Origin of the sequence: Ensifer sp. LC163 (assembly GCF_001695855.1) — a bacterium.
Taxonomy (GTDB): Bacteria; Pseudomonadota; Alphaproteobacteria; order Rhizobiales; family Rhizobiaceae; genus Ensifer.
The window spans coordinates 401,878-459,548 of sequence record NZ_MBSS01000023.1 but is presented as its reverse complement, the minus strand read 5'-3'; the positions used below and the strand labels follow the sequence as shown (position 1 = coordinate 459,548).

The 57,671-nt window shown below is 61.3% G+C and carries 53 protein-coding genes (1 of these 53 running past the window's edge); 33 read left to right on the top strand and 20 right to left on the bottom strand.

Going from position 1 to position 57,671, the window contains the following annotated elements; all coding sequences use genetic code 11:
• Positions 1-43: 43 nt before the first annotated feature.
• Positions 44-838 carry an ABC transporter permease gene (locus BC360_RS20275; RefSeq protein ID WP_244512809.1) on the top strand — a complete coding sequence of 265 codons (795 nt, stop codon included), beginning with the start codon at positions 44-46 and terminating at the stop codon, positions 836-838.
• A 91-nt stretch (positions 839-929) separates the two neighbouring features.
• The gene (locus BC360_RS20270; RefSeq protein ID WP_065796671.1) at positions 930-1,862 is read left to right on the top strand and encodes a sugar phosphate isomerase/epimerase family protein; all 933 of its coding nucleotides are present in this window, start codon (positions 930-932) and stop codon (positions 1,860-1,862) included.
• Between the two features lie 389 nt (positions 1,863-2,251).
• Here the strand turns inward: BC360_RS20270 and BC360_RS20265 are convergent, their stop codons facing one another.
• The 9 genes from BC360_RS20265 to BC360_RS20225 form a co-directional block, all read right to left on the bottom strand.
• Positions 2,252-2,470, bottom strand: coding sequence for a hypothetical protein (locus BC360_RS20265; RefSeq protein WP_065785194.1), 219 nt, complete (start codon positions 2,468-2,470; stop codon positions 2,252-2,254).
• A 26-nt stretch (positions 2,471-2,496) separates the two neighbouring features.
• Complete coding sequence (locus BC360_RS20260) at positions 2,497-4,437, bottom strand: hypothetical protein (RefSeq protein WP_065796670.1); 1,941 nt, start codon at positions 4,435-4,437, stop codon at positions 2,497-2,499.
• Positions 4,438-4,805: 368 nt separating this feature from the next.
• Positions 4,806-5,888, bottom strand: a complete 1,083-nt coding sequence (locus BC360_RS20255; protein ID WP_065796669.1) for a glycoside hydrolase — start codon at positions 5,886-5,888, stop codon at positions 4,806-4,808.
• A 31-nt stretch (positions 5,889-5,919) separates the two neighbouring features.
• Complete coding sequence (locus BC360_RS20250) at positions 5,920-7,092, bottom strand: polysaccharide pyruvyl transferase family protein (protein ID WP_065796668.1); 1,173 nt, start codon at positions 7,090-7,092, stop codon at positions 5,920-5,922.
• 145 nt (positions 7,093-7,237) lie between these two features.
• Entirely contained in the window at positions 7,238-8,416 is a 1,179-nt protein-coding gene (locus BC360_RS20245) for a polysaccharide pyruvyl transferase family protein (RefSeq protein WP_065785191.1), read from the bottom strand.
• A 36-nt stretch (positions 8,417-8,452) separates the two neighbouring features.
• Complete coding sequence (locus BC360_RS20240) at positions 8,453-11,128, bottom strand: glycosyltransferase (RefSeq protein WP_065796667.1); 2,676 nt, start codon at positions 11,126-11,128, stop codon at positions 8,453-8,455.
• The gene (locus BC360_RS20235) at positions 11,118-12,599 is read right to left on the bottom strand and encodes a DUF6212 domain-containing protein (RefSeq protein WP_065796755.1); all 1,482 of its coding nucleotides are present in this window, start codon (positions 12,597-12,599) and stop codon (positions 11,118-11,120) included. The genes BC360_RS20240 and BC360_RS20235 overlap by 11 nt, the downstream gene beginning before the upstream one ends.
• A gap of 195 nt (positions 12,600-12,794) precedes the next feature.
• The gene (locus BC360_RS20230; protein WP_065785189.1) at positions 12,795-14,024 is read right to left on the bottom strand and encodes a glycosyltransferase family 4 protein; all 1,230 of its coding nucleotides are present in this window, start codon (positions 14,022-14,024) and stop codon (positions 12,795-12,797) included.
• Positions 14,025-14,072: 48 nt separating this feature from the next.
• Entirely contained in the window at positions 14,073-14,645 is a 573-nt protein-coding gene (locus BC360_RS20225; protein ID WP_082366750.1) for a MarR family transcriptional regulator, read from the bottom strand.
• A gap of 192 nt (positions 14,646-14,837) precedes the next feature.
• On the opposite strand from BC360_RS20225, the gene BC360_RS20220 reads away from it, so the two are divergent.
• From BC360_RS20220 to BC360_RS20160, 13 genes are all read left to right on the top strand, one after another.
• Positions 14,838-16,610, top strand: coding sequence for a type I secretion system permease/ATPase (locus BC360_RS20220; RefSeq protein WP_065796666.1), 1,773 nt, complete (start codon positions 14,838-14,840; stop codon positions 16,608-16,610).
• Entirely contained in the window at positions 16,607-18,007 is a 1,401-nt protein-coding gene (locus BC360_RS20215; protein ID WP_065785187.1) for an HlyD family type I secretion periplasmic adaptor subunit, read from the top strand. Before BC360_RS20220 ends, BC360_RS20215 begins: the two co-directional genes overlap by 4 nt.
• Positions 18,008-18,272: 265 nt before the next feature.
• Entirely contained in the window at positions 18,273-18,932 is a 660-nt protein-coding gene (locus tag BC360_RS20210) for a calcium-binding protein (RefSeq protein ID WP_065785186.1), read from the top strand.
• 61 nt (positions 18,933-18,993) lie between these two features.
• A complete protein-coding gene (locus BC360_RS20205; RefSeq protein WP_065785185.1) occupies positions 18,994-21,249 on the top strand; it encodes a glycosyltransferase family 2 protein in 2,256 nt (751 codons plus the stop codon).
• A complete protein-coding gene (locus tag BC360_RS20200) occupies positions 21,246-22,085 on the top strand; it encodes a class I SAM-dependent methyltransferase (RefSeq protein WP_139110120.1) in 840 nt (279 codons plus the stop codon). The genes BC360_RS20205 and BC360_RS20200 overlap by 4 nt, the downstream gene beginning before the upstream one ends.
• Positions 22,082-23,335, top strand: coding sequence for a glycosyltransferase family 4 protein (locus BC360_RS20195; RefSeq protein ID WP_065796664.1), 1,254 nt, complete (start codon positions 22,082-22,084; stop codon positions 23,333-23,335). The genes BC360_RS20200 and BC360_RS20195 overlap by 4 nt, the downstream gene beginning before the upstream one ends.
• A gap of 9 nt (positions 23,336-23,344) precedes the next feature.
• On the top strand, positions 23,345-24,073 hold the full coding sequence (locus tag BC360_RS20190) for a hypothetical protein (protein WP_065785182.1): 729 nt from the start codon (positions 23,345-23,347) through the stop codon (positions 24,071-24,073).
• A 2-nt stretch (positions 24,074-24,075) separates the two neighbouring features.
• Positions 24,076-26,316 carry a hypothetical protein gene (locus tag BC360_RS20185; RefSeq protein ID WP_065796754.1) on the top strand — a complete coding sequence of 747 codons (2,241 nt, stop codon included), beginning with the start codon at positions 24,076-24,078 and terminating at the stop codon, positions 26,314-26,316.
• Positions 26,313-27,647 (top strand): glycosyltransferase family 4 protein, encoded by a 1,335-nt coding sequence (locus BC360_RS20180; RefSeq protein ID WP_065796663.1) that lies wholly within the window; start codon positions 26,313-26,315, stop codon positions 27,645-27,647. The genes BC360_RS20185 and BC360_RS20180 overlap by 4 nt, the downstream gene beginning before the upstream one ends.
• A 12-nt stretch (positions 27,648-27,659) precedes the next feature.
• Positions 27,660-28,847, top strand: a complete 1,188-nt coding sequence (locus BC360_RS20175) for a polysaccharide pyruvyl transferase family protein (protein WP_065796662.1) — start codon at positions 27,660-27,662, stop codon at positions 28,845-28,847.
• A gap of 17 nt (positions 28,848-28,864) precedes the next feature.
• Positions 28,865-29,767: a UTP--glucose-1-phosphate uridylyltransferase gene (locus BC360_RS20170; RefSeq protein WP_244512793.1), complete on the top strand. Its 903-nt coding sequence runs from the start codon at positions 28,865-28,867 to the stop codon at positions 29,765-29,767.
• 581 nt (positions 29,768-30,348) lie between these two features.
• Positions 30,349-31,512: an MFS transporter gene (locus tag BC360_RS20165; protein ID WP_065796752.1), complete on the top strand. Its 1,164-nt coding sequence runs from the start codon at positions 30,349-30,351 to the stop codon at positions 31,510-31,512.
• A 324-nt stretch (positions 31,513-31,836) separates the two neighbouring features.
• The gene (locus tag BC360_RS20160; RefSeq protein WP_065796661.1) at positions 31,837-32,562 is read left to right on the top strand and encodes a glutathione S-transferase; all 726 of its coding nucleotides are present in this window, start codon (positions 31,837-31,839) and stop codon (positions 32,560-32,562) included.
• 460 nt (positions 32,563-33,022) lie between these two features.
• Here the strand turns inward: BC360_RS20160 and BC360_RS20155 are convergent, their stop codons facing one another.
• A complete protein-coding gene (locus BC360_RS20155; RefSeq protein WP_065796660.1) occupies positions 33,023-33,778 on the bottom strand; it encodes an SDR family NAD(P)-dependent oxidoreductase in 756 nt (251 codons plus the stop codon).
• A gap of 234 nt (positions 33,779-34,012) precedes the next feature.
• Here BC360_RS20155 and BC360_RS20150 point away from each other — a divergent pair, with 234 nt between their 5' ends.
• From BC360_RS20150 to BC360_RS32195, 14 genes are all read left to right on the top strand, one after another.
• Positions 34,013-34,603, top strand: a complete 591-nt coding sequence (locus BC360_RS20150) for a L,D-transpeptidase (RefSeq protein ID WP_065796659.1) — start codon at positions 34,013-34,015, stop codon at positions 34,601-34,603.
• 124 nt (positions 34,604-34,727) lie between these two features.
• The gene (locus tag BC360_RS20145; protein ID WP_065785176.1) at positions 34,728-34,865 is read left to right on the top strand and encodes an ABC transporter; all 138 of its coding nucleotides are present in this window, start codon (positions 34,728-34,730) and stop codon (positions 34,863-34,865) included.
• Positions 34,866-34,990: 125 nt separating this feature from the next.
• Complete coding sequence (locus tag BC360_RS20140; protein WP_065796658.1) at positions 34,991-35,575, top strand: hypothetical protein; 585 nt, start codon at positions 34,991-34,993, stop codon at positions 35,573-35,575.
• 66 nt (positions 35,576-35,641) lie between these two features.
• A complete protein-coding gene (locus BC360_RS20135) occupies positions 35,642-36,235 on the top strand; it encodes a protein-S-isoprenylcysteine O-methyltransferase (RefSeq protein WP_065796657.1) in 594 nt (197 codons plus the stop codon).
• 10 nt (positions 36,236-36,245) lie between these two features.
• Positions 36,246-37,031 carry a hypothetical protein gene (locus tag BC360_RS20130; protein ID WP_065796656.1) on the top strand — a complete coding sequence of 262 codons (786 nt, stop codon included), beginning with the start codon at positions 36,246-36,248 and terminating at the stop codon, positions 37,029-37,031.
• Positions 37,028-37,894: an SDR family NAD(P)-dependent oxidoreductase gene (locus BC360_RS20125; protein ID WP_065796655.1), complete on the top strand. Its 867-nt coding sequence runs from the start codon at positions 37,028-37,030 to the stop codon at positions 37,892-37,894. Before BC360_RS20130 ends, BC360_RS20125 begins: the two co-directional genes overlap by 4 nt.
• A gap of 364 nt (positions 37,895-38,258) precedes the next feature.
• Positions 38,259-38,474 (top strand): hypothetical protein, encoded by a 216-nt coding sequence (locus BC360_RS20120; protein WP_065796654.1) that lies wholly within the window; start codon positions 38,259-38,261, stop codon positions 38,472-38,474.
• Between the two features lie 409 nt (positions 38,475-38,883).
• The gene (locus BC360_RS20115; RefSeq protein WP_065785170.1) at positions 38,884-39,144 is read left to right on the top strand and encodes a hypothetical protein; all 261 of its coding nucleotides are present in this window, start codon (positions 38,884-38,886) and stop codon (positions 39,142-39,144) included.
• A gap of 373 nt (positions 39,145-39,517) precedes the next feature.
• On the top strand, positions 39,518-39,922 hold the full coding sequence (locus tag BC360_RS20110; RefSeq protein WP_065785169.1) for a VOC family protein: 405 nt from the start codon (positions 39,518-39,520) through the stop codon (positions 39,920-39,922).
• A 261-nt stretch (positions 39,923-40,183) separates the two neighbouring features.
• Positions 40,184-40,510, top strand: coding sequence for an ArsR/SmtB family transcription factor (locus BC360_RS20105; RefSeq protein WP_065785168.1), 327 nt, complete (start codon positions 40,184-40,186; stop codon positions 40,508-40,510).
• Positions 40,507-40,917 carry an SRPBCC family protein gene (locus tag BC360_RS20100; protein ID WP_065796653.1) on the top strand — a complete coding sequence of 137 codons (411 nt, stop codon included), beginning with the start codon at positions 40,507-40,509 and terminating at the stop codon, positions 40,915-40,917. Before BC360_RS20105 ends, BC360_RS20100 begins: the two co-directional genes overlap by 4 nt.
• Before the next feature lie 76 nt (positions 40,918-40,993).
• The gene (locus BC360_RS20095) at positions 40,994-41,206 is read left to right on the top strand and encodes a hypothetical protein (protein WP_065785166.1); all 213 of its coding nucleotides are present in this window, start codon (positions 40,994-40,996) and stop codon (positions 41,204-41,206) included.
• Between the two features lie 144 nt (positions 41,207-41,350).
• Complete coding sequence (locus BC360_RS20090) at positions 41,351-41,557, top strand: hypothetical protein (protein ID WP_139110117.1); 207 nt, start codon at positions 41,351-41,353, stop codon at positions 41,555-41,557.
• A gap of 91 nt (positions 41,558-41,648) precedes the next feature.
• The gene (locus tag BC360_RS32195; RefSeq protein WP_065796652.1) at positions 41,649-41,837 is read left to right on the top strand and encodes a hypothetical protein; all 189 of its coding nucleotides are present in this window, start codon (positions 41,649-41,651) and stop codon (positions 41,835-41,837) included.
• Positions 41,838-41,975: 138 nt separating this feature from the next.
• On the opposite strand, the gene BC360_RS20080 is transcribed toward BC360_RS32195, so the two are convergent.
• From BC360_RS20080 to BC360_RS20035, 10 genes are all read right to left on the bottom strand, one after another.
• Positions 41,976-43,658, bottom strand: a complete 1,683-nt coding sequence (locus tag BC360_RS20080; protein ID WP_065796651.1) for an ABC transporter ATP-binding protein — start codon at positions 43,656-43,658, stop codon at positions 41,976-41,978.
• Positions 43,655-44,599 (bottom strand): acetamidase/formamidase family protein, encoded by a 945-nt coding sequence (locus BC360_RS20075; RefSeq protein WP_065796650.1) that lies wholly within the window; start codon positions 44,597-44,599, stop codon positions 43,655-43,657. The genes BC360_RS20080 and BC360_RS20075 overlap by 4 nt, the downstream gene beginning before the upstream one ends.
• 59 nt (positions 44,600-44,658) lie before the next feature.
• Entirely contained in the window at positions 44,659-46,278 is a 1,620-nt protein-coding gene (locus BC360_RS20070) for an ABC transporter substrate-binding protein (RefSeq protein WP_065796649.1), read from the bottom strand.
• A 30-nt stretch (positions 46,279-46,308) separates the two neighbouring features.
• Positions 46,309-47,229 (bottom strand): ABC transporter permease, encoded by a 921-nt coding sequence (locus tag BC360_RS20065; RefSeq protein WP_065785160.1) that lies wholly within the window; start codon positions 47,227-47,229, stop codon positions 46,309-46,311.
• Between the two features lies 1 nt (position 47,230).
• A complete protein-coding gene (locus BC360_RS20060; protein WP_065796648.1) occupies positions 47,231-48,079 on the bottom strand; it encodes an ABC transporter permease in 849 nt (282 codons plus the stop codon).
• The gene (locus tag BC360_RS20055; RefSeq protein ID WP_065785158.1) at positions 48,079-48,660 is read right to left on the bottom strand and encodes an ANTAR domain-containing response regulator; all 582 of its coding nucleotides are present in this window, start codon (positions 48,658-48,660) and stop codon (positions 48,079-48,081) included. Before BC360_RS20055 ends, BC360_RS20060 begins: the two co-directional genes overlap by 1 nt.
• Positions 48,657-49,793, bottom strand: a complete 1,137-nt coding sequence (locus tag BC360_RS20050; RefSeq protein ID WP_065796751.1) for a transporter substrate-binding protein — start codon at positions 49,791-49,793, stop codon at positions 48,657-48,659. Before BC360_RS20050 ends, BC360_RS20055 begins: the two co-directional genes overlap by 4 nt.
• A 322-nt stretch (positions 49,794-50,115) precedes the next feature.
• Positions 50,116-52,608 (bottom strand): TonB-dependent receptor, encoded by a 2,493-nt coding sequence (locus BC360_RS20045; protein WP_065796647.1) that lies wholly within the window; start codon positions 52,606-52,608, stop codon positions 50,116-50,118.
• 95 nt (positions 52,609-52,703) lie between these two features.
• Complete coding sequence (locus BC360_RS20040; protein WP_083222640.1) at positions 52,704-53,699, bottom strand: FecR family protein; 996 nt, start codon at positions 53,697-53,699, stop codon at positions 52,704-52,706.
• Positions 53,696-54,220, bottom strand: coding sequence for an RNA polymerase sigma factor (locus BC360_RS20035; protein ID WP_083222639.1), 525 nt, complete (start codon positions 54,218-54,220; stop codon positions 53,696-53,698). Before BC360_RS20035 ends, BC360_RS20040 begins: the two co-directional genes overlap by 4 nt.
• Positions 54,221-54,685: 465 nt before the next feature.
• Between BC360_RS20035 and BC360_RS20030 the strand changes: the two genes are divergently transcribed.
• The 4 genes from BC360_RS20030 to BC360_RS20015 all read left to right on the top strand — a co-directional run.
• The gene (locus BC360_RS20030) at positions 54,686-54,988 is read left to right on the top strand and encodes a hypothetical protein (RefSeq protein WP_065785287.1); all 303 of its coding nucleotides are present in this window, start codon (positions 54,686-54,688) and stop codon (positions 54,986-54,988) included.
• Positions 54,989-55,092: 104 nt separating this feature from the next.
• A complete protein-coding gene (locus tag BC360_RS20025) occupies positions 55,093-55,476 on the top strand; it encodes a hypothetical protein (protein ID WP_065796645.1) in 384 nt (127 codons plus the stop codon).
• A gap of 87 nt (positions 55,477-55,563) precedes the next feature.
• A complete protein-coding gene (locus tag BC360_RS20020) occupies positions 55,564-56,238 on the top strand; it encodes a response regulator transcription factor (protein ID WP_065785154.1) in 675 nt (224 codons plus the stop codon).
• Positions 56,235-57,671, top strand: partial view of a sensor histidine kinase gene (locus BC360_RS20015; RefSeq protein ID WP_065796644.1) — the 5' portion only. 33 nt of this gene lie beyond the right edge of the window; 1,437 of the gene's 1,470 nt are visible here — the first part of the coding sequence; the start codon lies at positions 56,235-56,237; its stop codon lies off the right edge, out of view. Before BC360_RS20020 ends, BC360_RS20015 begins: the two co-directional genes overlap by 4 nt.

Below are 57,671 nucleotides of genomic sequence, written 5' to 3'. Positions count from 1 at the left end.
ATCTCCGCTTCGTCATCGGTTCTTAGCGTCTCGTTTGCCGGACGTGCTGCCGCGTCTCGCCTTTCGCCTCTACTTCGTGTTCTTCCTCACCTATCTTCTCCTTCCACTCCTGATCCTGGCAGCAGCAACGTTCAACAGGAGCAGCTTCCCCACGATCGTTCCCTGGCTCGGGACGACGGACATGTGGATCGCTGCGCTGTTTCGCGACGGCGAAATACTGAAGGCACTCGGCAGTTCCGCGGTGATCGCCGCCGGCGTCATCGCCATTTCGCTGCCTGTCGGAACGGCCGCCGCCCTGGTGCTGACGAGCCTGCATGGCCGCGCCCGCAGCGTCCTCTATGCCATGATGGTATCGCCCTTGCTCACGCCTGGCGTCGTCATCGGCATCGCCACGCTGTTGTTCTGGCGCAAGGTGGGCGTTGGCGGCGGCGTCGCCCTCAGCATTCTCGCCCAGTCTAGCTTCATCATCTCGTTCGTCATGCTGATGGTGGCCGCGCGGCTGCAGCGCTTCGACAGAACGATGGAAGACGCGGCACTCGGGCTCGGCGCGTCCCGCGTCTATGTGTTTCGCCGGATCTTGCTGCCCTTCCTGCGGCCGGCGCTCGTCGGCGCCTGCTTCATCGCATTGCTGCAATCGTTCGAGAACTACAACACCACACTGTTCGTTCGTGGAACCGAGACACCGCTTACGATCTTCATCGCGTCGAAGGTTCGCGCAGGCCTGACCCCGGTCATCAATGCGCTCGGTCTCATGATGATGGTGGCCACCGTTATCGGTGCGGTGCTCTGGGAAGTCGTACGGCACCGCAAACGCAGCACCCCGGGGGCGGGACGTTAGTCGGCACCGCATTCGCTCATGAAACCGCGTCAAAGCCCTGGCGGCCGCGACGCGCAAATCGCTGTCACTTAGACATAATGGAGAATGATCGTTGAAACACGGTGCTTTCGCTGTCGGCATATCGGCAAGAAACCGGGCCGGAGACCTGTCGGACCTTGGCGACGAGCTCGACAAGATCGAAGCATTGGGCGTCGATCTCATCGAACTGCCGACCTTCGACTACGACCTCGTGATCGGCGGACGTATCAGGGCGCCCCAACTCGCAACCTTGCAAAACGCCTGTGCCGGGCGGTCGGTAGCCTATTCCGTGCACGGTCCGTTGGCGATCAACCTCATGGATGAGCCCGCGCGCGCGCCTCGCCATCTTGAGGTGCTTGAAGCATCGCTCGACGTCGCGCAGGCCGTTGGCGCCCTTCACTATGTCCTTCATTCCGGCCTGACACATGAAACCGAGCCGGCGAAGCTCGGCGACGCCTACGCCCGCCAACGGGAACTGCTGACCCGAGCGGCTGAGCTTGCCCGCGAGCGCAACCTGATCATCTGCGTCGAAACCCTGTTCGAATACGACGGCTGGAAGCACGCCTCCAGCCCGAAACGGCTGGCGGAGGAGATCGCGATCGTCGATCATCCTCACATCATGGCGACGATCGATTTCAGCCACAGCTATATCAAGCTGGATGCCGATGGGCGCAGGGAAAGCTTCGTGGAGGAGATTGCGGCACTGGCGCCGGTGGCCCGTCACCTGCACGTTCACGACAGCTTCGGCCGGCAAGACGATCTCTGGGTCTACACCCAAGGCGAGCGACTGGCCTACGGAAACGGCGACCTGCATCTGCCGGTCGGATGGGGCGACATTCCCTGGACGCAGCTCCTTGAGGAGTGCGTGTTTCCTGAAGGTGTTGTCTTCAATATCGAGCTCGACCCGCGTTACTGGCATGCGGCACGGGAATGTGTCGACTTCACCCGGGGACTTGCCAGCCGGGCCCAGACAAAAGGATACGGTGGCCGGAGCAAGGTCGCCTAGATGTGAGCTTTCAGTAGGTTGTCCATTCGGACCGAACCGAGGAGAGAACCGCCATCTCATCCCTCACGAAACCATTCACGGACCAAATGCTCAAAGCGTTCTGTGAGGAATGGGCGGAGGCTATCGGCCAGGAATAAACGACGGGGCTGAAGTCGATGGCTTGGCTTCAGCCTTGTTCTCCGATGCGTGGGCGCAGGACGTCTGGGCAAGAGCCGATGGCGTCGAACGCCGGCCTTAGCGCGATATAGCACGCCACCAGAGGGATCGTGCACCACCTCCCGATAGAATAGGCTTTCCGCCATGAACGCAGCGGGCAATACTCGCGCCATTGCCCACTGCGGCCTTCCGCACCGTCATGAGATGCGGTGAACGCATCCGCCTGAACCGGTTTACCCGTCGAACCGGCCGTTCGAGATATCCTCGGCCGACTTCACGGAAATCGCGACGCTGACGCCTTTGATAACCGAGCCTCCGGCTTTCTGAAGGTCAACGACGGCCTGCAAGGCGCCTTTGACCGGCACCGTCATCGGTGCAACCGTCCCCGCCTCCAGGTCAACAATGTAAAGCCCCTCCTCGCCGACGAGGCCTAAGATAGCGACTTTTGCCATGCATACTTCCCCTCTGGTTTCCATTCTCAGAAGCCTGCCTTCTTGAGACCTTCACGATAGATGTCTTTGTGCCAATTTTCCTTAATCGGCACGATGGACAACCAGTTGTCCACGTCAAATTCAGGATGGGTCTGGCGCGTCCTCGCAACGAACGTTTGTGCCTTGTCGCGATGGCCGAGCATGGCCCAGCTCGCGGCCGCCAGCCGGTCGGCGAGGCTGCCATCTGCCATTCGATCAATGTAGCCCAGGGTTGCCTCGAAACGCCCGAGGCCGTAACAGGCGCCCGCCGCCGTCCACAGGTACGAATCCGGGCTTATGGGGTTGAGTTCAATGGCGCGCTCGATCGTCTGACACGCCGTATCCAGACGCGAACAATGGGCCAGGGCGTCGGCATGGTCCGCGATGATATCCGCATAATGCGGACTAAGCGTCTCCGCCAACTGCAGGGTTTCGACACTCTCGTCGAGAGCGCCCTGCAGCAGCTTTGCTACGCCAAGCTCGCGGTAACCATCCGCCATGTCGCTCCTCGTCTCAATGGCCTGCAAGGCATAGGTTTCCGCCGACTTCAGCAAATCTGCCTCGCCTCGCGCTGTGAGGATCCATTCTTCCGAATAGGTTCGTGCAAGTGAACTCAGAGCCGGCGCGAAATTGGCGCTTTCCTGCAAAACCGCCTTCATCTCCTTTCGGGCGCGATGCAAATTGGGCAGCGTCAAGCGGTCGAAGAACTGCCGTCCCAGAAGATAGCGGTGATAGGCGGCCGGATTCCGATCGAAATTGGATCGCGTGATCCTGTGTCGCTCGATTTCGCTTGCCACCGAGAGGGCCAGGCGCCCGGATATGTCGCGTCTGTTCTGCGCAAAACGCGCGCCATCGAGGCTGAGCCGCTCGGCCCAAACGATCTCGCTGGTCGGGAGAAACACAAGCTGCAAGAACAAGGAAAGTTCCTCATCCACGCCGCTCAACCGCGTCTCGAGCACATAGGTCAGGCCATGATGTTCAAGCATCGCCAGCTGGCCTTCGGTCTTGCGGCTTATCTGCAAAGCCGAATAAGGTGCTAGCACCTGAACGCTGTTCAGCACACAGAAGCCGATGGTGATGTCCTCCAGAAGCGAGGTCACGATCATCGCGGCGGCGGGTTCGCGGCTGTAGTTACTGGGTGGCAGCAATGCCAGGCGCGGCAGGCAAGGTGTTGGAGGTTCATCCAGTCCGGCCGGATTGATCGCCTCCACGGTTGCTGGGCGGGCGGCGATCTTGACCGATTGACGCTTCTCCTTCATCCAGGATGAGAGCATCTCGTTGCGCCGTTCAAACGTGCGTCGAAGATGATCGACCTCTCCCTGCACATCGTAGGCCTGCAGCAGGAATTTTCGCGCGATCTGGTCGTTTGAGTCCGTCAGGAAAACGTGAAGCGCAGCCTGCTGGACGACGGCGCGTTGCTCGGCTGTCTTGGCCAGAGACGCCATTGTGCGCAGGGCGTGCTCAAGCGCGGCCGACTGCCGCTCTCGTTGCTGCGCTACCCAGTGACCAAACAGGGGATTGCGAAGGTCGGTTTCGCCCAGAAACACCGATCGGAGCCGGTCGACAAGCGTTTTGAGTTCATCGAACGAGCCCTGAGGTTCGGCCGTCGCAAACAGCGAAACATCGCATTTGAGCAAGGATGGCTTGAGCTCGACCTCGCGGCTGGAAAATGCAAGAAAATGCGCATCGAGTTCCGATTGACGGCTCCTGATCCGCAAGACCAACCGGCGAAGATTGGTAAATGCCGTAGAAGGCGCTCCTCTACCCCAAAGCAGTTCGGCGACTTCCGTTCTGGTCGCGGTCCGCCGCCCGGTCGAAATGAGGTAGGCAAGGATCACCAGTGCCTTTTCGGAAAAGGGGATGGCCTGCCCTCGCTCATCGAGCAGCTCCAGACCGCCGAATGTCCGCAGGGAGAATGCAGTGGACTGTGGTTCGCCGCCTGAATCCACTCGCCCGCCCCCTATCAGATTCCCACACGATCCTAAGTTGAAGTATTCAGAAGCCCGTGACGAAGTCAACTTACAGTATCAAGAACCGCGTTGGAAGTGTTGCGAAACGCGCGACCTGTCGACGACACCCGCCCGGAAGATTTTCGAGTTGCTGCCGCCGGCCTACTGCATAATTCCTTAAATCGGAATCGATTTAAGGAGAAAATTATGCAGCAAGTTTAGGGTGTTACAGCGTCCTTAGCGCGTCATATTTGACGCGCGGCGCTGTAGAGTGTTTCCGGTTGAGACGGAGTCGCAGAAGCGCTTTAGCTCTTTGTTTTCACGCATTTCCTGACGGAAAACCGTTTCGCACTTTTCCTGGAAATACTCTAGTTCGGGGCGATCGCCTTGAGCCCGGCAGAACTGAGATGGCCGCACCGCCAGACGCCATAGCCAGCGTGCGTGTCCCAGTCATAGTAGAAAGCGGCCGTCAATCGCCCCGACGACATGAGGGCTCGAAAGGCGGACCGGATCGCCGCGACCGCATCGGTGCGCTTTCGATCGTCAAGCGGACAGGAGCGGGCGGAGTTTGCCACCCCCCACTCTGTGATCCAGCAGGGCTTGCCCCTCTCCCCCGCCCCGCAGAAACGAAGGAGTTCGCTGATATAGCCGGAAAGCTTCGGCCCTGCCTTGCGTCCCGGATAGACATGAATGCCATAGGCATCGACATGCTCGTCGAGCCCGAGCCGTCTAAGGAGCGAAATCACTTCTTCCGGGTCCAGGCGTTCCATGCCCCTTTGATCTGCCTCCCCGGCGCTCATGTCGGACAAACCGGCAGAAATGACCGCCGCATCGCTGCTATGGATCGTCGCCTTCAGTTCCTGCCGGGTAATTCTGGCAATCTCGACATAGGTTGCCAAACCACGCTCGAAGGCTGCGCTGTTGCGAACATCGGAGGCGCGACGCGGCGTCGAAGCACCAGGCTTTCGAAAGACGATCAGGTCGCCATTATAGGCACTGTAGTTGATCTCGTTGCCAGGCTCGACCGCCATGAGCTTGACACCGGCCTCGTCCATCCGGCGAAGCGCCGCCTTGAGGTTTTCGCGGTACCTCGCCGGGTCGAGGTCGGAAAGCCGGCGAATGTCCCATATGCGCCCGAAGCCGGCGCGGGCGCGCACGTCATCCGCATAATAATCCGGGTTGCTCAGCTGGATCTCCAGCAGGATCTTCAGCCCGAGGCCATGGGCGATTTCGACCGCGTCGATGCTCCGGTCGACCGGGGCCGACAGGGAGAGCCGCATGTGGGTTACGCCGCTTGCGGCGATGTCGCCCAGGATTTTTCCCTGCTCGTGCGGTGTCAGCCAAGCCAGGTTGACCCGATTGATTCCAACAATACCGGCCGGGTTTCGGTCCCGTCCGATCGCCGAGCCCGGTTCCAAGGCAAGAAGCAAAAGCAGCGCGCAAAGAAGCACCCTGCGCGCCGCAACACTCGACCGTCCGCGCTCAAATGCCGATCTGACCGAGCACATTTCTGAAGTTGGCCTCGCAGGCCTGATAGCGGTCGATGGCTGCCTCTGCGTCGATCTTGGACAGGAAGTTCGAGAGATAGGTTCGCTTGTCTGCCTCGCGGTTCCAGGTTGCCGCCTCGATAGAGGGAAAGCCGATGAACTCCAGCATTTCACGCATACGGTCGTCCACCGCAATCATCAATGCGGGCACACCCGCCTGCATGCCGATGATGCAGCCATGGAACCGGCGGCCGAAGCACATGTCTCTGGTCGTCGTCCAGCCTCGCCATTGGTTGGTGTCGAAGAAGGCGACAAGTTCGTGTTCGCGCTGCCACTTCTCCTTGTGCTTGTACTGCGTCGCCCCGGTAATCCGTCCGCTTGCACGATCGTAGACCGGGGACATGTCGTCTCCCGGCAGATCGAGATTGTAGGCGATGACCTCGTCCTGGACGACATAGCTGGCAACAGACTTCGGCCCCAGCAATGCGTGCGCGTCGACGATCGTGTCGGCCACGCTGCCGAGGTAGCCACCGAAGGCGATCCTTTGCGCGTCGGCCAAAGCCGGATTGGCGAGCGCCGTGAGCGACCGGACCATCTCGTTCGGCGCGAAATAAAGCGAGGGGCAGCCCGTCGGCTTGACGAATTTCATCCCCTGCTCTCTCAGGAATTCCGCGGTAAAATAGCCCCGCGTCAGAAAGAAGCTTTCCCTGTTCCTGAGCACGTCCAGGAACTTGAGCGTGCCCTCCGGCAGCAACTCCTTGAGCCCCTCCTTGCGCTGGATGCCGATGCCCATCACCACCACGGGCATTTTCAGCTTGGCGAAAACCTCGGCTTCGAGATCGGCAGAGTATCCGGGCCGCAGCAGGTTGGCGGAAGCAAAGACGCAGATATCGAATTCGCGGTTTGCCTGCTCGTAAAGATCGTCCGAGTTGCGGTTGTTGACGAGGTGCCAGAAGGGCACATAGGTGACGTCATGCGCCCGAAGGCTCTGCGCGGCGCCTTCGCCGATCAGATAGTTGCCAGTATTGGCAATTCTCCTGACCTGGGAGAGGAAGTCCTTCTTCGCTGTTACCTCGTCGAAGAAGGGTCGGTGGCGCACCGTCAGGCCGGAAACCGAGCCGATCGTGCGCTGCAGATAGGAGGGGATCCCTGTAAGTAAGATACGCATAACTGTCCTTTGAACGAGCCTTGGGGAGGATGCCGGGTTCAGCCAGAGCGTTTCCAGTCTAAAACGGCGTGGCAGAAACGCTCTATCTCTCTGTTTTTACGCATTTCCTGACGGAAAACCGCTTCGCACTTTTCCTGGAAATGCTTTACTGACCGATCCCGATTTCCCGCAAGGTCGAACGGAACGCGCGCTCGCGATCGGAATATCTGTCGACGAGTTCCGATGCATTGAGCTTTGCCAGGTGCCCGGCAACGAATTCGCTGCGGTTCTCGGCACTGTCGATCTCGTTGATGTCGACCGCCGGCAATCCGGTGTAACCGAGCATTTCGCGCATGCGGTCGTCCACCGCGACCATCAGGCTCGGCACGGCTGCCTGCATGGCAATGATCGAGCCGTGAAAACGGCGACCCAGATTGAAATCCATCGACGAAGCCCAGGCTCGCCACTGGTTGGTGTCGAAGAAGGTGCGCACCTGGAAAGCCTTGCCGAGCCTGTCGGCCCCGGGATAAGCGAGGTCGCCCACCATCGTGCCCGACGCCGTGTCGTAGACGCGCCCCTCCGCATTCGGCTCGACGCTCATGTCGAAGTGGAGAAATTCGTCCTGCACGACGTACTGCGGCACGCTGTTGCCCCCGGGCAGAGCCTTCGCATCCAGGACCGTATCCTGGTTACCGCCGAGGTAACCGGAGAAGATGGTCCGCGCCTTGCCGACGTCGACCTCAGGCAGCTTTCGCAGCGATTTCCGCATATTGTCGGGCATGAAGTAGACGGACGGGCAGCCCGTCGGCCGCACGAACTTGAAGCCTTGGTCCTTGAGAAAACCTTCGGTTTCGAAGCCGCGCGTCAGGAAGAAGTGCTCACGCTCCTTGAGAATGGCCAGCAGCCGTTTCGTGCCCTCCGGTAGATTGTTCTCCAGGTCCTTGCGGTTCTGCTGCCCGATGCCGAGCATGACGATCGGCATCTTGAGTTGCTCGAGCACATCCGCCTCCGCGTCAGCCGAAAGCCCCTTGCGCAGCAGATTGGCGCAGGTGAAGACGCAGATATCGAAGTTCGCGTTGAATTCTTCGAGGCCGACACCATTCTTGGCGCAATTGTAGAGATGCCAGAACGGCACGTGCTTGGCGTGGGGTGAAAGCGCCCGCAGCGCCCCTTCGCCGATGAGGTAGTTGCCGGTGTTGCTGATATTGCGCAGCTCCTGCAGAAACTCCTCTTTCGTCTCCGGCTGTTTCTGGCGCTCCGCATAGGAGACGGACAAACCGTGGGCGCCGTTGACCAGGCGCGTGTAGTGACCGGGAATACCGGTCACAAGAATCCTTGCAGGCATGCAATCGACCTTTCTGCTTGAAAAACCGGCGTGGGCTCAACCGGCCGCCCGGATGCCAGCGTCGACCGCTGGATCCGACGGAAAGACGGCGGTTCTTGCCTGGGACGAATTGTCGACCCAGGTATCGCACCACGCGAGAAACTGCGAAAACGAGGATGTCCACGAACGACGGGATGCAGTCTTGATGCAGCCCTCGATCAGCGGAGCAAGTTGGTCCGGGTCGCGGGCGACCGCCTCGATAACCTCAGCCATCGACCTGACGACTTCGGGATCGGCCGATGCATGGATCAGGACACCGTCTTCGCCATCGATGATGAGTTCGTCCACCGCCCCAACCGCCGTGGCGATGGGAACGCATCCGAGCTGCTGCGCCTCGGCGATGGCGAGCGGCGCGCCTTCCCAACGCGACGGCATGACGAGCACATCCGCCCAGGAGAGCGCCTTGATAAGCTCCTTGCTGGCGAAGGCCGGTGGACGGACGTCCACAGAGAGATCCTTCAGCCGCTCGGTCCATGAGACGCTCGAGTCGGCAAGGATTTCGCCGCCAACGGCGCGCGCCTCGAATGGCACATTCCTCGCCCTGAGCTCAGCCAGCGTCGCGGCCAGCCTGTCGATCCCCTTCTGGCGGTCAAGCCGCCCCATGTAGAGCACATGCAAGCGCGCATCGCTGCGCGGCTGCCGTCGGGTGGCGAGAACATCGGCCTGAACTTTTGGTGGGACCGAAAAGCCCGCGCTGTTGGAGACCGCAAAGACCTTTGCGTGCGGCACTCCGAAACTGTGCAGGTAGGTCTTCAACTGTTCGGAGCAGGTCAGGAACGCGTCATAGCAATGTTCGTGGGCGATAGCGGCAAACGGTTGGCCGGCCGGGCGCTTGAACGCGGTGTTGTCGACGACGTGAAGATAGCATGCCGTGCGCGTGCCCTCGGAGCGCAGCCGGGCAATGAGAGGATGAACCGCCATGACATGGTTGTTGATCACCAGATCGAAACCCGAGAGCTGGCCCTTCAACGCCTGCCAATCGACCCCATGCTCTTCGGCAATGAAGTCCTGCCCGAGGAACGAGCCCGAACCACCCCACGCGGGAACGCCGGCGTCCCAGAAGTGGATGTGATCAAAGCTGGAATCGAATTCGTCGATGACATCCATCTTCGCACTACCGAGGACGAACAGATGCGTCTCGAAACCGGTTCGCTTCAGTTCTCGCGCGACCGCATAAATCACCTTCTCGGCTCCACCGAAAGAGGCGTTCGGCACCAAGAGGGCGACGGTCCGCTTGCCGGAGCTATGGCCGAGCGGCAGGATCGGTGAACCGCCGACCTCCCTTCGCAACTCCCTGTATAGCTCCCCATAGGGCACCAGCCGCGACGGACGCCATGTCCACCGCTTGCCCGCCGTATGGCGCAAGGGGCTCGAAGCAATGGCATTGATGCAATTGATCATCATCTGCTGCGGCGTGATCAGCGATCGGCGTGGCAGGCTTTTGGGGAAGGGAAAGCGCACTTTCAGCAACGTCACCGTCGGCCAGACCTGCTGGTTGCCGATCGATGCGAACCACTCCAGCGCATTGTTCTGGATCACGTCTCTGACCAGCGGCGTCGGAAGGAAAACAAGGTCAGCCGGTCCGACATTCTGCGAACCCGCCGGCAGCGCAATCGCCTCAATCCCGCGCTTCACACCGTCATTCGCAAGCTGCACGAACAACGCATTGGTGTTTTCGCTCAACCGCTCCAGATGGGCGAGAATGTTTGGAAGCATGCGCGAGCGCAGCAGCAGATCGAAAGCCGAACCGCTACCCGCCACGAGAAAGGGCGGGAAATGCACATTGTCGGGTTCGCCGACATTCGCCCAGAATGCCGGTATGATGTCATCCAGCCGAAGCACGGTCGGCGCCTTGGTCGGATCGGTAAACAGCGAGATCGATGCATTTTCGGTGCGGGCGAATAGATAGCGCGGGGCTTCCTCATGCTCGAAATCGACGAGCATCGGCCGTCGATACAGAGCCTTGTGGCGTTTTCGCAGATAACTCACCGATGTGGCGCGTTCCCGGTTGGCTTCCTTGAAACGGCTTTCGGCCCGCAACCGATACTCAAAGACCGTGTCGTGGCATGGCACCCCGACAAAGCCGTTCTCAATGCAGGACAACCAGAATTCCCAGTCTTCAAATCCGTTCTGCCTGTCGTCGCTGAAGCGCACGCCGGCGCGGAAAACGTCGATGGAAATCAGGGATCCCGTGTCGCAAATATTGTCCGTGATGCAGTGAGCCAGCCGCGAATACTGATTGCCGTAATGCGCGCGCCAAGACACGGAGAACGTGTCGATGTTGGTATAGACCCAGCCACAAGCACTGCTGTTGAGCTTTTCGTAGAGCGTCTCGATCGTGCGGGGCAGAACGCGATTGTCGGCATCGAGGAAATACACCGCCCGAGCCTCGGGCAGATGCTCGACAATGAAGTCGATGGCGCGGTTGCGGGCACCACCTGGTCCCGCATTGCGGCCGAATATCACGTGAATGAAAGGATGGGCCGCAGCGTAGAGCAACAACTGATCGAACGTTTCGTGGCACGGGTCTCCATCGACCGATACGACGATCGCAAGCCGGGATGTGCTGAGATCGGATGCCAGAGCGGATTCGATGGCTTCCAGGACAAGTGCCGCATGACCGTAGAGCGGCATCGCGATGGCGATGAGATCGGCCTCCGGATTACCTGGCATTCAGGGCCTCCGTCGATTGCTTTACCAGTCGGAAGCTCGACAACTTGAGCCAGCAAAAATCGACGGTGTCACCCACGGCCCGGCTGAGGATGATCAGATCCATTGGAACGCGGATCGCCTCGTCCATCTGCATGCTGATGCTTATGGATTGCTGAGCACCGACCTCCCGCCAGCCGCTGAACAGGGTCGAAGGTTTTGCCGACCCCTTGCGTGCGAGTTCGGCGACTTCCGAGCGGGCGTTCGAACCGGCCGGGCTCAAGAGAAAGCTGACGGCCGCCGGCGCGCCTTTGGGATGATCGATAATGGCGCTTGCCGACAACGAGACCGTGCCAGGCTCGATGGCGCGATTGATCGCCCCGGCCGAGATACCGCTCGGCAAAGGGTGACAGACGATCGCATGTTCATGTTCCAGGAACCGGATGGTCTGAAAATCCGGGACGATTGGGGTCACCGAAACGTCGGCGATCTGGCTGAGCTTCTCCAGCCCGAGCCTGTAGTCGACGGTGAATTGCCCTTCCAGCAAGCTGGTGGGGGCAATCATGTTCGCCGTGCTCGCAGGCTTGACCCCAGGCAGCCCCGTGAACACCCGGAACGCGAGCGGGCGCAGATCGAGATCAGGATGCGCGTGTTCCGATCGCGCCGAGTATCGCTCGCTGGCGATATGGTGCCCGAGCGAAAGGCCAAGCGCGTCCGAGCCGCTGGCAGATACACGCAGACGAAGGGTTCTGGCCGCCCCGCCACAGGCGCGCGGCAGAGAAAAGAAGTTCCAACCGGAGACCAGGCCAACGTAGGGAACATTCCATTCCGCAACACCTTCGCCACTCTCCAGATAGGTCAGAGTGACGATCAGTTCGCCACTGCCCTTCGGCAGCGAGTGAAGGTGAAGGGCGAACCCGGCGACGCCGAGACTGGAGACGGGCAGAAGCTGTTCGATGAAGGCGCTGCTCAGCAACTGCCCCACACCCTCATCCTTGGGATCGGCAAAGGGATCATGGGCAAAAACTTCGGCAACCGGCTCCCAGTTTCGCGCGTGGAAGGCGTCTTCCAAAAGGCGATAGTTTTCAAAGAGCTCTTCGCGCTCACGCCTGAGCATGGCGAGTTCCGACCTGATCGAAGCCGTATAACGGGCAAGCCGTCCCACGCCGTCTTCGGCCAGCGCACGCAGGAGAGCCGAGCTCTCAGCCACATTGTCGGGGTCAAGACGCAAGACCGCCAACTCCGGGATCGTGCGCAAGGCGGACAGCCGCGCCAGCCCCTTCTTCAGGTCCGCCTCACCTTTGTCGGAAAAGGCAACCGCGGCGAGTGGAAACGCGTCCCTCAACGTGTCGAAGGAACCACCATCAGCTTCCAGGTAGTCCACCAGATGGGCAACATTGCTGCCCTGCAAGATCGCCCGATCGCGATCCGATGCCAGCAACAGCTTCTTCAAACCGAGCCGGGGCCCCAGGGTGGATTGTCTTACTTCTTGCACGTAACGCCCTCTGAAGAAACGATAACGCATATCGATGGAGTTTCTGAATTAGCATCGCCTATACCAGCGAAGCATTATTCATCACACAGATTACCTAGCAGTGAATTTCGCAGCGCACAACGGGAAAATACATGCAGTAGGCGACAATAAACTTCGTATATACTTCAATATTTGAAGTAATACTTAGGGCCGCTATCAAGCCATTGCCGGCCGCCCCGTCATCGTCGTCATGAGATCCCTCTGGCGCAGCAGGCAATCCTCCAGCCGGAAGCGCCGCTCGATGGTCCTTCGCGCTGCCGCCCGCATGCCGACGGACGCCTGCGGATTGCTTACGGCGCCGAGGATTGCTTCGGCGAGCGCGTCGGCGTCGAAGAACGGCACAAGAATACCGTTGTGACCCGTGCGGATGACTTCGCGAACCGGAGGTGTGTCGGACCCGATGACCAGGGCACCGCATGCCATGGCCTCGAGCACGGACCAGGAAAGCACGAAGGGGTAGGTCATGTAGACATGCGCCGCGGAGACCTGGAAAAGCTGGCGAAGAATATGATGCGGGACGACGCCTGGAAAAATGATGTTGTCCGGCGGCACCTCGAGCGAGGCGAGCAGGTGCGATTTCCACGAACCACCGCCGGGAGGAGGAGGCCCGTAACTGGTTCCGTCACCTCCGACGAAGACGAAAACCGTGTCCGGACGCTTTTTGACGACTTGAGCGGCAGCCTGCAGCGCCTGGGGAAAGCCACGATAGGGTTCGAGATCGCGCGCCACAAAGGTGACTACCGGCGGATCGTTGGCCTTCAGCACGCGACCGTCCGGGAGCCTTACCGACGCGGCAGGGTTGGGACGGAACTGCGCGGTATCGATACCTTCGTGACAAACGGCAATGCGCTCCCGCGTATCGGCGGGATAAAGGCTCTTTTGCCATTCGGTGGGGCTGATGCCGCCATCCATGGATTCCAGCGACAACAGCTGCGCGACGTTGCGCAGCCGCAATCTCTTGCGGTCTTCGAGATCAGGTTCGTCGTCGGGTGCGAAGCCTATGTCGGCCCCTTGCGACCGATAGAAGAACTCGCAATAGCCAAGGGCCGGAACACGAGGAAGGGCATCCTTGACGAACATCATGCTGCCCCAGCCGATGTGACCGACGACGATATCCGGCGTCATGTCCTGTCGCGCCATCGCATCGAGCGTTTCGGCGACGCGATGTCCGATCCTGGCATGGTGATCCGGCACCGCCATATGCCGAGCGATGGCCGCGGACACGCGCGGCCCGGGCTCTGCCCGGTGCCGAATGACGCGCACGGACGGAATCTTCTGATCCACGGTTTCGGTGATCAGGCTGACGTTGTTGCCCGACCGCACCAGGTCAGCCGCTAACGCGGCGAACTGGCCGAAGCCGCGCCGATGAACAAATGCCACATGCATGCTATCTAATCCGCTAACTGAATGACGTGCACATTGAGTTCCACCCGGTCACATGTCGTAACGTGACACGCTGCCCCAGACGAGTTCGAGTTGATGCAGGGTCTGGAAGGCGGTCTCCAGGTTCTGGCGATCCTGATGGCCACGATTGAGCGCCCGCTCATAGGCCATCGCTGCATCGCGCAAGTTCGCCCTGAGCAGCCGGCCTTTTTCCGTCAGCTTGATGCGCGCCGAACGCTTGTCGCGCTGGGACGCAACCCGATCGATGTAATCTCCATCCGCCAACTGCTTCAGATAGTACGACACGTTCGAGCCGACATAGTGTCCGCGATCGAGCAGCTCGGCCACCGAAAGCTCGGCATCTCCGATTGCCAGCAAGACCATGGCCTGAGCCGGACCGATGTCGTCGACACGCAGCTTGGTCAGCTCGGCGCGCACCAAGCCGGAAAACCGCCTGCTCACCCTCTCCATCAGGCGCGCAAGCTCGAAATAGGTCAGCTGCCGGCAATCGCTTGCGGCTTCGGCTTGATCGTGGGCTCCTACCGCCTTCGATGTCTGGTCCTCCTGCTGGAGCAACGACACATCTTTGATCCCCGTGGACGGATAGAGTACTCTTTCATTCATCCAACTCTCCATTTCGAAATTTACTTCAAATCTTGAAGTAAATTGAACTACACACTCCCCTCCACACGCCCCAGAACTTGCATTACCGCTTACTTTTGTGCCACACATAGCGAAGCAATACTATTATTCGCCCCAAATGTAAGCCAGACGCCCTCCATGAATGGCTTTAACGTTAACTTCAGGCAACCGCCCATGCGTGATACTGTTCGGAACGAGACGAGAAACAACGGTCAAATTTTAGGGGTTATGCGCCGGGATGAGATTATCAATCCAAGATTGCTAATACTGCAAGCCAAGCGTGTGTTTCTATCCGTATCGCTTTACGCCGCGCTGCTCAGTGTCTGCATAAGCCTGCTTCAGCTCACGATACCGCTGTTCATGTTGCAGATTCATGACAGGGTTCTCAACAGCCAGAGCTTTGATACGCTCACCATGTTGACGCTGCTCGCGATCAGCGCATTGGTCGTCTATGGGGTCCTGGATCTCATTCGGGCCCTTGCTTTCCAGGCGATGGGCAGCGCCATCGTGCGAAGGCTGAATGCTCCGGTTCTGGCATCGGCGGTCCAGGCGTCGGTGAACCAGGGGCTCACCCGTGCGGCCCAATCCCTTCGCGACCTGTCGGAACTTCGCAGTTTCCTCACGTCATCGGCAGTGGTCGCGCCGCTCGACGCCGCCTGGTCCCCGATTTTTCTGGGGGCGTTGTTTCTGCTGCACCCGCTGTTCGGCGTCGTCGGCGTCGTGTCGATCGCATTGCTCGTTTGCTGCGGGCTCGTCAACGACATGATGACGCGCCAGCTCACCAAGGAGGCCAACCAGGCGAATGTCGAAGCGGTCTCCAAGATCGCCGGCTCCCTCAGGCACGCCGAAGCGATCGAGGCGATGGGCATGTTGCCGGCGCTCGCCAAGCGCTGGCGCGCCCTGCAAATTCACGCTTTGGGCGCGCTCGAAGCCGGAGGAAGCAGGAGCAAGGCGATGACGTCGCTGACGCGCAGCTTGCGGTACTCGATCCAGGTCATCACGCTTGCGGCGGGTGCGTTGCTGGTGCTTGACCAGGCGATCACCCCCGGCGCGATGATGGCTTCAAGCATCCTCGTCGGTCGCCTGCTTATCCCCTTCGACACGATCATCGAAAACTGGCGCCAATGGGTGCTTGCCGTCGCCGGCTGGCGCCGGATCGAGGCGGCGATCGGCGAAGATCTGGCGATCCGCCAGACTACGCCGACACCGCATTCGGCCGGCGACATGATTGTGGATAAACTCGTCTACGCCGTCCCCGGCGTCGAGGTGCCGATCATCAAGGGCATTTCCTTCTCGCTTTCCCCCGGCGAAGTATTGGGCGTGGTCGGCCCATCGGCCGCCGGCAAGTCGACGCTTGCCCGGCTGTTGGTCGGCATCTTGAAGCCGACGTCGGGCGGCGTCTTTCTCGATGGCCACAACACCTATCTCTGGGAGCGCGGGTCCTTCGGGGAATCGGTCGGTTATCTCCCCCAATCGGTATCGCTGCTGGAGGGCACGATCCGGGAAAACATCGCCAGAATGGAAGATGGCGATCCCTACAAGGTCATCGAGGCCGCGCGGCTGGCGGAGGTGCACGAGATGATCGGCCGTCTGCCGCTCGGCTACGACACGCCCGTCGGCGATGGCCATCTTACGCTTTCCGGCGGACAGAGGCAGCGCATCGCGCTGGCACGTTGCCTCTACAATCGCCCGCGCCTCGTCGTCCTCGATGAACCCAATGCCAATCTCGATTCGCTCGGGGAACGCGCTCTGGTTCGCGCGATCCAGCGCATGCGCGACCAGGGCGCCATCGTCATCATGATCGCGCATCGACCATCGATCATGCAGGTCGCCGACAAGCTTCTCGTCCTCGAAAATGGTCGTATCAGCCAGTTTGGGCCGCGACCGGACATTTTGACTGCTGTGCCAGGGGCTGGCGAAACGTTGCGCGAGGTTGCTTCCGCATGACAGAAAAACCTATGCTTCCGCTTCGCCCGCAGCCGTCCGAGGTCGACGTCAAGCTCCCGGTAAAACTAACCTCTCAGCCAGCACCGACCGCGGCCGATGCCGATGATGCGCATGCCGAACGCGCTCTTCGCCGCCTGATGGTCGCTGGGCTTGCGACGATCATCGTATCCTTCGGCGGCTTCTTCACATGGGCGGTATCGACGGAACTCAGCAGCGCGACCGTTGCCAATGGCAGCGTCATCGTCGACTCCAAACGCAAGACGATCAGTCATTTCGAAGGAGGCGTGATGGGACGCCTTCTGGTTCAGGAGGGCGAACAGGTCACGGTCGGGCAACCGCTCATCCTGTTGGAAGACACGCGGGCACGTTCCAACTTGAATGCGCTCAACAGCCGTCGCATCGGCCTCATCGCGAGGCTCGCCAGGCTCAAGGCCGAACAGGACGGCGCGGCGACCATCGCCTTCCCGAAGAATTTCGGCGAAGCGGGCGGGATCGCGGTCGATGAAGCGATCAAGGCGGAGAATGTCTTCTTCGACAAGCGACACGAGGCCAAGGCCGGGCGCGTCGACGTTCAGACCAAAACGATCGAGGAATATGGCGAACAGACAAAGTCGCTGCTCACCCAGCTCGAAGCGACCGACCGGCAGATCGCCCTCATCACCGAACAGCGCACCGCCATCGCTAGCCTGGTCGAGAAAGGCTTCGTGCAGCGCGCGAAGCTCATAGAAGTCGACACGCGCCTGAGCGAGCTCGCCAGAACACGCGGCGAACTGGCAGGCGACAAGGCGCAGGCGGAAAAGGCAAGGGCTGGCGCCCAGCTCGCACTGATCGGCATCGAAAGCGAGTTTCAATCGACGATCGCCGGAGAGATCACAACGGCGCGCATCGACCTGACGGATGTCGAAGAACAGATCGTCGCGGCCAAGGATGTCCTGCGGCGCATGGAGATCCGCTCTCCGCAGGCAGGCGTGGTCAGCAACGTCTGGCTGCGTACCCCCGGAAGCGCGGTGACGCCCGGCCAGCCCCTGCTCGAAATCGTACCGGAAGACGAGCCATTGGTCGTCGAAGTGCGCGTGAACCCGCGCGACATCGACAGCATATCGGTGGGCTCCCCGACGCAGATCAGGCTGACCGCCTACAGTCAGCGCTCGCGCCTGCCCTTCAATGGGGCGGTGACCTACGTTGCCGCAGACCAATCGGTCGACGAGAAGTCGGGCGCCTCCTATTTCACCGCTCGCGCCAAGATCGATGCGGCGTCTCTTGCCGCCGATCCCGATGTCCGCCTGTATCCGGGCATGCCGGCCGAGGTGCTGATCGTACACAAGGCGCGCCGCGCTATCGACTACCTAGTATCTCCACTGACAGAAAGCTTCAATCGCGCCTTCAGGGAAGATTGAACTGACAGTGTCGAGCGGAACACAGAGTAAATTACTACAAATATTGAACTAGTTTGCGGATAAACTAGCTACTTATTTGCCGAATAATAGGCATAGTTTAATTTTTGTATTGATTTCCCGCGAAAAATGACAATAATGTCGCGAAGATTTCATGATTTAAGCTGGAATCTCTGTTGAAATATATTCAAGGCCGATGCACACTCCCGGCGCATCAACATCGACCTGGTCGGTGGAAGTGCGATTTATCCACCAAGAGGAGAGGCAGATGGCCACACTAGAAGGCGGCGCATACGACGACGCGCTGTTCGGCTCTCGCTTCAACGATTTCATCCACGCCCGAGCGGGTGATGATTTCGTGAGCGGCGGCAACGGACATGACATCATTTTCGGCGACGAAGGTGACGACCAGCTATTCGGCGGCAACGGCAACGACGGGCTGTTTGGCGGCGAAGGCGACGACGTTCTCTATGGCGAGAACGGCAACGACACGCTGAGCGGCGGATGGGGTGACGATCTCCTGTCCGGCGGCAAAGGCAGCGACATATTGCTTGGCGGTCAGGGCAACGACTTCCTGTCCGGCGGCAAAGGCAGCGACATGCTCTTCGGCGGTGATGGCAATGACGTCATCAGCGGCGACGCCGGCAACGACCTCCTGGTTGGCGGAGCGGGCAACGACATCTTCGTCTTCGACGGCGGCGGCGGCAACGACGTCATCCTCGACTTCACGCCCGGCGAAGATCTGCTGCAGATCTCGAAGGGCATCAATGGTCTCGATATCACCACGCCTGACGACCTCGCTTCGCGGGTCACCCAGGTCGGCGGCAATGTCATCATCGACCTCGGCCACGGCGATTCACTGACCCTGGTCAATGCCGACGTCGACGACATTCAGGCAAATCCCGAGAACTATTTCACGGTTCACTAAGCGTGGACAAGGCGTGCCCTGCATTCCTCCCGCAGGGCGCGCACTCCAAGAGGGATCGAATTTGCCGTTCAGCGATATCAAGCAGCCAAATACCGATCCTAAACGGAACGCAAAGGCGTTCCGTTTAGGATCGGATCTGGCGGTTCTCATCTGGGACCTGCCGCCGGCGCTGCCAATTCCGACACGGGCGGCCCTGACGATGTCAAAGCCGCCCGTGCCGCTCGTCAGCGTAACCCTCCGGCTCGTCGACGGACGACAGCGAACGCTATGGGCCATGCGGACGACGAAGGTGCCGATGCCGGCCACCATTGCTATCGAAGGCGGCGACAACGCGGTCCCGATCAGCATCGAACCGGCAAGCAGCCTGCCTCCCCTCGACATGGAGCAACTGTTCCTGGAACTCGCGCCGGAAGCGCGCATCAGATTTCTCAGCGCCTTGCTGACGACATGGCGAAGCGCATTCAAGGTCGCCAGCGATCCGTACTTCTGTCTGATCGTCGAAGACGCCCTCAACACATTGGCGCCGATGCCCCGGCCGGCGCGCATTGCCTGCGAACTTGGCCGTGGGCGGTTTTTGATCGAGACGACGATCAATCCGGAGGTCGACGACAAGCTCGGAATCTATGTCGTGGGCTCGGCAAACGTCAGCCAGTTACGACCCAAAGCAATCATACGCCGCGGCACGCGGAAAGGCTGGCAGACCTGTCACTTCATTGCCGAGATGCCAAGCCTCAGCCCACCTTTCCAGCTTGTGCTCCTGAGCAAGAACGGCGTCGCCATAAGGCAGCTTTCCGAGCGCGTAGCGCAATGTCCAAACCTGACGCGCTGGTGGGCAGAAAATCGCGACGCCGTCGAACTGCGCGAACTGCTCGTTCAGCATCTCGCCACCTGGCCGAACGGTGGACCGGCTACCGCGATCGACCTGCAGATCCGGGCACCCCTCAAAGAACGTCATGTCCAGAGAGCGGCACAACAGCCATCCGGGCAGGTCGACCTGGCGCTGGCACTTTCCGACAGCCTGATCGTCGGTGGCTGGTATCATGATCCATCATCCATGCTGGCTGGAATCGACTATCTGCAGGCAGATGGGAAAACAGTGCCGCTGGACGGCAATATCTACGAATTTCCCGGATGGGCGCAGACGCAGGCCGACAAATCGAAGACGGATGTGACCGGCTTCGTCGCCCGGCTGCCCCTCGATCAATCGCTCGGCCCGCTGCTTCAGCCGCGTTTTCAGATACGGTTGGCCTCTGGTGCCGTGAAGCCCCTCATCCCGCCGCCGCAACCCTTCGAACCCGTGCTGCAGCGAAACCAGATCCTGCGCGCTGTCCCGCCGCAACACGCCATCGATGACGCCTTCCGCACGATACTTGCGCCGGCGCTCAGAGAGGTGGAGCAGCGTCTGGGCAAGACGATAGAGGTCAAGCGGACGAGGGACTATGGCCTGCCACGGCATGCGCCTCTCGTTTCCATCGTGATCCCGCTCTACAAGGTCCTCGATTTTCTCCGCTTCCAGCTGTCGGGCATGGCCACCGACCCCTGGCTCAGGGAAAATGCGGAACTGGTATTCGTTCTGGATTCCCCGGAAATTCAGGACGAGACCGAGCATCTCCTCGGCGGGCTGCATCTGCTGCACGGTTTGCCCATGCGGCTGGTGGTGATGAACCGGAACGGCGGCTACGCGCGGGCATGCAATACCGGGGCTCGCATGGCGCGCGGCTCCATTCTTGTCATGCTCAATTCCGATGTCGTCCCCTGCGAAGCCGGCTGGGTGCAGACCCTGATACAACCGATCACGAGCGGGGCGTTCGGCGCCGTCGGCCCCAGGCTGATCTTCGAAGACAGATCGCTGCAACATGCAGGCCTCTATTTCGGGCGCGACCAGCGGGGGATCTGGCTGAACCACCACTTCTACAAAGGCATGCCCAGCGACTACCTGCCGGCGCAACAGGCTCGAACGGTTCCCGGCGTTACCGGCGCCTGCCTGGTCACCTCGAGGGATATCTACGAGAGCGTCGGCGGCTTCACCGAGGACTATATCATCGGCGACTATGAAGACAGCGACCTCTGCCTGAAGATCCGTCGGGCCGGCTTCGAGATCGGCTATGAGCCGTCGGCATGCCTGTATCACTTCGAGCGCCAGTCGATCCGGCGCAGCCAGGACTACATGCGCGGGGTCGCCAGCCAATACAATTCCTGGCTCCACACCCAGCGTTGGGACGATGACATCGCCGCGCTGATGGCGCGCGACTATCGTTCGCCGAGCGGGCCCAAGACCGCGTCTCCCGATCGCACAATTGAATGGACGAATGCATGATCAATGCCCTGCCGCGCGATGAAATCGGCGCACCACCACCGCTGGACGATGCGCATCTTCGCTGGCTGACCGACAGCGTCTCGCGCAACCGGTTCCTTCCGCAGCCGGACCCGAACAGCATTTTTGTCGGCGACGGCGATTTCCGGGCGATCGGTGCGGAGTTTCTCGGACATTTCATTCGTCTGGGCGGCTTGCGTGCCGATCATCGTGTTCTCGATATCGGCTGCGGCATCGGCCGTATGGCGGTGCCGCTCACCCAATATCTCGATGGCGACCGCGGCCGCTACGATGGCCTCGATCCTGTAGAGGGCGGCGTCCGCTGGTGCCGGGCAACGGTGACGCCGACCTATCCGAACTTCGCGTTCCAACGCCTCGACATCGCCCATGATCTCTACAATCCGACCGGAACGATCAAAGGCCGGGAACTAAAACTGCCATTTGCCGACGCGCAGTTCGATTTCATCATCATGACGTCGGTCGTCACGCATCTGCCCGCCGACGAGGTGATGACCTATCTGGCGGAAATCTTCCGGGTCCTGGCTGATGGCGGTCGATTGTTCATGACCGCCTTCATCGTCGACGAGGTCGCCAGGCGAAATGCCACGGGCCGACGCGATCCGCGCCTTGCCTTCGAGCGAGCCGGGCAAGGGCCCTGCTGGTTCGTGCCGGGCCAGCCGCCGCTGGCGGCCGTCGGCTTCGATGACGGCTTTCTGGAAGGCGCGTTCAATCGTAGCGGTCTCTCGGTCGCCCTCAAGTCCTACGGCCATTGGCGCGCGCCGGGCGGCACGCACTATCAGGATGTCCTCGTGGGTGAGCGTCAACGGAGCCGCGCATGAGCAAGCGCATTCTCGTGGTGGCCCACAATCACCCGGCCCTTCATCCCGGCGGCACCGAGGTCTTCGCGCATGACCTCTTCCGCGCCTACCAACGGGCAGGACACGAGGCGCTGTTCCTGGGCGCGGTCAACCAGGTTCATCGCGAGGCGAGACCGGGCACGAGTTTCCAGGCCATCGGGCCGACGGGCGACGAAATCCTGCTTTGGGCGGGTCATTTCGATCGCTTTTTCATGAGCCAGATCGACCTCTATGGTTTCGTGCCTGATCTCACGGACCTGCTGCGCGAATTCCAGCCTGATGTGGTGCATCTTCACCATATCCTGCTGATGGGCGCCGAGTTTCCGCATATCGTGCGCCGGACCCTCCCGGCGTGCAAGATCGTCATGACGCTGCATGACTACTACCCCATCTGCCATCATGACGGGCTGATGGTAAGAACCGACCGACGGGAGCTCTGCCACGGCTCAAGTCCGGACCGTTGCCATGCCTGTTTCAAGGACATCAAACCCGACCGCTTCGCCCTGCGGGAACAGCATCTCAAGGCGCTCTTGAGCACGGTTGATTGTTTTGTCGCGCCGAGCGAATTCCTGAAACGACGATATGTCGACTGGGGAATTGCCGAAAACCGCATCTCCGTCATTGCCAACGGCCTGCCGCCCCGCGCGCTCGAAACCGGCAAAGACAAGCCCAAGACCGGCCGCCCCGTCTTTGGCTATTTCGGCAACCTGAACCCTTGGAAAGGGATCAAGGTGCTGCTGGAGGCGGCGCGCCAGCTCATCGCCGATGGCGTCGACTTCGAGCTGCGCGTCCATGGCGGTGCCCCGTTTCAGACCCAGGAATTCGTTGCCGATATCGACCGCCTGTTTTCCGAAACCGCACCCTTCGTCCAGCGGCGTGGACCCTATCGACGGGAAGATGTCGCGGCCCTCATCGGCGCCGTGGACTGCACCGTCGTCCCCTCCATCTGGTGGGAAAATGCGCCGCTGGTGATCCAGGAGGCGCAGGCTCAAGGCCGCCCGGTGATCGCCAGCAATATCGGCGGCATGGCGGAGCTGATCAGGAACGGCGTCAATGGACTGACCGTCGCACCCGACGATCCGCGCCAGCTTGCCGCGGCCATGCGCCAGATCGTCGAAAAGCCGACGCTTCTTCGCCAGCTTTCCGGTCGAGCCGTTCGTCCTGATGATATCGACACCACCGCTGGACGTTACCTCGCTCTTTTCAATCTCCAGCAGGTTCAGGCCGCTTAAAGAGGAACCATGGCTCAAGTCGCAGAGAAACTCGACACGCCGCCCGAAAACGAAGGCGCAAAACCTGTCAACGGTCGCGTCGATGCCATCGATGGCGGACGCATGTTCGGCTGGGCATTCGACCCCGCCGCGCCGGGCCAAAGGCTCAAGGTGCGCGTGCTTCTCGATGGCGCACCCGTCGCCGAAGCACTTGCCGATCGCAATCGCCCGGACCTCAAGCGAAACGGGATTGGAGACGGCAAGCATGCATTCGAGATCGCCCTGCCGGAGGCGGTGCAGAAGCGCAGCCGCGATCTCGTCGTCGTGGCAATCACCGGAGACGGCGCGGGCCAGCCTCTGCGCGTGCCGCAGCCTGACGAGCAAGCAGCCGAGGCGCTGATCGCGGCACCGTTGACCAGGGTGCTCGACAAACTGGACGTGCTCATGGCTGCGCAGCGGCAGTTGCAGGTTTCTCAACGTTCACTGCAGCGCGTTCCGTCAGTCGGCGCGGATGCGGCACCGACCGACGGAACGGACGATCCGAACGCCGGCATCGATGGCCTTCGTGCCGAGATGAGCCGGCGGCTTGACGATCTGGACGTGCATCTGCTGCGGATGGATGGCGTCGTGGCAGGCATGGAAAAGACCCTTTCCACACTTCAGAAGCGCGCGGGCGGCGACACCAAGCCACTCGTGCTGCTCCTCTTCGTTCTGATGGGATTTGCAGCGGGAGCGCTGCTGGCGTTGCTGGCAAGATGATGATGCGGCAGGCGACAGCGACCGACGAAAGGCCCGTCAGACCCACCGGCTCGCGCACCGATGGAGCAGCCTTGCGCTTCGGGAAGGGCCGCGCCCTTTTCAGTCGGGTCGATCAGGAAACCGTGCTTGTCCTCGGCAGCGGGCGCACCAGGGGCCATGCCGTTTCGGTCAGGGCTGATGGCGCAAGGTCCGCGCGGGACGGCGCTTTTGTTGCAAACTGGGCGTTGTCGGCACCGTCGCCATCAGCAACACACTGCTTCGCGGCGCTCCTGACGCAACCGAAGTCCGAGCTGCCCATCTCGACGATCGACGTTGACGATGGAAGGATGAGCGAGCGTTTCATCGTCGCCCCCAGACAGATTTCGATCGAAGAGGCAGCAAGCCTCATTGCGCAAACGGCGGCAGGAGAGACTGTCACCGCCGTCGGTCGCCTCGCGGATCAACTCATGGCGCAGCCGACGAACCGCGACAGGGTTTCCGCCGGACTTTCATTGATCAAGGCATTGCAGCCGTCCGATGGCTTCATCGAACTGGTCGGAGAGACCCATGATGGCGTCCTCGTCATCATGGGTTGGAGCCGCGCGTTCGTTCCCGGCCGTTGCCAGGCCTATATTCTCGCTGGTGCAACGGTGGTCGCCGATTGTTTCGTCGCCAGTTTTGCCCGACCTGATATACCGGAGGGCGAACTTGGCTTCATCGCCGTACTGGAAACGGGCGGACGAGTGCGCGCCGACACTCTCAAAGGCATCATATACAATGCCGGGGGAGGCTGGCACCTGACACCGGCGCATTCGCGCGTGCAGATCAGCGCGGCCCTGGACATCCCGGACCACATCCGCTCCGTACTGCTTGAAGCCCGGGCCACGCCAGAGGCCATGCTGCGCCTGCGTTCGGCAGCAAACGGCTTTACCGGCAAGGACACGGTATCAAGCCTCCCATTGCCGGTTCGCATGGACGTCGACCGGGTTTTCGAGACCGATGACGGCGACATGCTGATTTCCGGCTGGCTGCTCGACCCGGAGCACCACGTCTCCTCCGTCAAACTGCGGCGACCCGGCACGGAGGCCAGGCTCGACGACGTGTGGACGCGGCTCGATCGACTCGACGTTTCGCAAAGCTTCGCCGATCAAGCCGCATTCCGGGCATCACTCGACGGCGACGATCAGGCCCACGGATTTGTCGCCCATGCGAGACTGTCTGGCGGCAATCTCGACGCAACCCCCTATCTGGAGCTGACCTTAAGAGAGGGGCGCCGCGCCTTTCTGCCGCTGACGCCCAAGCGGATGCCCGCAAGAAGGGCCGCACTCCAGCAATTGTCGTTGTTTGATGCTGCCAACTGGGCGCTGCCCGCGATTGTCGATCATCAGATCGTTCCGCTCCTCTCTACGGCGGCCTGCGCTGCACCGCGCGTGGAAACGATCATCGACGTCGGCGTGTTCGATGAAACCGCCGGCGTTCCCATCGTCGTTGGATCCACCGTCGGCATGGCTGAAGTCGGGCCGCTCCTCGCGCTGCTTGCCCTTGATCCGCAGACGTGCTGCGCTCCGTTCGTGATCGTCGTCAGCAAGCCCGCCTTCCAGAGGGATCTCGTCCGTTTACGGCAGCTGGTACGGTTTTACGGGCTCTCGGTCCGACTGGTCTGCGCAGCCGCAGCGCAGGATCGCTTCGATCTGATGGCGGTCGGGGCGGAAGTGGTCTCGTGCGAGACCATCGTAACGATGTCGGGGTCGCTCGTGCCGGCGGGAAAAGGTTGGTACGGCGCATTGACGACGGTCGGAATGGCCCACGTCGGAAGCGTGATTTCGCCGATGCTCGCCTATGACGATCATTCGGTGAAATGGGCGGGAAGCTGGCTCTCCGAGGACGGCGATCAAATGCTGCTCGATCGCTATGCGGGCTACCCGCTGATGGCGATTGCCGCACTGCAATTGACGCGCGTCGACGTCGCCTCGCTCGAATGCTGCATCATGCCGCGTGAGGCCCTGAAGGACGCGATGCGCGATTGCGGCGTCTATCTCGGCTCAAAACAAAAAGCCTGCGAGATAGGTCTGCGGATCAACCAGGCAGGCATCGCTGCCTATCTGCTGCCATCGATCCAATTGCTCGGCTGCGACGAGCCGACGTCGGCAGAGCAAAACGGCAAGCTTGCCGTGCTCGCCGAACGCATCGATGCGGAAATACTCAAGTCGCGGTGGCGAAGCGGCCACCAAAACCAAACATCGTTTGACAGGATTTCCGCATGAGGGAGCAGAAGCTTCGCGTCCTGGTTATCTCGCATGCGCACCCCTCGTTTTCGCTCGGTGGGGCGGAGATCGCCTCGCACAACCTGCATCGCGGGTTGAATGCGATCGCAAACGTCGAATCCGTGTATCTGGCGGCGGCATCGCCTCCGCTGCAAAGACACGCGTCGTCCGCGCTGATGAGTGCGCGCCTCCCACAGGAAGAGGTGCTGTTCCACACGGATGCCTATGATCATTTTCACCTGGCGAATGAGGACGTCTTGTCGATCGAGCGCGACCTCCTGCGGTTCGTGCGCGATGTGAAACCGGATGTCATTCATTTCCATCACGTCCTGGGCTTCGGTCTCGAAGCGCTCTATGCGGTGCGGTCGGCGCTGCCCGACGCCGTCGTGCTTCTCACCCTTCATGAGTTCGTGCCGATCTGCCACAACCACGGGCAGATGGTGAAGCGGCCGACGGGCCAACTTTGCGAACAGGCTTCGCCGACGGCCTGCAACAGCTGTTTTCCGGATATTCCAGCATCCAGGTTCCTCAGGCGTGAGGCGCTCGTGCGCACCATGCTCCTCGACATGGTCGATGCGTTCGTTGCGCCGAGCGCCTTTCTCGCCAAGCGCTACGCCGAGTGGGGCATCGATCGACAACGCATTCATGTCATCGAAAACGGGATCATGGGCGAAGAGGCGACGCCCGCCCGCGAACTTGCGCGAAGCGACGCGCCCCGCAATCGTTTCGCCTTCTTCGGTCAGATGACGCCGTTCAAAGGCGTCGACGTGCTGATCGATGCCGTTGGCCGCGTACCGGATGAAATTTGGGGAGACGACGCCTACCTGATGATTTTCGGCGCGAATCTCGAGCGCCAGCCGGTCGAATTCCAGGAGCGGATGAAGAAGCTGATCGAGCGAGCCGGTCGCCGCGTGCGCTTCTACGGCAGCTACCAGAACGCGGATCTGCCAAAACTCATGCGCTCCGTCGACTGGGTGATCTTTCCATCGATCTGGTGGGAGAACTCACCGGTCGTCATCCAGGAAGCGCTGCTGCACCGCCGGCCGATCATCTGCTCCGACATTGGCGGCATGGCCGAGAAAGTGCGCGATGGCACCGATGGCCTGCATTTCCGCGCCGGCAACGGCCAGCACCTTGCGGACCGGATCGTCGAAGTCCTGAACGACGACACGGTTTGGGACCGCTTGCGCAGCACCATGCGCGGTCCCTTCAGCTCCAGGGATTGCGCGCGGGAACACCTCGGCGTCTATCGCAGCCTGCTGCACGCGAAAGATGATGCCGCGCAGCGCGAACAGCGCGTCGAGATGCGCCTCTCATCGCAATTCCAATGACGGAATAAGCTTTTGGCACGCATATTGGTCATGATCCCCGCCGGCGAAGTCTATGCCCATGACAGCGTTCGCTGGTATCAACATCACGACATTCAGTCTCACATCAACACCTACCACAATATGGGTGATGCGTTCGTCTTCGACTCGTCGTTGAAGCTGCTGCGTTTCGAAGAGCTCGGTGTCCTCGAAATATCAGAGTTCAGGCCACGCGAAATCGACCGTCTTCGGGAGGAATACGATTACGTATTCCTGCGGGGATCCAATTACATTCACGACGCCATGAACTGGGAGGCCGCAGCGAGGGTCCTGACGGCGCTCGGCCTGCCCGTCATCGGCTTCGGTATCGGCGCACAGGCGCCGGTGGACGGCAAAATCAGGCTCTCGGACGATACGCGCGCCGTCCTCCACCTGATGTCCGAATCGACGACCTCGATCGGTGTACGCGGGGCCTATTCGGCCGAAGTTCTCTGGGGCCTCGGCATCCGCAACGTCCGGATCGTCGGGTGCCCCACCGCCTTCCGGCTGAACGACCCGGAACTGCGCATCACGCTGCCACCGCTGGAACGGGTCCGCAACGTCGGGGTCACCGTCAGGCGGGAAGTCTCCGACGCCTACGCCAAGGACATCGAGCGTTATCTCGGCTTCCACCGAGACCTGGTGAAAACCATGGCCGGGCGCTTCGAGACCGTATTGTTGACGCAAGGCGAGGTCGAGGAGAAGAAGCTCGTTCTGGGAAACGAGGCGCAGCGCGACGAAGCAATCGCCGCGCTGAAGGCCGACCATTGGACATCATCGTGGTATCTCGATGAAGCCATGCTGCGGCTCTATCGGCAAAGGCTTTTCTATTCCGATGTGGTTGCCGATTACGAGCGACTGATCCGCGCCCAGCACCTGGTGCTCGGCTACCGCCTGCACGGCAACCTCATGGCGCTGGCGAACGGGGTCCCGTCGATCTACTGCACCTATGACAGCCGGACGGCCGAATTCTCAGACACGTTCAAGATCCCCAGTTTCGACATCTTCGGGCAGGCGGAGTTCTGCCTCGAGGACTATTGGGACCAGGCCCTTTTCGACAGGTACAACCGTGCCTGGTTCCACACCTACGGCGAAATGTACCGTTTCCTCACTGAAAATGGTGTCGCGCACAAGATGCACGATATCCTCAAATCCCCACCGGCGAAAATCTCCCGAGTTGCTTGAAGCGAAGAGGTGTGAACATGCAAAACGCGAACATGCAGAACAAAGTGCGCAAGGCGATCATCCCGGCCGCCGGATTCGGTACGCGAATGCTGCCGGCGACGAAAAGCGTTCCCAAGGAACTCCTGCCGATCGTCGATCGGCCAATCCTCGATTACATCGTCAGCGAGGCGTTTGCCGCAGGCATCGAACACGTCATCATCGTCACCGGCCGCATGAAGGGTGCGATCGAGGATTACTTCGATCACGCATTCGAGGTCGACGCGACGCTTCGGCGGGCGGGCAAGAACCCGCTTGCTGATCGGCTGGCGACGGCAACGCCCGATGTCGGAAGCATCTCATTCGTGCGCCAGCAACAGGCCCGTGGCCTTGGACACGCCGTCTGGACCGCGCGCCACATCGTCGGCGACGAACCTTTCGCCGTGCTGCTGCCCGATATGCTGATGGTCGATCACGAGCCCTGCCTCAAATCCATGGCGAGCCTTCACCAGCGGCACGGCGGCAATGTCGTGGCGGTCGAGCGGTGCCTGCCGGAAGAGGCCCACAAGTTCGGCATCGTTTCCTTGAAGCAGACCATTGCGGGCGCTCTGGTCGATGGCCTCGTGGAAAAACCGGCACCGGGCACGGCGCCAAGCAACCTGTTTATTTCCGGGCGCTATATTCTCCAGCCCGAGATCTTCAACATCCTCGAACGCCAGGAGCCAGGTGCCGGCGGCGAGATCCAGTTGACCGACGCCATGATCACCCTGATGAAAGACCAGGAAATTCGCGCCTTCGAATTTGGCGGCCGCACGTTCGACTGCGGAAATCCTGCCGGCTTCGTCGCGGCTAATCTGCATATGGCGATGACGCGCGCCGACATTGCAGCGGGGATCTCCGGCGAGATGCATGCGCTGATGTCGCCCTTGCGCGCAATCGCCTGACAGCGCCACCTGTTCTTGGCGCGTTGCAATTCGGCCTTCCGGCCGATCTCGGACCGGCCGTCTTCGCCTGAAGTCGGCCGGTCCACCGAACGCCGCGAGCTTCGTCATGTGCATTGACGTCGGCGTTGGCCTGGTGGAGGCGGAGACGCTCGCCACACATCGCCGTCAAATGGCCAGAACGGATGCCCGGATCAATCCCGGGGCCTGCCCCTCACGATGGTGTCCGCCCCGCTTCCATGTATATTTTTTTCATCACATCACCCTAAGCGCACAAACCGCGCCATAGTGCGCGCACGTAGCCATGACCCGCGACACGCCAGAGCTTAACGGTTTCCTTTGGCTCTCCAAGGCTGATTGGCGCATTTATTGCGCATAATCTAATATTCCGGTGGCGAGACAGCGTCGTCCTGCATAGAAATTCGACACATCACCGAAGTATCCCCGTTGACAGCCGCGCTCGTCTATCACACAAATTGTGAAAATAATTTTCAGCGATGGTCCGGAATACCCAAGGATATCCCTGCCCCAAGACACGGGCATGCGGACAAGTTGACAGCACGATATTTCGAGGAGCAATGCGCATGACCAGTCAGCGGCTCATCATGCTGATCTTTTTCCTCCAGCCGATCGCTTTTGGCGCCTGGCTGCCGCGCATTCCCGATATTCAACAAAAGCTCGGTCTCGGACCGGCGGAACTGGCGGTGGCACTGCTCGGGATGCCGGCGGGCATCCTGCTCACTCTGCCTTTCGCCGGACGCTTCGTCGCTTGGATCGGCGGCCGCGCCACCATCCTCTATGGCTTTGTGGTCTTCCTCGGGCTGGTTTGGCTGCCGACATGGGCGCCAAACATCGAGGCGCTTTTTGTTACGCTCGCCGCCGTCGGGGTGGCATTGGCCACATTGGAGCTCGGCCTCAACGTCGAAGCTGATGCCATCGAGAAGCGCTCCGGCCAGTTGATCATGAGCACATGCCATGGCTTCTGGAGCCTCGGCATCATGGCCGGCAGCTTGGTCGGCATCGGTTTTGCCGCCGCCGGTGTGTCGCCGGAATGGGCCGTGCTGATCGCAGCGGCGATCATGTTGCCGATCAGCCTGTTGGCAGCAAGAGCGCTGCCGGACCTGCACGCAGCTGAAGCGCACCAGGCGAACACCACCCAAACAAGCCGCCGCCGACCAGGCCGGGCGTTGCTTGGCATCTGCTTTTTCGTTTTCGGCATCACCATGACCGAAGGCGCGGTGGCCGACTGGTCGGCAGTTTACCTGCGCGACGTCTTCGGGCTCACCAGCGCCATTGCCGGTTTCGGCTATTCAATCTTCGCCTTCATGGTCGCGGCAGGGCGTTTTGGCGGTGACCGCCTCAAGGCAACTTACGGGCCCATCGCCGTGGCTCGGGCATGCGGACTGGCGAGCATCGCAGGCTTGCTCCTGGTGGTGGCAAGCCCCGCGGCCTGGGCCGCACTCGCCGGCTTCGCCGCGATGGGCTTCGGCGTCTCGGTCGGCTTCCCGCTGGCCGTCACGGCCGCTGCCGACCAAAAGGACCGGCCAGCGGCGGCGAGCGTCGCCATCCTGTCTTTCGTGGCGCTCCTCGGCTTTCTGATCGGGCCACCGATGATCGGGCTCGTCGCAGAGCACAGCGACATGCGTTTCGGCTTGGGCATGCTCATTCCATTCCTCGCCGTTAGCTTGATGCTGACCGGTCGGTTGAAGCCAGCCACGAGCGCAGTTCCCGCGCTGGCATCGACCTGACGTCGCACCTGGTGGGCGTTCCAAGTGATGAGACCCGAAATGGCCACGCTCGTCCTCGGATCAAAGCCATTGTCGATTGCCGCCTCAGGTGCCGGATGGTGCCGGGCCAAAAACGACCAAGGCTACACCCTTTCCGCGGCAGTTCGTCGAAAGAGCCGCAGCCGGACAATGCAGAGCACTTCCCGCTATCGACGACGTGGTAGACAAGCGACGACTTCTGCTCGATGTTTGAAAACGATCGCATCGCGCGACCGATTGGCGAGCCCGCGAACGGCATCTTGATATGACGGCAATCCGATGGCTCAGATTGCTTCGGGAGGTGGCATGGCATTTGAACTTTACTACTGGGATGGCATCCAGGGTCGCGGTGAATTCATACGCCTGGCGCTGGAAGAGACCGGTTCGGACTATGTCGATGTCACGCGGGAGCCGGACCGCGGGACTGACGAAATGATGCAGATCATCAATAGCTCGTCAGAGGCGCATATTCCCTTCGCACCTCCCTTTCTCAGGGACGGCGACCAACTCGTCTCGCACGTCGCCAACATTCTTTTCTATCTCGGCCCGAGGCTTGGCCTTGCCCCATTGGATGAAGCATCGCGCTGGTTTGCGAACGGCCTTCAGCTGACGATCACCGACTTCGTCGCGGAAGTGCACGACACGCATCACCCGATCGCAACCTCAAAATACTATGAGGACCAGAAGGACGAGGCAAAGGCGCGGTCATTCGAATTCGTCAGGAATCGTCTCCCGAAATTCCTCGGCTACTTCGAACGCGTACTGACACAGAACCCGGCACAAGGCGGCCATCTCGTCGGCAACGGCATGACCTATGTCGACCTGTCGATGTTTCAGATGATCGAAGGGCTGCTCTATGCCTTCCCCAAGGCGATGACAGACCACGAGTTCCGCTATCCCGGCCTTGCGCGCCTGCACCGGCTGGTGAGGAACAGACCCACGATCGCTGCCTACCTCGCATCGCCGCGACGGTTAGCCTTCAACGAAAGCGGAATTTTCCGCAGGTATCCCGAACTCGATATCGATCCATGATCGCGGCGCGCCATAGGCGTCAAAACCAGGTCCGCTGCCGCCGGGATAGTTCACGGAAGACAAGACCGGCTATCTGCGGGTCATGCGCGCCTCGGCGGCGAAATTCGACATTGCATTCGAGAAGATCATGTGTCCATGCTGCGGAAGGAAACGGCCGACATCACGCGTTTTGCCATGCCGCGACGGATTTCATTGCGTCCGCCCGTTTCTTCCAACATAGTTGATGCAGCCCACGTTTATTCACACACGTGAGGAAACCAGCATGCGCCATATCGAAGAAGAAGAGCACCGCGACAATCGCGACACCCTGCTGATTACCGCGATAATTGCATCGGCATTGTTGATCATCGGCGCCACGTTACTGATGATGCTAATCTAGTGTTTGCGCCATTGCCGAAGCGTCGTACACCCGCCAGCCAGTGCTTGACCGCAAAACCGCTGCAAACTTTTGCGCGATACCTTAGTGAGCGGTATAAGCGCCATCCACCAGATGGTAGCTGCCGGAGATAAAGCTTGCCTGTTCGGACAGGAGAAAACAGACGAGCGCTGCAACTTCTTGCGGTGTACCGCGTCGACCCATTGGCTGAAGCGCGTCCAGGCGGCGGTTGCTCGCTAGCTCGGACTGCTCGGACAACAATGGCGTTTCGATCAAGCCGGGGCCGACAGCATTGATACGGACACCCCTCTTTGCATACTCGATTGCGGCGACCTTCGTCAGGCCGACAATCCCGTGCTTGGCTGCCGTATAGGCCGATGCGGTCGGCAGGCCGACGGAGCCCAGAATTGACGACATGTTGACGATGGAGCCGCCCCCTTGCGCCGCCATCGCAGCGATTTCGTACTTCATGCAATAGAATACGCCGTTGAGATTGACGTTTATCAGCTTGTCCCAGTCGTCCAGAGGGTAGTCTGCCGTCGCTCTGCGGACGCCGTCGATCCCAGCATTGTTGACCGCCAGATGCAGGCCCCCATGTGTCCGGACAACGGACTCGACCAGTTTCTCCACTTCGCCGGCCTTGGCAACGTCGACCACCGAGGGGAAAGCCGTTCCGCCGGACGAACAGATCTCGGCGGCCACCGCACGCGCGGCGTCGCCATTGATATCCGCTACGACGACTTTCGCTCTCTCGGCGCCGAGCTGGCGGGAAACGGCAGCACCTATTCCAGATCCTGCACCGGTTACAAGCGCGACTTTGCCGGCGAAGCCAAGCTCCATTCTGTGCATCCTTGTTCGAGAGCCCAATCGACCAGAGACGGACGGAAGCTGCAAGAAGTTTCATCAATTGTGACGTGCTTTGTCAGCCTGCACTTGCGAAACGCGAAGTGCAATGGTCTTGGTGCTTTCTGCACTACTAGTTTTCTCCGCAACAAAATGAAGAATAGCGACTTGGCCGGCGAACGCATGAGTGTTAAAGACGAAACAGTGCTCACCGATTACTAGTAGGTGGATATGAACAGTGACCGCGTTACCCGGCGGGCGATCCTGCTCGGCAGTTTGGTTTTAACGGCATCTGGGTGCACCTCAACAGCACAGCGACTGGGCGAGCCCATTCTTTCTGCCTTCGGAGGAGGGCCGTCTTCTCGTTATCGACGCCGGAATGTGGGTTATGACGGAAGCGAACCTCCCGGAACGATCGTCGTCAACACGTCGGAGCGTTACCTCTATCTCGTTGAAGGTGGCGGTCGGGCCATGCGCTACGGCATCGGCGTCGGGGAACAGGGACGCACGCTCAAAGGCGAAGCAAAAATCGGCCGCAAGGCCGAGTGGCCTTCGTGGACGCCAACCGAAAACATGATGCAGCGCAAGCCGCATCTGCGGCAATACGCCGGCGGCGTCGGCGGCGGCCTACACAATCCGTTGGGGGCAGCAGCCCTTTATCTCTACCGCGGCGGGGAGGATACCATGTTCCGGCTGCATGGAACAAACGAGCCCTGGACCATAGGCCAGGCAGTATCGAGCGGATGTGTCCGATTGACCAACGACGATATCGTCGATCTGTACAACCGCACCCCGGTCGGAACGAAGGTTTTCGTGATTTGATCGCGCTTTTATGTTCAACGGCACAAATTGTGTTCTTTTTGCACTAGGCGTCCGCGACGAACGCCCTATTAATATAAGCGTTGCCTTCGATAAACCTATTCCATGATGAGGAGAGGACTTCTTGATGAGCAGAAATCTAATCGTGATCGCTACCTTGCTTTCCGTCGTCAGCCTGAGCGGCTGCGATACTATCGGCAAAGGCAAGGGTAAGGCCCCACCGCCGGCCGCCGAGACGGCCGAACCGGCGCCGGTCTATAAATAATTTGAGCTTCTGATGAGTGGGGAGGCCAAAACCCTCCCCACATCATTCCAACCGGCTGGACCGGCATTAAAGCTGTGAGCCTTGCCGGGCTGCGATCGTCGGAGTTCAGGAGATAACTCACAGTGATGCCGCTTATGAGAGGTCGACTAACGCTAGTGGTGATGCTCGCGTTTGCGACGGCTGCCTGCCAATCAGAAGATCAGAAGCCCCAACCGCGTTTTGTCTCGAGTAGCAGCGGCGCACCTGCAGTAAGCGCAGGTGTAGCCAGAGAAAGCGGTTATTTTATCGAATTCCGATCCCGTTACGCCCTGAGTTACGGCCACACCTATGTCATTTTCGGCCGTACGAACAAGGCCGGAGGAATGATCGATCCCGAAGTTGCAGGGCTGGCACCGGCAACGCCCAGCCCCACACCCTATGTCATCGGACATTTTCTGCCGGTGCCCGCCGAAACCGGAGCAAGCGACGGTGATCTTGAGGAGGCGTACCGATCGGCCAGCTGGCGCGTCATGCTGACCGAAGCCGAGTACAACAAGACCGTTGCCTATATCAGGCAGCTTAAGGCCAAATCGCGTTTCTGGCAGGCGTCGGTCTACAACTGCAATGCATTCGTCGCGGACATCGCGCGTTCCATGGGATATAAGACGCCCAGCATCTGGCTTAGACCACAGCAATTCGTTACCAAACTTCGGCAGATGAATGCGGGCTAAAGGCGATCAATCCAGAGCTTTGCGTCCAATCGATCATAGATCGCAGAAAGGCTCCGGTGACTTGAAGTGATCGTATCGACTGCCGCTTTGGGCAAAATCGTGTGGGTGATCGGCATCATCACCTGGTATTTTATCCGCGTACCGTTCGAACGCCGCGCAAAGCGCGCTCGTGTCGTCAGCAACCGCCGGTCGCCTCTGGACATGTTCGGACTTGCGTCCGGCCTCCTTGGCCTTGCGATCATCCCGGGTTTTTACGTTGCCACCGGAATTCCAGAGGCGGCCGACCATTCCACTGGTGCGTGGGCAGTTGTGTCTGGAACAGTCATCTTTTTCTTTGCCCTGTGGGTTTTTCGCCGGACTCACAAAGAGCTCGGCCGGAACTGGTCGATCACGCTGGAGATTCGTGACAAACACGAACTGATCAGCGGCGGGCCCTATGCCTTCGTTCGCCACCCGATGTACACGTCCTTCATGCTGATGGGCCTCGGTCAAGCCTTGCTGCTGTCCAATTGGGTGGCGGGGTTGGCGGGTTTGCTTGGGTTCGCAGTGCTTTTTTTTCTGAGGGTGGACAAGGAGGAGCGTATGATGTTGGAGATTTTCGGTCCGCAGTACCGTGACTACATGCAGAGGACCAAGCGGATCGTCCCTTACATTTACTAGAGGTGACACGATGCGAGGCCGGGCCATCAAGCTTTCGGCGCCACGGCGCCTTGTCTGCGATCTGATGCGGTTTTCGATCGGGGTGCCGCGCGTTACCGTTCAGCGGCAAATGAACCTCGACCCACTGCAAAGAGCCAGAATCGCCCAAATCAGCAGGCCGTCCTGGACCGTGCTGTTCCTGAAGGGATACGCGCTTCTTTGCCGGGAGACGCCCGAGCTCCGGCGCGCATACGTGAAACTTCCCAGACCTCAGCTCTACGAATATCCGGAAAGCGTGGCGTCGATCGCCCACGAGCGCGAGCATGACGGTGAGCGGGCGGTCCTTTTGAGCAAGATCAAGTCTCCGGAACGCCTGCCGATCCCGGAACTGGCCACCCTGATCGATGCGGCGCGATCGCGTCCGGTGATGGAGATCAAGGAGTTTCGACGCGCCCTGAAGGTTGCCCGTATGCCTGGGCCGATCCGCTGGCTGCTCATGTGGCTTGGGCTCAATCTGGGGTCACGGCGGGCGCACTATTTCGGCACCTTCCAGCTGTCTGTCTATTCGGGCCTCGGAGCCGAGTCGCTCAACCCGCTGACACCTCTGACCACGCTCCTCAATTACGGCCCAATTTCCGAGAGCGGCTCGGTCACCGTCCGCATCCATTACGACCACCGGGTCATGGATGGAGCCAATGTCGCGCGCGCGCTCGAGCGCTTCGAAGCGATCCTGAACGGTGACGTCGCCGACGAAGTGTTGAACCTTGCTCAAGGCGAAACCGTTCAGGCGCCCCCGTTGTCGCGGAAGACCAAATGATGGCACAGTCCGAAATCCGACCGGCCGTGGTGGTCGCCGGCGCCTCACGGGGTATCGGCAGGGCAATCGCCAAAGTTGCGGCCCGAGAAAAACGGCCGGTCGTGCTGGTCGCGCGATCTCATGACGACCTGGCGACATCGGCAAACGAGGTTCGCCAGGCCGGCGGCGAAGCATTCATGCTCGAGCTCGATCTGTTCTCGGCCGACGCGTCAGCGCGTCTGGCGGACTTTCTAACAGCGAACAACCTGTGCTGCGACGTCCTGGTCAACAGCGCCGGCTATGGTTTGCGGGGTGCGGCAACGACACTCCCCATCCAGGATCAGCTGGGGATCATCGACCTCAACATACGCGCCCTCACCGACTTGTCCCTCCATTTCCTGCCGGAAATGGTCGCGCGTGGCCGCGGTGGGGTGCTCAACCTTGGCTCCATTGCCGGCTTCATGCCGGGCCCCAACATGGCGTTGTACTACGCCAGCAAAAGTTTCGTGCGGTCATTTTCGGAAGCGCTTCATCAGGAGCTGCGCCGCACCGGGGTCACCGTGACATGCGTTGCTCCCGGCCCGGTATCGACCGAATTCCTTCAACGATCGGGTGCCGACCGCGTGCCGCTTTTCAAGGTTTTGCCGAGGCTCGACGCGGACTACGTCGCCGAGCGCGCTTGGCGCGGGTTCAAGTCGGGGCGACGTCTCGTCGTGCCGGGCCTCTCCGCCAAACTGGCGGCGTTCGCAGCCGCGTGGCTGCCGTCCGCAATCATGTTGCCGCTGATCGGCCGACTGCAACGGCGTAGCAATGACCCTTGCCCTTGCGGCTCCGGCATCAAGTTCAAACATTGTTGCGGCGCGCATCCGCGACGTGGTGGCTGACCGCGAACCGGCACGGGAAGCCGCTGATCGATTTTGCCGCTATCGCCGGCTTGGAAACTCGCTGACGAGATAGCCCTTGATTTCGTCAGGTCCCCACTACGGTTGCGGATGCTCCGGCCCCGCAAGAGGCTCATCGAACTCACTCGAAACCGTCTGCAACCTATCCTGCAGCACCTGCGCATTCCGAGAGAACCACGTCGCCGACGTGTTCTGCAACGGCCAACGAGCAGCTTCCATCGCCGACCTCAGGTCCGAACCGAGCCGGTACCTGACACATAGGAATGGGTATGCGGAAGTGGAGGGAAACACTACAATCGCCGTTCATCGCAAGGCGTCAAAACAAGCACGGACCGGGTCTAAGGCTATGCACAAGTACATCGTCACCGTTACGGAAGAAATCGAGGCCGATACCGCCGAGGAAGCGGCTTTGCTCATGTATGAGGAACTGACAAGGCGACCGCCGCCATTGCGCTATTCGGTCACCGATGAGGCGAAGACCATCACCACCCTCACGCTGGATCGGGAAAAGGCAGACGAGTTCGCCATTGTCGACCACACTGCCGACCCTGGAAACTGGTAATATCTATTCATAGCCGCTCACGCGCATGAGCTTATTGGCATGGTGGCCACAGAAGACTGTTGCCGTCGAGCAACAGTATTCTCGCCGATCAATGCAATTCGAAATTGCGTCTTGCGGAAAGAACACTCTCATGCGAGGTTATATTGTCGGCAACCCACATTGGAGGAGGCGTGAGATGACATATACTCTCTTGAACATGCGCACCCCTGGTGGATTCGTTGCTGTGCTCGGGATGCATCGGGCATCCTGCGTTGACCCATCGGGTTCACAAAGCGCCTAAACGCTGAGCGTCAACGGCTCGGCATTTCCCAACTGACCTAACGTTACCGGCCCACGGCGCGCACATTTGCGTCTAAGCCCAAATCAACATTTAGAGGACCCGATCGCGTCGCAGCGTCGGGATGAACACATGCGTGAAACATCATTTCCGGTCGTCGGCACCCTGCCGGCAGCCCTCGACGAACTGTGCCGCACGTTCGGCATCTGGAAAACGACTATCGGCCTCGTTCGGGCAGCCTGGCGGCAGCACCGACTGATCAACCAGACGACCGGTCTCTCCAACCGGATGCGCCGCGATATCGGGCTTCCCGAAACCGGAGAACCGCCCGACGATCCCTGGATCGCTGTATGGGCATCGCCTCGGTGGGCTCCGGCCGTTCGGATCAACTGAGGTGAAAGCACAACCGTCAAGCCCGTCGGGAAGAGACGGTTGTGCCGCCATTGCAGCACGGGCACGACGCCAGTCGTGCCCGTGACCTGCTCGATACGCAGCGACGGAGACAACCGCCGAAGGCGGCGTCAAACTCTGCGTCTTCTGTTTCCGGCCATCCCAACGACGTGGGAAGCCGGGTTGCCGATCGGCCGCGCAGGTTGACGGCTGCAAATTGCGGAGCAGAACCTGGTTGGGATAACACCGCGTTCGCGGCCAATTACCTGATGAGTCATTGCCTTGGGCGTCGATATGGCGAACTTATTTGCCAACCGGCCCGCCGACAGATGTTTGGCAGCGGAGCTGTACTCTCGTGGAAGAATGAAGGGCAGAAATGAACCAGGCGCTCGCACTCATCGCAATTGTTGTCCGCGACTATGACGAAGCGATTGATTTCTATGTAAACAAGCTGGGTTTCGCTCTGGTCGAGGACACCTATCAACCTGAGCAGGACAAGCGTTGGGTCGTCGTCAAGCCTGTTGGCGACGGCAACACCTCCTTGCTTCTCGCACGCGCGTCTACTGCCCATCAGGAAAGCTACGTCGGCGACCAGGCGGGTGGACGGGTCTTTCTCTTCCTGCGCACGGACGACTTCTGGCGCGACTACAACAATCTGGTGAAGCGAGGCGTTGAATTCGCACGGGAACCCAAGGAAGCGTCCTACGGTATCGTCGCGGTCTTCAAGGATCTCTATGGCAATCTCTGGGATCTTGTGCAGTTTACCGATGGCAGGGCCTGAGGACGCTAGTCTTTCAGAGGCCTCGACAGCGCCGGCAGCCGTTGTCGTTCTTCTTCACGCTGGCCATTGTTCCTGTACCGCGTCCGCTGTCTGCGCCCGCGGAGCAATTGGCACCCACGCCGATTCCACCTGGCTGCCGCTCTTTCCCGCCCGGACGTCGCCCGGTGATTTACGGCTCAAATCGGACCTAAGCTGGTGGACTTGACTCACATATAGCTCGGCGGTTATTGATTTGATCCATAGCCAACGAGTTATTGAATTGTGACGCCGCAGCCCCACGAGATTCTGTTCAAAACGCTTGCCGATCCGACGCGACGGGCGATTTTCGAGCGGCTATGCCGCGACGGCGACCAGACGGTCGGGGCGCTGACGGCTCACGCCGGGATCTCGCAACCGGCCGTTTCCAAACATCTCGGGGTCCTGAAGCGCGCCGGCCTGGTGCAAGATCGGCACGAAGGTCGCCTGACGCACTATAGCGCGCAGCTCGGCGCGCTTGACCCGCTGATCGGCTGGGCAAACCAGATGGCCGGGTTCTGGCAACATCGCTTCGACGACCTCGAAGATCTGCTCAAAAGGATGGATCAATGATCGAAACGTCAACCGAAACGCTCACCGTCGTCGTCGAACGGGAAGTGCCCTATCCGGCGGAGAAGATCTGGCGGGCTCTCACCCAACCGCATCTGATCGAGGAATGGCTGATGAAGAACGATTTCCGGCCGGATCGGGGGCACCGTTTCAATCTCACTGCCGACTGGGGCGCTGTCGACTGTCAGGTGCAGGCGGTCGAACCCAACAAATCGCTGTGCTACAAGTGGGATACCAAGGATCTGAAGAGCGTCGTCACCTGGACGCTCACCCCGACCGGTGCCGGGACCCGCCTGCGCATGGAGCAGGCCGGTTTCCGGCCGGATCAGCAGCCGTACTATCAAGGTGCGACGGTTGGATGGCCGAGATTCCTTTCGGCCCTCGAACAGGTTTTGGACCGGCTGGACTGAAGACCAACCCCATATTTTGAGTTCACGCCAGGCGGATCGCCCGATCCGTTCCGGCTGGTATTTTGAGGAGGTGCCAATGAACTGGAACAACTGGATTCGTCAAATTCACCGCTGGACGTCTCTTGTCTTCGCGGTGGTTGTCGCCGCCATCTTCATAGCCTTGGGAATAGGCAAGCAACCTGTCGAATGGGTCTATTTCCTGCCGCTGTTTCCGCTTGCCATCCTGGTTCCCACCGGTCTCTACATGTTCGTGCTGCCATATCTCGGTGAGCGGCACACCGCCGGATAGGAGCGTCTCGCCAACCCACCGCGCCCCTTAAGGTTTCGTTAAGCATAGCTTGAACGTGTCGATCGGATGGACTTGGGGACACGCACGGCTTCACCTAGGTACACGCTCCTCACCCGATGCTGGGTGATTTGATGGAGTGACATGATGTCAATGGAAAATGAGGCTGCCGCGCAAGCGCTGGCCCTCGATCGATCGGTCAGCGATGCCGAAATAAACATCGCCATCTCCCATGCGCAGAACGCCATCGAAGCCGCGGGCGAGACACAGTCCCCGGGACTGCGCCGCGCGATGCAGGTCAAGGATGCACTCGAGGGCGCGCTGCGGATCCGCGGCAGGGCCACCGGCCAGTGAACCGATGAACTCCGCAGGTTCGATGATTGTCGGTCAGTGCAACATCACTGCGCGCGCCCGATAAACCTCGCACCGTCAAACAGGATTTACGATGCAACTGATGTCCATGCTGGCTGTTGCCGGCATATCCTTGGGCGTTGCGATCGCCACAATCGTCTCCCGAAAGCACCGTGGAAAACCAGCCGGCGAAAGGATGCTCGTCTTCCTCGGAAGCTTTCTCGCGACGCTTCTCGTGCTGTTCGTTCTCAATTTCGCGATCTTCTGCTTGCAGCAGCCTTAAAGCGCGCCGCGATCTCCAGGATTCGCTTGCTGCGCTTTAAGCTCTTGCTTTTGCGCATGTCCTGATCGCAAAACCGCTGCACGCTTTTGCGCGACACGCCTTGACCCGTGTCCGGGCGAAGCTTCCGATGTGTTCCAGTTACGCAACCGCCCGCAACGCCGGATCAGGGATCGGCACCGCGGCCATCAATGCCCGGGTGTAAGCGTCCTTCGGATCTTCGAACACGGCGCGGCGCGTGCCCATCTCGACAATGCGGCCTGCACGCATGACGGCGACGTGATGCGACATGCGCTCGATCACGGCCATGTCGTGCGAGACGAAGAGGTATGCGAGCCCCATCGTCTCCTGCAGTTCCAGCATCAGGTCCAGCACGCGGGCGCGCACCGACACGTCGAGCGCGGCAACGCTTTCGTCGGCGACGATCAGTTTCGGGTTCACGGCAAGTGCCCGGGCAATGCAGATGCGCTGGCGCTGGCCGCCGGAAAATTCGTGCGGATAGCGGCTGGCGGCATCCGGCCCGAGCCCGACGCGCCGCAGGAGATCGGCAACCCGGTCTTCCCGCTCGCCCCTGTTGCCGATACCGTGGATGATGAGCGGCTCGGCGATTGCCGCGCCCACTGCCATCCGAGGATCGAGCGAGGCATAGGGATCTTGAAAAATCATCTGCGCCGAGCGCCGGACCGGCCGCATCTGGCGCTGACCTAGCGGGCCGATGTTGCAACCGTCGACAAGCACCTCACCGCTGAATGGCACGAGGCCGAGCACCGCCTTGCCGGTTGTCGACTTGCCCGATCCGCTTTCGCCGACGAGCCCCAATGTCTGGCCCGGCAGGATCTCGAAGGACACATCGCTGACAGCCGCCTGACCCGAATTGCCCTTCGAAAACCAGCTTGCCTTCTTGCCATAATGGACTTCGAGGCCGCGGACCGCCAACACGGGGCTTGTCGCTTTCTCGCCGGTAACCATGGGTTCCGCCCCCACACGCGGTGGGGCATCCGTGCCGGCATGGGCGCCAAGCCTCGGCACCGCTGCCAGAAGCTCACGGGTGTAGGGTGCCCGTGGCGCCTGGAAGATCGGCAGCACCCCGCCCTGCTCGACGACCCGTCCCTGCTGCATGATGACAACGCGGTCGGCCATCTGCGCCACCACGCCCATGTCATGGGTGATGAGAATGATCGAGGCGCCGAATTCCTGCTTCAGCTCCTTCATCAGCTTCAGGATCTGCGCCTGCACCGTGACGTCAAGCGCCGTCGTTGGTTCGTCAGCGATCAATACTTTCGGTCGGCAGGACAGTGCCATGGCGATCATCACGCGCTGGCGCATGCCGCCGGAGAGTTCGTGCGGATATTGGGCCAAACGCCGTCCCGGCTCGGTGATGTGCACGGCATCGAGCATGCGCAGCGCCACGGCCTCGGCCGAAACACCTTCCGATCCCTGGTGTTCGCGGATCGCCTCGGTCAGCTGCGCGCCGATCGACATGACAGGATTGAGCGATGTCATCGGCTCCTGAAACACCATGGCGACATCGCCACCGCGCACGCTGCGCATCGCGGCGTTCGAAAGACGCGAAAGCTCGCGCCCTTCGAGCTGGATGCTGCCGGAAGCGATGCGCAGCGAGGCCTTCGGCAACAGCCCCATGATTGCCAGCGACGTCACGGACTTTCCCGATCCGCTCTCGCCGGCAATACACAGCGTCTCGCCGAGCTTCAGGTCGAAACTGACCTCGTCGAGCACACGCTTGGCCCCTTCGGGCGTTCTTGCATCGACGCACAGCCTGTCGACACTGAGAACCGGCGGGAATGCGGATAGGGATGCTGTCACGAAAAGACGATCCTCGGGAAATAGAACGACACGACCCAGTTCGGGGCGTCGACGATCTCGCTGATCCTGAGATCGCCACAGACCGAGCAGAGCAAATAGGCGTCGACCGGGCTCAACCCATGCTCGGCACCGAGCAGGTCGATCATCCGCATCAGGCTTTCGCGCGCACCGGTCATCAGATCGGGACCGATGCCGGTGGTGACCTCGTAGCCAGCACCGTCGAGATGACGCGTCACCGGTTCGCGCGTGGTGAAACGCGGGCTCTGCAGGCGCGCATCCTTGACCAGCTCGATGGTCGCCTCGACTTCCATCTGGCTCTCGATGGCGGTGCCGCAGACTTCGCCGTCGCCTTGTGCCGCGTGGGTATCGCCGATCGAAAACAGCGCGCCCTCGACCTCGACAGGCAGATAGAGCGTGACGCCTGATGTCAGGTCGCGGATGTCGAGATTGCCGCCGACGCGGCGCGGCGGCACGACGGAATGAAGACCCGGTTCGGCTGGAGCCACGCCGATCGTACCGGCAAAGGGCTTCAACGGGACACGTCCGCCGGGGCCATAAAGCGAGGGCGCCATGGTGCTGGCGTCATAGGACCACATGTGCAATGCCGGCTCGGTGAACTGATCGGCAAGCAGTCCGAAGCCCAGAATGTTGGCGGTCCAGCCGACGCCCGAGGGAATGAAGCGGCGGATCGTCACCTTGAGCACGTCGCCGGGTGCAGCACCCTCGACATAGACGGGGCCTGTCACCGGATTGATCCTGTCGAAATCGAGTGCTGCCAGCGTCTCGAGCGTCGATCCCGCACCCAATTGTCCGCCCGACGAATCCAGGCACTCGAAATGAATGGTCTCGCCCGGCTTGGCGATCAATGTCGGTTCAAAGTCGCAGTTCCAGCCGAAATGGTGTTTGGCGCGGTGGATGGTATGGGTGCAGGCAACGCACATTTTCTTCTCCCCAGATGATTTGGGGCTCTCCGGATACAAGCCCCGGAGAGCCCAAGCGCTTATTGCTTCACGTAGATCGCGTCGTAGTTGATGACCCGGGTCGGATCGACGTAGATCTCTCCCGCACCGCCCATGCGCGGCGACTTGGCAACGACGCGGCGTTCATTGGTCACCGGCACCCAGGGCGCGTCCGCCATGATGTCGGTGAAGATCTTGCCCCATGCCGCCTGGCGCTCGGCAGCCTTGGCCGGATCCGACATGGAATCGGCAGCGACGGCACGGGCGTCGAGATCTTCATTGCAGTACCAGGACCAGTTCCAGCCGCCCTGGACCGCGCCCGAGCAACCGAGGATCGGACCGTAGAAATTCGACGGATCCGGGAAGTCGGCGATCCAGGCCATGCCGCCGGACCAGATCATCGGCGCTTCGCCTTCGGTGCCGCCAGCGGCGATGACATTGGCCTGGGCCAGCGCGCGAACCTCCGCCTTGATGCCGACCGCTGCCAGATCCTGCTGGATCGCCTGGGCGATGCGCGGCTGCGGATCGGTGTTGGTGGAATAGAGAATTGTCTCGAACCCATCGGGATGACCGGCTTCGGCCAGCAGCGCCTTGGCTTTCTCAACGTCGAAGGCGTAGCCGGTGAAACCCTTGTCGTAGCCCGGCATCAGTGGCGGCAGCGGCTGGTTGGCCGACGTCGCCCGGCCATTGAGGATGCGGGTGATGCGCTCCTTGTTGATCGCCATGTTGACCGCCTGGCGCACCTTGACGTCGTCGAAGGGCTTTACCTTGGTGTTGAGCGTCAGATAGCCGGTGTGCAACTGCTGGCCGTCGACGATGATCTCGGCGCCTTCCGGCGAATTCTTGATTTCGAGGAACTTTGCCGGCGGAATGCCGTCGCCGGCAATATCGACCTCACCCTTCTGCAGCCGCAGCAATGCAACCAGCGGCTCCTGGCCGACCTCGACCGTGAACTTGTCGATACGCGGCATATCCTTGATGAAGTAATCCGGATTGCGCTCGAAGGTCAGGCTCTGACCGACGGTCCAATCCCTAAGGATGAAGGTGCCCGAGCCGACGGGTTTCTTGCCGAAATCGCCCGCAGCAGCCTCGACCGCTTCCTTCGGCACGACGGAAGCGAAGTTGACGGCAAGAACATGCAGGAAGGTCGCATCGGGACGAGACAGATGGAAGACGACTGTCGAGGCATCAGGCGCCTCGATGCCCTCGAGCGCCGTCGTCTTGCCGCCGGTCAGATCGTCAAATCCCTTGATCGCACCGAAGAAGCCGGCCCCCGGCCCTTGCGTCTTCGGATCGACCGCGCGCTCGATCGAGTACTTCACATCCGCGGCGACGATCTCGCGGCCGTTGGTGAACTTCGCGCCCTTGCGAAGCTTGAACGAGTAGGTCAGGCCATCGGGCGCAACCTCGTAGCTTTCGGCAAGCGACGGGACCAGCTCCGTGGTGCCGGGCGTATAATCCATCAGGCGTGAAAACAGGCTCTTGATCATAGACCAATTGACCCAGTCGTAACCGATGGCCGGATCGAGCGTGGCGATGTCGTCCTTGTAGGTGATGACGATCTCGCCGCCCTGTTTCGGCGCGTCCTGCGCGAAAGCAGGCAAAGGCGCAAGAAGCAGCGCCGTCGCGACGGTTGAGTTTCGAAGCCAGCGTTTGAACATTTTTGTTCCCCTTTTTGGTTGCCGTGTGGTTTAGCGGGCGCGAATGCGCGGATCGACGAGCGGCGCAAGAATGTCGGCAATGAGATTGCCGAGCACGATCGCGAGCGCCGAGACGAGCGTCACCCCCATGATGATTGGAATGTCGACCTGCTGGATCGCCTGCCAGGCGAGCTGGCCGATACCGGGCCAGCCATAGACGGCCTCGACCACGACGACGCCGCTCATGAACTGGCCGATATCGATACCGATCATGGCGATGATCGGCAGCAGCGCGTTGGGCAGCGCATGGCGAAAGACGATGCGGGCCGACGACAGGCCCTTTGCCCGGGCGGTGCGGACATAATCCTGGTTGAGCACGTCGATCATCGCCGAGCGCACCATGCGCGCATACCAGCCGGCACCGAGGACCCCGAGCGTCAGGGCGGGCAGCACCACATGGGCCGGCGTGCCGAAGCCGCTCATCGGGAACCAGGCGAGCGTCACTGCGAAAACGTAGAGCAGCAGCAGTGCCGCCACGAACTGCGGTGCAGAAACGCCGACGAAGGAGGCCATCATGACGAAGCGATCGACGAAGCCGCCACGGCGCACGGCGGCCAGCACGCCGAGAAATACGCCGAGCACGACCTCGACGGCAATTCCGGCCGCCATCAGGATCAGCGTTGCCGGCAGCCGCGCGGCAATCAGCGCGCCGACATCGGTCTTCTGCGCGTAGGACCGGCCGAGGTCGCCCTGAAACAGGCCTTGCAGGTAATTCCAGAACTGAGCGAGCAGGGGCTGGTCGAGGCCGAGTTCGCGCCGGATGTTGGCCACCGTCTGCGCTGTGGCGCTGCGCCCGGCGATCATGCGGGCGGGGTCGGCCGGAAGCGCATAGAGCAGCAGAAAGGTGATGACTGCCACGCCGAGAAGGATCAGCGCGGTCTGCACCAGACGGCGAAGGAGCAGGAAAACCATGTCAGCCCCTTCCCCGCTGCGTCGGGTCGAGAATGTCGCGCAGCGCGTCGCCGACCAGATTGAAGGAGAGCGCGGTCAGAAGAATGACGGCACCGGGAATGAAGACGAGCCAGGGAGCAGCCTGGAAGTAGCTCTGGCTTTCGAAGATGATGTTGCCCCAGGACGGTGTCGGCGGCTGCACGCCGATGCCGAGGAAGGAGAGCGTCGCTTCGAGCAGCACGGTCGTCGCAATGCCGAGCGTTCCCCAGACGATCGCCGTCGGCACCAGATGCGGTAGGATATGGTGAAACAGGATGCGACCATGCCCGGCGCCGAGCGACCGCTCGGCCAGGATGAAGTCGCGCTCCACCAGCCCGCGCGTTTCGGTATAGACGATGCGCGCCACCTGTACCCAATTGACGAGCGCAATGACCATGGCGACGATCCAGAGGCTCGGTCGCAGCAGCGCTGCAAGAACGATGGCCAAAAGCAGGGCCGGAAAGGCCATCATCAGATCTGTAAAGCGCATCAGCGCGCCGCCGACGATGCCGCGCATGTAGCCGGACAGGATGCCGATCAGAAGCCCGATCGCCACCGCGATGCCGTTGGCGACAAGGCCGATGACGAGCGATGTCCGTGCACCGTAGAGAAGCCGCGAGAACAGATCGCGCCCGAGCGTGTCGGTGCCGAGAAGGAACTGTGCGCTCGGCGGAAGCGGCGCCCCCTCCAGCGTCAACCCGTCGAACATCTGTTCATCCGGGCTGTAGGGCGCGATCAAGGGAGCGGCGACCGCAAGGAACACCACAAGGGCAACGACGATCAGGCCGAACAATGCTGCCGGCTGCCGGACCATGGCTTTGACTGCCCGCATCAGCCTGCCTCCGGCAGCGGCTCGGCGCCGCCAAGGATCGAGGCTGCGACCTGCTCCATCGACAGCCGGCGCTGCATCGCGCAGTTGCGCAGGATCCGATAGGCCTGCTCTTCATCCAGCTTGCGGGCGTTGCCGATCTTCTGCACCGCGGCATGGACCAGCGGGCGCATGCGAACCCGCTCTTCCAGATGCGCGATCCTTTCGGTCACTGCCTTGCGCTCGCGATGAATGGCAAGCGCCATAACCAACGCGGGATAGACGGCCGAAGATGCCAGGGGTTTGGCGATGATGGCCGAGGCACCCTGCCCCATCGCCCAGGCCACCCGGCCAGGGGCTTCGGACCCGAGCAGGGCAACGAGGGGGCGCGGCGCCCGTTCGTCGGTCCAGGGCAGCAGCCCGGTCCAACCCTGATCGGCATCGACGAGAATGAGGTCGGGCAGGTTGTCGGCGTCGAGCGGCGTCCATTGAACATGAACGTGAAAGCCGAAGAGCTTCAGCTGGCGGGTGAGCCGCTCCGTCGTTGAGTCCTCGCGATGGAGGATCGTGGCACGCCAGCCGGCAAAGTTCGGTGTTTCCCTCATGAGACGATCCGGAGCTGGGGTGGCTTGCGCGTCCGCCGGCCTGTCAGATACGGGTCCGCGACGATGGCGGGCTCGGAGGCGATGATATCGAAGCCCCCCTCGTCGTTGATGCGCCCGAGATGGAAGGGAAGTGCTGCATGGCGGGTTTCCGGGTCGATCCTGAGCGGGCCGAGAACGGTCGAACGGGGTGCCGCGCAAAGCAGGCTGGAGACCGCCACCGGGTCGTCGGTGCCGGCATCGATGATCGCCTCGGCGCAGAGCTTGACCGATGCATAGGCGCTGGCAAAGACGCTGGAAATCCGGCGTGACGAGCCGAAACGCGCGCTGACCTCAGCCTTGAATGCGGCGTTTTCGGCGGATGCCACCGTGTCGAAATAGGCGGCTGCGCAGAGCTGCCCGGTCGCCACGCCAAGGCCGATATCGGTCAGCTCGCACTCCTGCAGATCGCAGCTGACCACCGGGCAGTTTTCCGGGCGGAAGGCCGGATCGCGTTCACTGAGCGCCCTGATCGCCGCATGGAAGGCATAACTCGACGGGCCGACGAGATTGTTGAGGATGAAGCTCGGCCGCCGTTGCTCGATTTCCGCAACGATGCGCTCGACCGCGGTTTCCTCGAGCGGCAGATAGCGCTCACCGAGTACCGATCCCCCCGCCTCCTCGATCAGCTCGCGGGCGAGGCGGTTCATCTCCCAGCCCCAGACGTAGTTGGCCCCGACGAGATAGGGACGGAGGCCAAAGCGCGGCAGCAGATAGTCGAGCAGCGGCAGCAGATGCTGGTTCGGACAGCCGCCGGTATAGACGACGTTGTCATTGGCCTCGAACCCCTCATAGGGGCACATGTACCAGAGCAGCCCGTCATGCTTCTCGACGAGCGGAATGACTTCCTTGCGCGCCAGCGACGTGATCGTGCCGACGATGTGCCGGCAGCCTTGGTCGCGCAGCAGCGAGCGCGCGCCTTCGAGGTACCGATCGATGTTGGCGTGGGGATCGACGAAGACGGGTTCGATGCGCCCGGGGTAGCGCGCCGCAATCTCCTCGATGGCCAGCTCGGCGCCATCGCGGCAGTCGCGCCCCATCGTCCCGTAGGGGCCGGTCGTCGAATACAGGATACCGATCTTCACCGCGTCGCGCATGGACCTGCCAAAAACCAAAAACCCCATGACGCATATCCCATCGGAGATGGGGCATCATGGGGCGAAACTGCCCGTCGACCATAAGGGTCATGTGAACTGGATTGAACTGCTCAATCCGCGAGCATGATTAAGATACGGGCAGCAGACCTCTGTCAAGCAAGGATTGACAAGGAGACGGCTCCCTGTGCGCAACTTTGCGCATTCTGGCAGACCGAACGCAGCAACAAAGCTTGGCTTCCTCGCGCTGCCCTTGCCGGCAGGACGCAGCGCATCGAAACGGGCAACCGGCCCGCGAACGGGCCGGTCGAATTCGGTTGGATGGTTAGAACTTCCGGCTGATGGCAATCTTGAAGTTTCGCCCGGGCATCGCCGAAATACCGTCGCTGAGATAGGGCTCGTAGTATTTGTCGAAGATGTTGTCGACCGCCAGATGCACTTCGCCGCCCTGCATGAGGCCCGATGTCGGTGTCCAGTCGAGGAAGAGGCCGTGCACCGCGTAACCGGCACTCGGCGGGCGGGCATAGGTCTGTCCGCCCTGATTGTAGGGCGTGCGGTTCTGGTCGTCGACGAAGGTGCCCGTCCAGCCGAAAGCGAGGTCCTGGTCCGGCACCTTGATGCCGGCGGTGGCGATGATGGTCAAAGGCGCCAGATCGTTGATATAGGTATCGGGACCCCAGATGTTGTTGACGGCTCCGGTCCGCTCGCCCGTCATCCAGGACACGCCGAGATCGGCGAACATGCGCTCGGTCTCGTAGTGCGATTGCAGCTCGATGCCGCGGATGTCGTAAGACGGTGTGTTCCAGTAGAACGGGACGTTGCCCGTCACACCGGCGAGGTTGGCTGTGCCGAACCGGCGCGTCACCGGGTTGGAGACGTGGTTGTTGTAGGCCGAAATGCGCGTCGAGAGCATGTCGCCGGTCGTCAGCACATCGTTGAAGCTCATGTCGACGCCGATGTTGAAGGTGCTGTTGCGCTCGACGTCCAGATCGCGGCTGGTGCCGGAGGCCTTGGTCTGCAGGCTTTGCGTCGAGTAGATCTCGTCGATGTTGGGAACCCGCATCGCGTAGGCCCAATCGGCAAAGAACCGCATCGAGGGCGTTGCTTCCCAGGACAGGCTGATCGCCGGCGTCACGCCCTGATGCGTGACGGCCGAATAGTCGTGTCCGGCCAGTGGGTTGTTGAAGCGCGGTGCTTCGTTCGGCACACCCTTGGAGCGCACGTGGTCAAAACGCAGGCCCGGTGTCACGGTCAAGGTATCCGTCAGCTCGATTCTGTCGCGAACGAAGGCGGCGAAGGTCTTCTGGGTGCCTTCCGGCATGAACCACGGCGCGTAGTAGCCGTAGTTGTACTGCGCCTGGGTGCGGTTGGCGACATCGTACATCCAGATATCGCGATCATGATCGAAGTACTGGACGCCATAGTTCAGGCTGTGCGACAGGCCAGCCAGCGTGAAGTTGGATGTATTTTCAGCCTCGAACTTGATGTCCGTATAGGCCGCATCGTTCTCGAAGCCGCCGGTCGATGCGCTCGGATTGAGCCCGGGAATATTCGGCCGCGTCGCGTGCTGGCTGGTCGACGAGAAGCTTGCCATCATGCGGTAGTTCACCAGGTCGCTGTCGCCGGTGTAGCTGTAGTTCAGCGTCGAGGTGAAATCCTCGATCTCGCGCCAGGTGAGCAGGCGGCGCATCGCTTCCTTGTAGCCATAGCGGGCGATGTTGAACTCCGACGGTGCCGACTGGCCGCGGATGGCGGCCACCGGGCCCCAATTGTCGTTCTGACCGTAGGCGACCGTACCCCTGATCTCGTGCCCGTCGTACTCGGCACCGACATTGGCAAGCAAGGTCGTGAGCTTCGAGTTGGAATAGTTGTAGATCTCGCCGCCACCGACGCGCATGTCATCGCTCTTGCGCCATGTCGCCGCCAGAAGGCCGTCATAGGTGACCGGACCGCCGAAATCCGACTTGCCGTAGAGCGCGCCGGTTTCCAGGAACTGCTTGTTGGCGCTCTGGAAACCGGACTTCGCCCAGATACCCCATTCTTCGCCCGGCCGCAGCATGTCGGCCGCATCCTTGGTTTCCATCAACACGGTGCCGCCGAAACCGCCATTGCCGTAGCGCACCGAGGTCGCGCCTTTTTCGATCTCGACGCGCTTGAGTAGCTCAGGCTCGATAAAGACGGTGCCCTGGTCGTATTTCTCGAAGTTCTTCGGCGCGCCGTCGAGAATGATCCTGACGTCGGATTGCCTGGCGAAGCCACGGATGGCGAGCGTCTGTCCTTCGATGCGGACGCCACCGCCCATCGACACGCCAGGGGTTTTCTGCAGCAACTCCGGCAGGCTGGAGGCCTGCGCCTTTTCGATGTCCTCGGCATCGAGCACGGCGACATTCGGCGCGCGATCGCCGCGCTTGGCATCACCGCGAACGACGATCGGCGCCAGCTTTGTGCCATCGCCTTCGACCGGTGCCGCTGCTTCGGTGGCGCCCATAAGTTTTACCGTCGAGCCACCGACAAAGAGGTAGCGGACGCCGGTTCCACTCAGCAAGCGCGACAGCGCCTCCTCGGCCGTCACCTCGCCGGAAAGACCGGCCGTGCTGACGCCTGAGGCAACCGAGCTATCGAAGACCACCTGGAGCTTGAGTTGCGACGCCAGGCGGTTGACGGCGGCGGTCAGCTTGCCGGCAGGTACGTCGATGTGATGCACCGATGCATCCTGGGCGAAGGCACCGGTGGTCGCGAGGGCACACATCGTGCCTGCCCTAAGCAGGTTGAAAATTCCGGAGTGGCGGCGTCCGCCGGTCGCATTCGAATATGGCATGATGGTCCCAGACAATGAGAGATGGCCGAGAAGAGGCCGGGTCTGGTTTCTGGACGAACGAGGCGCCGTATCAGGGACACCTCGCCTGAAAATTTTTAGCGCAGGATCGTGACGTAGGGTCCGATCCGGGTGATTCTGACGTCGAAGGCTTCGGCTAGCCCCTGCAAGGCCCTGACGGGATCGGAGAGGTCGAAGCTGCCGGACACCCGTCTGGCGCCGACGGCGGCATCGGCGATCAGGATCTTGCCGGGAACGTAGCGCCCGATTTCCTCAACGACGGACGCGATCGTGCGCTCCTCGAAGACCAGACGCTCCTCCCGCCAGGCCGCAGCGAAAAGCGGATCGATCGGTCTGACATCACCAAGCCTGCCGTCATGATTGTAGTTCACCTGCTCGTTGATCTCGACGCGGCGCGGCAGCGTCGCCGCGTCTGTTGCAACGGAAACCGCGTGTTCAAGCACCGTGACGCTGGTACCTTCGCCGGTCAGATTGACGTCGAATGCCGTCCCGAGCGCAGTCGTTGTGCCCGCTCCCGCCTCCACGACGAAGGGCCTGTTTCTATCAGCTGCGACCTGAACGAACGCCTCCCCGCGCAACAGCACGACCCGCCGCTCGCTCGCGGTGAACTCATAGGCGACGGCCGATTGGGCGTTGAGCTGCAGCGTCGAGCCATCGTCAAGCCTCAGGATCGGTCTTTCGCCTTTGCCGGCGATGACGTCGGCCCGCATCCACATCGCGCCGTCGAGCGCGAGAAAACTACCGACACCGGCAACGACGATGGCTGCGAGCGAGACCAGGGTTTTTCGACGATTTCCCGGCGCCCTCGCCGCTCTTTGGGCGAACTCTGGCTCGCGCCTGATCAACAGCGTCGCATCGCCGACCGCCCGCCGGGCCCGCTCGAAAATCTCGGCATGCAGTGGGTCTTCGGCTCGCCACCGCTCGAAGGCGAGCCGCAGTTCTTCATCGCCGGGGTCTCCGGTCAGGCGGACGAGCCAGTCCACCGCCTGTTCGCGCACCCGTTTTTCAAGCGCCTTGCGACCGCGCTCAGGCGCGCCATCGCTTGGCGCGCGCCGTCCGTCGAGCGCCGTCACGACGCGTCCTCCAGCCTGTCGAGGCAGTGCAGGAAGGCCTTGCGCAGATGTCGGTCGACCATGTTGCGGCTGATACCGATGCGTATGGCGATTTCGTTCGAGGTGAGGTTGCCGATGCGGCTCGCAAGAAACACCCGCCTTCGCTGCAGCGACATCTCCATGATGGTGGCCTTCAGGATCGACAGCCGGCGGCGAAGATCGGTGTTGGCGTCGGGAGCGGCCATATCGCTCGCAACGGCAAGGGCTTCTGCCTCGCTGCCGGAGAAAAGCTTGAGTTCGAAGCGGTCGCGCCGCAGCCGGTCGATACCGAGATTGGCGCAGGCGCGGCGCAGGAAGGCCTTCAACGAGGATTTGCCTTCAAGCGACGTGCGCCGGTCCACCAGACGAACATAGAGTTCGTGAACGACATCGTTTGCCGTTGCCGGCGCGTGACCGCGCCGCCGCGTCATCGTGCAAAGCTCGTCGTAGTAGGTCACGATCGCGTCGTCGAGTATCAAATGCGAAGCGGATTTCTCTGACATGTCTGTTTTCAGGACCGATCCGGATCGGCCGGCGGGAAGAAGATGGACGGCAAGGCGCCCGCGAAAGTCCGGGGCCGGCGTTCATTAACCCGTCCTTGCAGCACGCACAACAAATATGAGCATAATACTCATCTTTTATCACTTCATGCCGGCGTCCGGTCCCGGTCGCATGGCTCGCCGACACACGTGGCCGGACCCACCCCTTACGGTTTCCTTATTCCCGAGCCCCGTCTTCCCCAGCGATTTTCTACGCGCGCTGGGGCTAAGTGTTGCTGCGACCAATCGGATGATCTGCCGGTACACCAGCGAAACGACGGCCAAGACGGTGCTCCAACGCCGCTGCCATGCTTGCGCCGCTTTCGGATGGCTTGAGACGCCGCCCTCTTTCCTTCCCGGCGTTGCGCCCGGAAGCGGTGCCGCGACGAGCAAACGACAACATCCTATGACGAGTACCAGACGATGAAGATGAGAAACGCATTCAAGCTCGCGCCGAAGCAGAGCCGGAGATTACCGACCGAGTATTTCATCCTGGCGAATGTGCGTTTCGAAGGACAGGTTGTCGGATACCTCGCCGGGCGGCCGATCCGCGAAACCGCGACCGACGATAGCGGGGTTCGATATCGGTTCGTCGGCGTGGCCGCGCGCAACGCTGCCGGCGGACCGGACGTACAGTCGCTGCGCAAGGGCGAGTGGATCGTTCAACCGGGATTGGTCTATGCCAGTATCGACGACGATACCTCCGTCGCTCCTGCGGACCGAGCCGCCTGATAACCACCGGCCGGTGCCGGCCGCGGCGCTCGAAGATGACCGCAATGTCTATGTAATCTTGGCAGATTAGCTCCGGGCCAGACAATTCGAACCCGGGATCAACCATGCCCTTCTGCAATACGCGCGGCGCCTTCGCCGTCATCGCCACCACCGCAGCCGTCGCTCTTACCGGTTGCGCCTCCACCGCTATGAAGAACTATATCGGCCAGCCGGTGGAATCGGTCATCATCGATTACGGCCCGCCGACGGCAGTGCTTGACCTCGGCTGGGATCAGCGCGCCTACCAGTGGCGCAAGATCTCCACCAACGTCGTTTCCGGTTCGACGAGCGGCGAGATTCGCGACACGCGGCGCGGCCAGCGCTATGAAGAGTTCGTGACGCCGGGCTATGTCGAGGAGCAGGAATGCTTCTATACGTTCTACGCCCGCCGGCAGGGCGACCGCTGGTATGTCACGAACTTCCGTCAACCGAAGCTTGAATGCGAGTGAGCGCTTCAACTTGGCTCTGATTTGAGAAATGATGCATTCGACACTGCGGTCACGGGCCTTCCGTAACCGCATTCAGGAGAAACCGGCATGCGCATCCTGCTGCTAGAGGACGAGCCCGAAATGGCATCGGCCCTGAAGGCCGCGCTCGAGCGCCGACAGGTGATTGTCGATCATGTTTCGACGCTCGCCGATGCCGAGGCCGTGGTCGAGCTCTGGTCCTACGACGTGATCGTGCTCGATCGCCGCCTCCCCGACGGCGAAGGCCTGAGCCTCATTCCCAAACTGCGTGCGTTGCGCGTCGAAGCGCCGATCATGATGCTGACGGCGCTTGGCGCTATCAACGACCGCGTCGCCGGTCTCGATGGCGGCGCCGACGACTATCTCGCCAAGCCGTTTGCGGTCGAGGAGCTGATGGCACGCCTTCGTGCACTCGGCCGTCGCCCCGTCACGCTCAAGTCCGACCAGATCATGATCGGCCGCCTGACCTACGATTTCCGCCATCGCGAAGCGGTCGTCGACGACAAGCCGCTCGACCTGTTGCGGCGGGAAAGACTGGCGTTGGAAGCGCTGATGCGGCGGCCGGGCCGCACGGTCCTGCGCGCCACGCTGGAAGATTCCGTCTACGCCATGGAAGACGAGATCGATTCCAACGCGCTCGATTCCCACCTCTCGCGGCTGAGACGAAAGCTCGACGAGGTCGCAGCCGGCGTCGAGATCAGGGCAATCCGCAACCTCGGCTATCTCTTGCGCGCCACGGCATGAGAAAGCCCCGCCCGCGTTCGCTTCAATGGGTCCTGGTCCGCCGCCTCATCCTGCTGCAGGCGGCGACCTTCGTCGCCTTCATCGGCCTGCTGGTTGCGATCCTGACGATTGCCCAGCCTCGGCTGATCATCGACAACGAGGCGGCCATAAAGCACCTGTCCGAGGCCGTGGCGCGCACCGCAAACGGCGACCTCATCGTGCGCGACACCGAAGAGCTCCGCGCGTTCCGGGAAGATTTCCCCAATCTCTGGTTCGTCATCCGCGATGCCGACGGACATGTGGTCCGGCATGGCAGCATTCCCGCTGCCTATGAAGCGGCTGGCGGAGAGCTGTTGACGAATATCGGCCGCGCGACATTGCGGTTTGATCAGGGCGACCGGAGGCCGGAAGCCGCGCTCGCCAATGTCGACACCGACGTTGGCCGGGTGCAGATCCTTGCCTCCTCGATCTCGTCACGCGACGAGAACGATGGCCTCGAAGTCGAGATCAACGTGGATGTCGAGATGGCGAAGGATGCCAACGGCGATCCCGAATGGCTGCGCGTGCTGCCGGTCCTGGCGCTGCTTATCCTTTGCCTGCTGCTACCGATCATTCTGGTGATGGGCGTCGCCACGCTGGTCACAACGCCGGCGGTCGTGCGACGGTCGCTTGCCGGTCTCGTTTCAACGGCAGACCAGGCGGGGCGGATCGATATCGACAATCGCGCGGTGCAGCTCGAAACGGCCCAGGTTCCGACCGAAATCGCGCCGATGGTCCATGCCTTCAACAACGCACTTTCCCGCTTGGACGAAGGCTACGATCAACGCAATCGGTTCCTGACTGACGCTGCCCACGAGTTGCGTACGCCGATCGCCATCCTTCGCACCCGTGCCGAACTGCTGCAGGAAGATCCGCAGAGTGCGCGGCTCCGTAAGGATATCGAGCGGTTGTCGCATCTGACCCAACAGCTTTTGGACCGTCAGGTGCTTGAGCACGGCGCGGGCACCCGCGAGGTCGTTGACCTCGTGGCATTGGCCAAAACGCTTGCTGCCGACTTCGCGCCGCTTGCTTTCGAAGCCGGCTACGAACTGGCCTTCGAGGCGAAAGCAACGCGGCCGGTGCCGGTCAGCATTCATGTACAGCAGGTCGAACAGGCGGTCGCCAACCTCCTGCGCAATGCCGTCGAGCATGGCGGCAACCGCGGAACGATCACCGTTCTGGTCGACGCCCGCGGCGGGATCGAAATCCATGACGAGGGCCCCGGCATTCCCCTAGACGAGTGCGAACGTGTCTTCGAGCCCTTCTATCGCCTGCGCCCGCGTTCGAGCGGTGCGGGCCTCGGGCTCAACCTGGCCCGCGAGATCGCCCGGCTGCATGGCGGCCGCATCGATATCCTTTACGGTTCATGGTCCGGCGCGCGGATACGGCTGCAATTGCCAATGCTCGACGCAAAT

Bases quoted from the DNA above. Each gene is read 5' to 3' on its own strand.
- BC360_RS20265 (WP_065785194.1), bottom strand. From the start codon at position 2,470: ATGGCAAAAGTCGCTATCTTAGGCCTCGTCGGCGAGGAGGGGCTTTAC.
- BC360_RS20250 (WP_065796668.1), bottom strand. From the start codon at position 7,092: ATGCGTATCTTACTTACAGGGATCCCCTCCTATCTGCAGCGCACGATC.
- BC360_RS20245 (WP_065785191.1), bottom strand. From the start codon at position 8,416: ATGCCTGCAAGGATTCTTGTGACCGGTATTCCCGGTCACTACACGCGC.
- BC360_RS20240 (WP_065796667.1), bottom strand. From the start codon at position 11,128: ATGCCAGGTAATCCGGAGGCCGATCTCATCGCCATCGCGATGCCGCTC.
- BC360_RS20230 (WP_065785189.1), bottom strand. From the start codon at position 14,024: ATGCATGTGGCATTTGTTCATCGGCGCGGCTTCGGCCAGTTCGCCGCG.
- BC360_RS20225 (WP_082366750.1), bottom strand. From the start codon at position 14,645: ATGAATGAAAGAGTACTCTATCCGTCCACGGGGATCAAAGATGTGTCG.
- BC360_RS20220 (WP_065796666.1), top strand. From the start codon at position 14,838: ATGCGTGATACTGTTCGGAACGAGACGAGAAACAACGGTCAAATTTTA.
- BC360_RS20215 (WP_065785187.1), top strand. From the start codon at position 16,607: ATGACAGAAAAACCTATGCTTCCGCTTCGCCCGCAGCCGTCCGAGGTC.
- BC360_RS20210 (WP_065785186.1), top strand. From the start codon at position 18,273: ATGGCCACACTAGAAGGCGGCGCATACGACGACGCGCTGTTCGGCTCT.
- BC360_RS20200 (WP_139110120.1), top strand. From the start codon at position 21,246: ATGATCAATGCCCTGCCGCGCGATGAAATCGGCGCACCACCACCGCTG.
- BC360_RS20195 (WP_065796664.1), top strand. From the start codon at position 22,082: ATGAGCAAGCGCATTCTCGTGGTGGCCCACAATCACCCGGCCCTTCAT.
- BC360_RS20190 (WP_065785182.1), top strand. From the start codon at position 23,345: ATGGCTCAAGTCGCAGAGAAACTCGACACGCCGCCCGAAAACGAAGGC.
- BC360_RS20185 (WP_065796754.1), top strand. From the start codon at position 24,076: ATGCGGCAGGCGACAGCGACCGACGAAAGGCCCGTCAGACCCACCGGC.
- BC360_RS20180 (WP_065796663.1), top strand. From the start codon at position 26,313: ATGAGGGAGCAGAAGCTTCGCGTCCTGGTTATCTCGCATGCGCACCCC.
- BC360_RS20170 (WP_244512793.1), top strand. From the start codon at position 28,865: ATGCAAAACGCGAACATGCAGAACAAAGTGCGCAAGGCGATCATCCCG.
- BC360_RS20165 (WP_065796752.1), top strand. From the start codon at position 30,349: ATGACCAGTCAGCGGCTCATCATGCTGATCTTTTTCCTCCAGCCGATC.
- BC360_RS20160 (WP_065796661.1), top strand. From the start codon at position 31,837: ATGGCATTTGAACTTTACTACTGGGATGGCATCCAGGGTCGCGGTGAA.
- BC360_RS20155 (WP_065796660.1), bottom strand. From the start codon at position 33,778: ATGGAGCTTGGCTTCGCCGGCAAAGTCGCGCTTGTAACCGGTGCAGGA.
- BC360_RS20150 (WP_065796659.1), top strand. From the start codon at position 34,013: ATGAACAGTGACCGCGTTACCCGGCGGGCGATCCTGCTCGGCAGTTTG.
- BC360_RS20145 (WP_065785176.1), top strand. From the start codon at position 34,728: ATGAGCAGAAATCTAATCGTGATCGCTACCTTGCTTTCCGTCGTCAGC.
- BC360_RS20140 (WP_065796658.1), top strand. From the start codon at position 34,991: ATGCCGCTTATGAGAGGTCGACTAACGCTAGTGGTGATGCTCGCGTTT.
- BC360_RS20130 (WP_065796656.1), top strand. From the start codon at position 36,246: ATGCGAGGCCGGGCCATCAAGCTTTCGGCGCCACGGCGCCTTGTCTGC.
- BC360_RS20125 (WP_065796655.1), top strand. From the start codon at position 37,028: ATGATGGCACAGTCCGAAATCCGACCGGCCGTGGTGGTCGCCGGCGCC.
- BC360_RS20120 (WP_065796654.1), top strand. From the start codon at position 38,259: ATGCACAAGTACATCGTCACCGTTACGGAAGAAATCGAGGCCGATACC.
- BC360_RS20115 (WP_065785170.1), top strand. From the start codon at position 38,884: ATGCGTGAAACATCATTTCCGGTCGTCGGCACCCTGCCGGCAGCCCTC.
- BC360_RS20110 (WP_065785169.1), top strand. From the start codon at position 39,518: ATGAACCAGGCGCTCGCACTCATCGCAATTGTTGTCCGCGACTATGAC.
- BC360_RS20100 (WP_065796653.1), top strand. From the start codon at position 40,507: ATGATCGAAACGTCAACCGAAACGCTCACCGTCGTCGTCGAACGGGAA.
- BC360_RS20095 (WP_065785166.1), top strand. From the start codon at position 40,994: ATGAACTGGAACAACTGGATTCGTCAAATTCACCGCTGGACGTCTCTT.
- BC360_RS20090 (WP_139110117.1), top strand. From the start codon at position 41,351: ATGTCAATGGAAAATGAGGCTGCCGCGCAAGCGCTGGCCCTCGATCGA.
- BC360_RS32195 (WP_065796652.1), top strand. From the start codon at position 41,649: ATGCAACTGATGTCCATGCTGGCTGTTGCCGGCATATCCTTGGGCGTT.
- BC360_RS20075 (WP_065796650.1), bottom strand. From the start codon at position 44,599: ATGTGCGTTGCCTGCACCCATACCATCCACCGCGCCAAACACCATTTC.
- BC360_RS20070 (WP_065796649.1), bottom strand. From the start codon at position 46,278: ATGTTCAAACGCTGGCTTCGAAACTCAACCGTCGCGACGGCGCTGCTT.
- BC360_RS20065 (WP_065785160.1), bottom strand. From the start codon at position 47,229: ATGGTTTTCCTGCTCCTTCGCCGTCTGGTGCAGACCGCGCTGATCCTT.
- BC360_RS20060 (WP_065796648.1), bottom strand. From the start codon at position 48,079: ATGCGGGCAGTCAAAGCCATGGTCCGGCAGCCGGCAGCATTGTTCGGC.
- BC360_RS20055 (WP_065785158.1), bottom strand. From the start codon at position 48,660: ATGAGGGAAACACCGAACTTTGCCGGCTGGCGTGCCACGATCCTCCAT.
- BC360_RS20050 (WP_065796751.1), bottom strand. From the start codon at position 49,793: ATGCGCGACGCGGTGAAGATCGGTATCCTGTATTCGACGACCGGCCCC.
- BC360_RS20045 (WP_065796647.1), bottom strand. From the start codon at position 52,608: ATGCCATATTCGAATGCGACCGGCGGACGCCGCCACTCCGGAATTTTC.
- BC360_RS20035 (WP_083222639.1), bottom strand. From the start codon at position 54,220: ATGTCAGAGAAATCCGCTTCGCATTTGATACTCGACGACGCGATCGTG.
- BC360_RS20030 (WP_065785287.1), top strand. From the start codon at position 54,686: ATGAGAAACGCATTCAAGCTCGCGCCGAAGCAGAGCCGGAGATTACCG.
- BC360_RS20025 (WP_065796645.1), top strand. From the start codon at position 55,093: ATGCCCTTCTGCAATACGCGCGGCGCCTTCGCCGTCATCGCCACCACC.
- BC360_RS20020 (WP_065785154.1), top strand. From the start codon at position 55,564: ATGCGCATCCTGCTGCTAGAGGACGAGCCCGAAATGGCATCGGCCCTG.